At 50.0% G+C, this 57,671-nt stretch carries 55 protein-coding genes and 1 pseudogene (2 of these 56 only partly in view); 32 read left to right on the top strand and 24 right to left on the bottom strand.

From position 1 onward, the window contains the following. The 3 genes from TH468_RS19755 to TH468_RS19745 form a co-directional block, all read left to right on the top strand. Positions 1-481, top strand: partial view of a hypothetical protein gene (locus tag TH468_RS19755; protein ID WP_063093958.1) — the 3' portion only. The gene continues 74 nt to the left of window position 1, outside the view; 481 of the gene's 555 nt are visible here — the last part of the coding sequence; the start codon falls outside the window, past its left edge; the stop codon is at positions 479-481. Between the two features lie 190 nt (positions 482-671). Beyond that, a complete protein-coding gene (locus TH468_RS19750) occupies positions 672-1,835 on the top strand; it encodes an AAA family ATPase (RefSeq protein ID WP_063093970.1) in 1,164 nt (387 codons plus the stop codon). Beyond that, positions 1,829-2,479 carry a DUF4276 family protein gene (locus TH468_RS19745; protein ID WP_063093956.1) on the top strand — a complete coding sequence of 217 codons (651 nt, stop codon included), beginning with the start codon at positions 1,829-1,831 and terminating at the stop codon, positions 2,477-2,479. The genes TH468_RS19750 and TH468_RS19745 overlap by 7 nt, the downstream gene beginning before the upstream one ends. Before the next feature lie 97 nt (positions 2,480-2,576). Here the strand turns inward: TH468_RS19745 and TH468_RS19740 are convergent, their stop codons facing one another. The 10 genes from TH468_RS19740 to TH468_RS19695 all read right to left on the bottom strand — a co-directional run bounded on the left by TH468_RS19740 (position 2,577) and on the right by TH468_RS19695 (position 14,109). Next, positions 2,577-3,746, bottom strand: a complete 1,170-nt coding sequence (locus TH468_RS19740; RefSeq protein ID WP_331710489.1) for a Y-family DNA polymerase — start codon at positions 3,744-3,746, stop codon at positions 2,577-2,579. Between the two features lie 329 nt (positions 3,747-4,075). After that, positions 4,076-6,442 (bottom strand): heavy metal translocating P-type ATPase, encoded by a 2,367-nt coding sequence (locus tag TH468_RS19735; protein WP_074624822.1) that lies wholly within the window; start codon positions 6,440-6,442, stop codon positions 4,076-4,078. A gap of 42 nt (positions 6,443-6,484) precedes the next feature. Continuing rightward, positions 6,485-7,822 (bottom strand): APC family permease, encoded by a 1,338-nt coding sequence (locus TH468_RS19730; RefSeq protein WP_063093952.1) that lies wholly within the window; start codon positions 7,820-7,822, stop codon positions 6,485-6,487. 7 nt (positions 7,823-7,829) lie between these two features. Beyond that, complete coding sequence (locus tag TH468_RS19725; RefSeq protein WP_063093950.1) at positions 7,830-8,279, bottom strand: cytochrome c; 450 nt, start codon at positions 8,277-8,279, stop codon at positions 7,830-7,832. 110 nt (positions 8,280-8,389) lie between these two features. Next, positions 8,390-8,725 carry a YHS domain-containing protein gene (locus TH468_RS19720; RefSeq protein WP_064781637.1) on the bottom strand — a complete coding sequence of 112 codons (336 nt, stop codon included), beginning with the start codon at positions 8,723-8,725 and terminating at the stop codon, positions 8,390-8,392. 551 nt (positions 8,726-9,276) lie between these two features. Then, the gene (locus TH468_RS19715; protein ID WP_063093946.1) at positions 9,277-10,476 is read right to left on the bottom strand and encodes an ABC transporter ATP-binding protein; all 1,200 of its coding nucleotides are present in this window, start codon (positions 10,474-10,476) and stop codon (positions 9,277-9,279) included. 69 nt (positions 10,477-10,545) lie between these two features. After that, a complete protein-coding gene (locus TH468_RS19710) occupies positions 10,546-11,268 on the bottom strand; it encodes a copper resistance protein B (RefSeq protein ID WP_063093944.1) in 723 nt (240 codons plus the stop codon). Positions 11,269-11,270: 2 nt separating this feature from the next. Then, on the bottom strand, positions 11,271-12,953 hold the full coding sequence (locus TH468_RS19705) for a copper resistance system multicopper oxidase (protein ID WP_063093942.1): 1,683 nt from the start codon (positions 12,951-12,953) through the stop codon (positions 11,271-11,273). Positions 12,954-13,031: 78 nt separating this feature from the next. Further along, positions 13,032-13,598: a plastocyanin/azurin family copper-binding protein gene (locus TH468_RS19700; RefSeq protein ID WP_082822664.1), complete on the bottom strand. Its 567-nt coding sequence runs from the start codon at positions 13,596-13,598 to the stop codon at positions 13,032-13,034. Positions 13,599-13,752: 154 nt separating this feature from the next. After that, positions 13,753-14,109, bottom strand: coding sequence for a hypothetical protein (locus tag TH468_RS19695; protein WP_139834769.1), 357 nt, complete (start codon positions 14,107-14,109; stop codon positions 13,753-13,755). Positions 14,110-14,464: 355 nt separating this feature from the next. Between TH468_RS19695 and TH468_RS19690 the strand changes: the two genes are divergently transcribed. From TH468_RS19690 to TH468_RS21530, 15 genes are all read left to right on the top strand, one after another. After that, positions 14,465-14,794, top strand: a complete 330-nt coding sequence (locus TH468_RS19690; RefSeq protein ID WP_063089330.1) for a hypothetical protein — start codon at positions 14,465-14,467, stop codon at positions 14,792-14,794. 365 nt (positions 14,795-15,159) lie between these two features. After that, positions 15,160-16,101, top strand: coding sequence for a hypothetical protein (locus tag TH468_RS19680; protein ID WP_196871078.1), 942 nt, complete (start codon positions 15,160-15,162; stop codon positions 16,099-16,101). A gap of 14 nt (positions 16,102-16,115) precedes the next feature. Next, positions 16,116-16,604, top strand: a complete 489-nt coding sequence (locus tag TH468_RS19675) for a DUF411 domain-containing protein (protein WP_196871077.1) — start codon at positions 16,116-16,118, stop codon at positions 16,602-16,604. Then, positions 16,597-16,755 carry a hypothetical protein gene (locus TH468_RS21790; protein WP_022733241.1) on the top strand — a complete coding sequence of 53 codons (159 nt, stop codon included), beginning with the start codon at positions 16,597-16,599 and terminating at the stop codon, positions 16,753-16,755. The genes TH468_RS19675 and TH468_RS21790 overlap by 8 nt, the downstream gene beginning before the upstream one ends. Then, positions 16,752-17,237 (top strand): cytochrome c, encoded by a 486-nt coding sequence (locus tag TH468_RS19670; protein ID WP_063089329.1) that lies wholly within the window; start codon positions 16,752-16,754, stop codon positions 17,235-17,237. Before TH468_RS21790 ends, TH468_RS19670 begins: the two co-directional genes overlap by 4 nt. Beyond that, the gene (locus tag TH468_RS19665; RefSeq protein WP_063093935.1) at positions 17,234-17,839 is read left to right on the top strand and encodes a DsbE family thiol:disulfide interchange protein; all 606 of its coding nucleotides are present in this window, start codon (positions 17,234-17,236) and stop codon (positions 17,837-17,839) included. The genes TH468_RS19670 and TH468_RS19665 overlap by 4 nt, the downstream gene beginning before the upstream one ends. Next, the gene (locus TH468_RS19660) at positions 17,836-18,438 is read left to right on the top strand and encodes a TlpA disulfide reductase family protein (RefSeq protein ID WP_223305185.1); all 603 of its coding nucleotides are present in this window, start codon (positions 17,836-17,838) and stop codon (positions 18,436-18,438) included. Before TH468_RS19665 ends, TH468_RS19660 begins: the two co-directional genes overlap by 4 nt. A 13-nt stretch (positions 18,439-18,451) precedes the next feature. Continuing rightward, a complete protein-coding gene (locus TH468_RS21865) occupies positions 18,452-18,868 on the top strand; it encodes a hypothetical protein (protein ID WP_197464517.1) in 417 nt (138 codons plus the stop codon). Then, positions 18,861-19,121, top strand: coding sequence for a hypothetical protein (locus TH468_RS19650; protein WP_063093933.1), 261 nt, complete (start codon positions 18,861-18,863; stop codon positions 19,119-19,121). The genes TH468_RS21865 and TH468_RS19650 overlap by 8 nt, the downstream gene beginning before the upstream one ends. A gap of 62 nt (positions 19,122-19,183) precedes the next feature. After that, entirely contained in the window at positions 19,184-19,834 is a 651-nt protein-coding gene (locus TH468_RS19645) for an SCO family protein (RefSeq protein ID WP_063093931.1), read from the top strand. After that, positions 19,831-20,280, top strand: coding sequence for a copper chaperone PCu(A)C (locus TH468_RS19640; protein ID WP_062956573.1), 450 nt, complete (start codon positions 19,831-19,833; stop codon positions 20,278-20,280). Before TH468_RS19645 ends, TH468_RS19640 begins: the two co-directional genes overlap by 4 nt. Beyond that, entirely contained in the window at positions 20,277-20,924 is a 648-nt protein-coding gene (locus tag TH468_RS19635; protein ID WP_062956572.1) for a hypothetical protein, read from the top strand. The genes TH468_RS19640 and TH468_RS19635 overlap by 4 nt, the downstream gene beginning before the upstream one ends. Positions 20,925-21,008: 84 nt before the next feature. Then, positions 21,009-21,749 (top strand): cytochrome c biogenesis CcdA family protein, encoded by a 741-nt coding sequence (locus TH468_RS19630; protein ID WP_063093929.1) that lies wholly within the window; start codon positions 21,009-21,011, stop codon positions 21,747-21,749. Between the two features lie 188 nt (positions 21,750-21,937). Beyond that, positions 21,938-24,394 (top strand): heavy metal translocating P-type ATPase, encoded by a 2,457-nt coding sequence (locus tag TH468_RS19625; protein ID WP_063093927.1) that lies wholly within the window; start codon positions 21,938-21,940, stop codon positions 24,392-24,394. A 126-nt stretch (positions 24,395-24,520) separates the two neighbouring features. Next, complete coding sequence (locus TH468_RS21530; protein ID WP_062956569.1) at positions 24,521-24,730, top strand: hypothetical protein; 210 nt, start codon at positions 24,521-24,523, stop codon at positions 24,728-24,730. Positions 24,731-25,047: 317 nt separating this feature from the next. Here the strand turns inward: TH468_RS21530 and TH468_RS19615 are convergent, their stop codons facing one another. Further along, positions 25,048-25,944 (bottom strand): cation transporter, encoded by an 897-nt coding sequence (locus TH468_RS19615; protein WP_062956568.1) that lies wholly within the window; start codon positions 25,942-25,944, stop codon positions 25,048-25,050. 80 nt (positions 25,945-26,024) lie between these two features. Between TH468_RS19615 and cadR the strand changes: the two genes are divergently transcribed. After that, a complete protein-coding gene (gene cadR / locus TH468_RS19610) occupies positions 26,025-26,432 on the top strand; it encodes a Cd(II)/Pb(II)-responsive transcriptional regulator (RefSeq protein ID WP_063093925.1) in 408 nt (135 codons plus the stop codon). A 293-nt stretch (positions 26,433-26,725) separates the two neighbouring features. On the opposite strand, the gene TH468_RS19605 is transcribed toward cadR, so the two are convergent. Continuing rightward, on the bottom strand, positions 26,726-27,100 hold the full coding sequence (locus TH468_RS19605) for a helix-turn-helix domain-containing protein (protein ID WP_369813470.1): 375 nt from the start codon (positions 27,098-27,100) through the stop codon (positions 26,726-26,728). 117 nt (positions 27,101-27,217) lie between these two features. On the opposite strand from TH468_RS19605, the gene TH468_RS19600 reads away from it, so the two are divergent. The 5 genes from TH468_RS19600 to TH468_RS19580 are packed head-to-tail and all read left to right on the top strand — an operon-like array spanning position 27,218 to position 30,330. Continuing rightward, positions 27,218-27,607, top strand: coding sequence for a mercuric transporter MerT family protein (locus TH468_RS19600; RefSeq protein ID WP_062956566.1), 390 nt, complete (start codon positions 27,218-27,220; stop codon positions 27,605-27,607). After that, positions 27,586-27,948, top strand: coding sequence for a heavy-metal-associated domain-containing protein (locus tag TH468_RS19595; protein ID WP_223305183.1), 363 nt, complete (start codon positions 27,586-27,588; stop codon positions 27,946-27,948). The genes TH468_RS19600 and TH468_RS19595 overlap by 22 nt, the downstream gene beginning before the upstream one ends. A gap of 3 nt (positions 27,949-27,951) precedes the next feature. Beyond that, a complete protein-coding gene (merF, locus tag TH468_RS19590; RefSeq protein ID WP_063093920.1) occupies positions 27,952-28,203 on the top strand; it encodes a mercury resistance system transport protein MerF in 252 nt (83 codons plus the stop codon). Position 28,204: 1 nt separating this feature from the next. Beyond that, entirely contained in the window at positions 28,205-29,626 is a 1,422-nt protein-coding gene (gene merA, locus TH468_RS19585) for a mercury(II) reductase (protein ID WP_063093918.1), read from the top strand. 32 nt (positions 29,627-29,658) lie between these two features. After that, positions 29,659-30,330 (top strand): cytochrome c biogenesis protein CcdA, encoded by a 672-nt coding sequence (locus TH468_RS19580; protein ID WP_063093916.1) that lies wholly within the window; start codon positions 29,659-29,661, stop codon positions 30,328-30,330. A gap of 160 nt (positions 30,331-30,490) precedes the next feature. On the opposite strand, the gene TH468_RS19575 is transcribed toward TH468_RS19580, so the two are convergent. The 7 genes and pseudogenes from TH468_RS19575 to TH468_RS19550 form a co-directional block, all read right to left on the bottom strand. After that, positions 30,491-30,874, bottom strand: a complete 384-nt coding sequence (locus TH468_RS19575) for a hypothetical protein (protein ID WP_063093914.1) — start codon at positions 30,872-30,874, stop codon at positions 30,491-30,493. Positions 30,875-30,881: 7 nt separating this feature from the next. After that, on the bottom strand, positions 30,882-32,747 hold the full coding sequence (locus TH468_RS19570; protein WP_139190039.1) for a hypothetical protein: 1,866 nt from the start codon (positions 32,745-32,747) through the stop codon (positions 30,882-30,884). Between the two features lie 37 nt (positions 32,748-32,784). Then, positions 32,785-34,626 carry a phage integrase SAM-like domain-containing protein gene (locus TH468_RS19565; protein ID WP_129542743.1) on the bottom strand — a complete coding sequence of 614 codons (1,842 nt, stop codon included), beginning with the start codon at positions 34,624-34,626 and terminating at the stop codon, positions 32,785-32,787. A gap of 7 nt (positions 34,627-34,633) precedes the next feature. Next, on the bottom strand, positions 34,634-35,929 hold the full coding sequence (locus TH468_RS19560; RefSeq protein ID WP_063093908.1) for a tyrosine-type recombinase/integrase: 1,296 nt from the start codon (positions 35,927-35,929) through the stop codon (positions 34,634-34,636). A gap of 185 nt (positions 35,930-36,114) precedes the next feature. Further along, positions 36,115-36,213: pseudogene (locus TH468_RS22045) on the bottom strand (hypothetical protein); the annotation flags it as partial. Beyond that, positions 36,210-36,626 carry a LexA family transcriptional regulator gene (locus tag TH468_RS19555; protein WP_063093907.1) on the bottom strand — a complete coding sequence of 139 codons (417 nt, stop codon included), beginning with the start codon at positions 36,624-36,626 and terminating at the stop codon, positions 36,210-36,212. The gene TH468_RS19555 and the pseudogene TH468_RS22045, both read right to left, overlap by 4 nt. A gap of 136 nt (positions 36,627-36,762) precedes the next feature. Then, positions 36,763-36,942 (bottom strand): hypothetical protein, encoded by a 180-nt coding sequence (locus TH468_RS19550; RefSeq protein ID WP_063093906.1) that lies wholly within the window; start codon positions 36,940-36,942, stop codon positions 36,763-36,765. Between the two features lie 995 nt (positions 36,943-37,937). On the opposite strand from TH468_RS19550, the gene TH468_RS19545 reads away from it, so the two are divergent. Both TH468_RS19545 and TH468_RS19540 read left to right on the top strand, forming a co-directional pair. Then, entirely contained in the window at positions 37,938-38,531 is a 594-nt protein-coding gene (locus TH468_RS19545) for a hypothetical protein (RefSeq protein WP_063093905.1), read from the top strand. A 30-nt stretch (positions 38,532-38,561) separates the two neighbouring features. Then, positions 38,562-38,840 (top strand): hypothetical protein, encoded by a 279-nt coding sequence (locus tag TH468_RS19540; RefSeq protein ID WP_063093903.1) that lies wholly within the window; start codon positions 38,562-38,564, stop codon positions 38,838-38,840. Between the two features lie 61 nt (positions 38,841-38,901). On the opposite strand, the gene TH468_RS19535 is transcribed toward TH468_RS19540, so the two are convergent. After that, entirely contained in the window at positions 38,902-40,524 is a 1,623-nt protein-coding gene (locus TH468_RS19535) for a recombinase family protein (RefSeq protein WP_071239502.1), read from the bottom strand. 435 nt (positions 40,525-40,959) lie between these two features. On the opposite strand from TH468_RS19535, the gene TH468_RS19530 reads away from it, so the two are divergent. Further along, positions 40,960-41,523 carry a hypothetical protein gene (locus TH468_RS19530; protein WP_139190038.1) on the top strand — a complete coding sequence of 188 codons (564 nt, stop codon included), beginning with the start codon at positions 40,960-40,962 and terminating at the stop codon, positions 41,521-41,523. 38 nt (positions 41,524-41,561) lie between these two features. Then, entirely contained in the window at positions 41,562-42,650 is a 1,089-nt protein-coding gene (locus TH468_RS19525) for a phosphoribosyltransferase (RefSeq protein WP_063095898.1), read from the top strand. A gap of 138 nt (positions 42,651-42,788) precedes the next feature. Here TH468_RS19525 and TH468_RS19520 read toward each other — a convergent pair whose 3' ends face one another. Further along, complete coding sequence (locus TH468_RS19520; RefSeq protein ID WP_063095900.1) at positions 42,789-48,779, bottom strand: ATP-binding protein; 5,991 nt, start codon at positions 48,777-48,779, stop codon at positions 42,789-42,791. A gap of 231 nt (positions 48,780-49,010) precedes the next feature. Between TH468_RS19520 and TH468_RS19515 the strand changes: the two genes are divergently transcribed. From TH468_RS19515 to TH468_RS19500, 4 genes are all read left to right on the top strand, one after another. Further along, positions 49,011-49,580 carry a hypothetical protein gene (locus TH468_RS19515; RefSeq protein ID WP_063095902.1) on the top strand — a complete coding sequence of 190 codons (570 nt, stop codon included), beginning with the start codon at positions 49,011-49,013 and terminating at the stop codon, positions 49,578-49,580. A gap of 286 nt (positions 49,581-49,866) precedes the next feature. Beyond that, on the top strand, positions 49,867-50,523 hold the full coding sequence (locus tag TH468_RS21520; RefSeq protein ID WP_139190037.1) for a hypothetical protein: 657 nt from the start codon (positions 49,867-49,869) through the stop codon (positions 50,521-50,523). A gap of 6 nt (positions 50,524-50,529) precedes the next feature. Then, complete coding sequence (locus TH468_RS19505; protein WP_063095906.1) at positions 50,530-51,213, top strand: PIN domain-containing protein; 684 nt, start codon at positions 50,530-50,532, stop codon at positions 51,211-51,213. A 19-nt stretch (positions 51,214-51,232) separates the two neighbouring features. Next, the gene (locus TH468_RS19500) at positions 51,233-51,655 is read left to right on the top strand and encodes a helix-turn-helix domain-containing protein (protein WP_063095908.1); all 423 of its coding nucleotides are present in this window, start codon (positions 51,233-51,235) and stop codon (positions 51,653-51,655) included. 17 nt (positions 51,656-51,672) lie between these two features. Here the strand turns inward: TH468_RS19500 and traI are convergent, their stop codons facing one another. From traI to TH468_RS21785, 3 genes are all read right to left on the bottom strand, one after another. Continuing rightward, entirely contained in the window at positions 51,673-54,831 is a 3,159-nt protein-coding gene (gene traI / locus TH468_RS19495; RefSeq protein ID WP_063095910.1) for a TraI/MobA(P) family conjugative relaxase, read from the bottom strand. Further along, positions 54,828-55,187, bottom strand: a complete 360-nt coding sequence (locus TH468_RS19490; RefSeq protein ID WP_063095912.1) for a hypothetical protein — start codon at positions 55,185-55,187, stop codon at positions 54,828-54,830. The genes traI and TH468_RS19490 overlap by 4 nt, the downstream gene beginning before the upstream one ends. Positions 55,188-55,259: 72 nt before the next feature. Continuing rightward, positions 55,260-57,671, bottom strand: partial view of a zincin-like metallopeptidase domain-containing protein gene (locus tag TH468_RS21785; protein WP_065702093.1) — the 3' portion only. 684 nt of this gene lie beyond the right edge of the window; the window shows 2,412 of its 3,096 coding nt (coding positions 685-3,096); the start codon falls outside the window, past its right edge; the stop codon is at positions 55,260-55,262.

Raw genomic sequence — 57,671 nt, 5'->3', positions numbered from 1 at the left:
TCTGCAGGTTTTCGAGCGCGGGGCTGCTACGCCATTGATTGAGGAAGGTACAACCCATAACGCATGTATTGATCCGGCCGAACTGGTTGCTCTTGCAGAGCAATATGGTTGCTCCTTTGACAAGGATCGTTTGATAAACGAGCTAAAGCTGGACCAGTTGCACAATAGGGCTCGTGGCTATTCTATGGCTGGTTCAGAGGTGAAGCCGATTATCGGCCGGGAAGAACTTTGTCCTCACTGCAAATCCGAACTGAACCCCGGTGCTACAACTTGCCATATGTGTGGGGCTTACAAGGTTTATCTGAAAGGCTCGGTACTTGCCCCGATGATTTTTCTAGGCATTTTTGTCGTTACCATTGCAATCCTTTTCGACTCTCCCGCGATGCTCTTGCTTCTCCTGCTGATTTTTGCAGTTTATGCTGGCATTAAAAAGCGACACACTGAATATCAGGGATGGGCTCCGAGGAGCTCTGAACAATAGTCTGTAAGACGATGAATGCTGCTTTCTGTCGACGGCGATCGTGTCGAGACATTTTCCAGTCATTTGAACTCGAGCCCGCAAAATGTCCGAATACTTTTGTTCTGGCGGTTTGCTTTGAGTGCTTTTTTAATAAGAGGGAATCCGCATATGACCGAACTTAACGGCATTGCACTGATTGGAGGAAATTAATTTGCTCAAATCCATTAATTTGACCGGGTTCTTAAGCTATGGAACTTCAAGCGAAGCGATCCAACTCCGGCCGTTAAACGTCGTAGTCGGTCCAAATGGTTCTGGAAAGTCTAATCTGATCGAAGCGATTGAGTTAATTCGATCTGCGCCAAAGGAACTGCTTACACCAATTCGCGATGGTGGAGGTGTGCGTGATTGGCTCTGGAAAGGGGCTATAAAGAAACTTCCCGTTGCAACAATTGATGCAGTTTTTGAATATCCCAAAGGACCGACAAATCTACGATATGTTTTAAGCTTTACTGAGGTCGGACAGCGGTTCGAAATTCTTGATGAGAGAATTGAGAACGAGAAGCCTGATGCGGGTCACGAGAAGCCTTATTTTTATTACCACTTTGAGAACGGTCATGGGGTCCTCAACGTGAAGGGGAATGAGCGACGTTTGCAGTACGAGGAGATTGATCCAACGGCTTCAATTCTCTCACAACGTAAAGACCCTGACCAATACCCTGAACTCACTTTTCTGGGCAATAACTTCGCCAAGATGCGTCTTTATAGAGAGTGGAGTTTTGGCCGTTACACCCCTCCTCGTTTAGCGCAGAAGGCTGATTTGCCAAATGATTTATTAGAGGCTGATTGTAGTAATCTTGGATTGGTTCTGAATCGCCTTCGCAGGGAGCCGGAGATGAAAAGGAAACTCCTTGATGCTTTGCGTGTCCTTTATGACGGAATTGATGACTTCGATGTGCAGATTGAGGGCGGGACGGTACAGGTATTCTTTCATGAGGGACGTTTTACAATTCCGGCAACGAGGCTTTCCGACGGAACACTTCGATATCTCTGCATGTTAGCTATCTTGTGTCATCCAAATCCTCCTCCGTTAATATGTATTGAGGAGCCGGAGCTCGGGTTACATCCAGATGTTTTACCTAAGTTGGCGGAGCTTCTTAAAGAGGCATCGAACCGTACGCAGCTTATTGTTACGACTCACTCCGATGTATTGGTTGATGCCATGTCAGATACTCCGGAGTCAGTTCTTGTTGCGGAGAAAACCGACAGTGGAACCTCTTTAACGCGTCTTAATGCCGAAAAACTGAAGCCTTGGTTAGAAAAGTACAGATTAGGCCAGCTTTGGACGCGTGGTGAAATTGGGGGAACACGGTGGTAACTGTAAAGTTATATGTAGAGGGGGGAGGCGACGTCTCAGCGCTAAAAGCCGAATGTCGCCAAAGTTTCTCAAACTTTCTTAGTAAAGCAGGTTTTGATGGAAAAAAACCTCGCATAGTTGCCTGTGGTGGTCGTCAGAATGCTTATGAGTCCTACTGTACGGCGGTCTCAAACGGTGAAGATGCCGTTCTGCTTGTAGACAGTGAAACTGAAGTATCACCTCAACATGAGGCAGGGAATCCGGATACTTGGCAGCCTTGGAAACATTTGAAGCTTCGCGAAGGGGACGGATGGGACAAGCCAGACGGTGTGAAGGACACTGATTGCCACTTGATGACCCAATGTATGGAAAGCTGGTTTTTGGTGGATCGAAAATGCTTGAAGGACTTCTTCGGTCAGGATTTCAAGGCAGGCAAGCTGCCCTCAGTTCAGAATCCATCGGAAAAAGTGAGGAAGGCGCAGGTGTTCCAATCTCTCTCTGAGGCTACTAAAGATTGCAGAACTAAGTCTCAATATGGCAAGGGGCAGCATTCCTTTAAATTGCTTGGAGCACTAGATCCGGATGTCGTGATGAGTGGTGCGCCTTGGGCAAAGCGATTTGTTGATGAGCTGAAGAAGAAGATGGGGGGGCAGGAGGGAGCCTAGATCTTTCGGTTATTTTCGAAGCACTCCCTAATCATTTTAATCTTGGCTATGGTAAGATAGAAAAGGGGTTTACATTAGGTGCCCCTTTTCTTGAAGGCTATCGAACTGTCGGAATGTCCTGCCATCGCGTCGTATAGTTCGGGGATCTGTTATCTGTCGTCATGAACCAGTCCGGGCCGCTTCTCCTGGCTAATCGCCCGGTCATGACTGTTTCCTTGCCAAACCGGACTTCCAACTGGTCGAGTGCCTGCATGAGAGGGTTTTCCGTTCTGCATGAACCTGAAAACAAATCTCTGGGCGCATCTTCCGGCCGACACAGATCCAGCAGCAAAATCCCCGCCTTTTTTATCTGAAGGCCGTTTTGCCATATCCGACCAATATTCTCGCCGACATGCTTGCAGATCTGCCGGGTGTCGTTGCTTGCGGGGGTTAATGTCAACTCGCACCCTTTCGAGAATTGTGGTCGATCACTTCTGAAGCGGTTGCTCAGAATAAAAAGCTGAAGCCGGCACGCCACCAGTTCCAGACGACGCAGTTTTGCGCAGGCCCGACCGGCAAAAGACAAAAGCGCCTCTTTCAACATTTCCCTGTCGTCAATTTCTTTGCTAAATGATCGGGACACGCACACAGTTTCCCGCTGTGCCGGGCTGTCATCGAGATCCGAGCAGCATATGCCGCGCAACTCCCGCACGGTTTTCAAGCCACCCACTGTCATCATTTGTCGTGCTGCCTGATCCGGTATGTCGCGGAGCTGAAGGGCAGTGGTAATTCCGATGCTGGCGAGCTTTTGGGCGAATTTTCGGCCCACGCCCCAGACATCGCCTGCTTCGGTTCGTTCGAGGGCGAGATCAATCCACTTCTGATCCTTCAGCATCAGTACGCCATCAGCTTTGAATGATTTCTTTGCCAAGCGGTTCGCGATCTTCGCCAGCGTTTTTGTCGTGGATATGCCAATACCTACCGGTATGCCTGTTTCACGCAGGATCTTCGCCTTTAAATCACGCGCCCATTGATCGTGATTAATCGACATATTGTCGAGGTCGATGAATATTTCATCAATCGAGTAAATCGCGCTGTCAGGCACCTCACTCGCAACCAGTGTCATCACTCTACGGCTGATATCGCCGTACAATGCATAGTTGCTCGATTTGACGATCACATTATGCCGACGTACCAGGTCGCGGATCTCGAACAAAGGTTGGCCCATTTTGATTCCCAGCGCTTTCGCCTCGTCGCTACGCGCGATCGCGCATCCGTCATTGTTTATATTACATTTAATATAGTTTGTTATTATTCAGAGCTTTGATTTAAAAGAGTAAATACAAATATATTATTATTTTTGTTCACACAAAAACTGTTCAGTCAAATTATATAGGTGGTTAGAAGATAAGTGCATCAACACTAATTCGATGAAAATAGATTTCTGGCTACCAAGTGTAAAAAGTCGACAGATGAATTTTGGGAACGGATCAGAAGAGATTTAAAGTTCTGAGTGCTGGATGGTATGTCATTTAAAATGGGCGAGGGGTGAACTGTCCTGTATTAAAGTCAGCCTTGTCTGGTTCACCCCTCGCCCAATCAGTCAATATTGGGATGCTAGTAACTTGCTCGACGTAACCTCAGTGCATTCGCAATGACTGATACCGAGGATAAGCTCATGGCTGCAGCTGCAAACATTGGTGAGATGAGAATGCCAAAGAACGGATAGAGCAGACCCGCAGCAACAGGCACACCGGCTGCGTTATAGACCATCGCAAAGAAGAGGTTTTGCCGGATATTGCGCATCGTTGCTTCCGAGAGTTCTCGGGCTCTAACAATCCCGCTCAAGTCACCTTTGACGAGGGTGAAACCAGCACTTTCAATTGCAACATCAGCGCCCGTACCCATCGCAATTCCGACATCAGCCTGAGCAAGAGCAGGGGCGTCGTTGACGCCATCACCTGCCATGGCTACCTGATGGCCTTCAGCCTTGAGTTCCATAATTAAATTGGCTTTGTCTTCTGGGGAGACATCGGCCCGAATCTCGTCAATGGAAAGTTTATTGCCAACGGATTTTGCTGTTCGTTGGTTGTCACCGGTTGCCATGACGATTCTGAAGCCTTGCTTCTTGAGCGCCTTTAAAGCCTCCAACGTCGTGTCCTTGATCGGATCGGCTACGGAAATGAGCCCGGCAATTCTTCCATCAATAACGACATGCATTACCGTCTCCCCCATATCTCGCCGATCATTTGCTGTTTTATCAACAGCAGAATGATCGATATTGAGAGTCTGAAGGAGTTTACTATTACCTAGGGCAACCGACTTGCCATCCACCTTTCCGGTGACGCCCTGACCGGTTACAGCTTCAAAGTCCTCTGCCTTATCAAGGGACAAGCCGCGCTCCTGAGCAGCACTAACAATGGCGTCAGCCAATGGATGTTCGGATCCTTTTTCGAGCGCCGCAGCGACAGAGAGAACTTCCTCCTCCTGATAGTCTGATTGAGCGATTACACCTGCTAGTTTCGGTTTACCCTCTGTCAAAGTCCCGGTTTTATCGACGATGAGCACATCGACCTTCGCTAATCGCTCCAGGGCCTCTGCATTTTTAATGAGCACACCAATTTGCGCACCACGACCGGTAGCGGTCATGATTGACATTGGTGTTGCCAAACCAAGAGCGCAAGGACACGCAATGATCAGAACAGCGACTGCTGCGACAAGCCCGTATGACAATGACGGATCTGGTCCCCAGATGGCCCAAGCGACGAAGGCAACTAAAGCAACCAGGATAACAGCAGGCACAAACTTGCCTGCAACCGTGTCTGCAACCTTTTGGATTGGCGCTTTGCTTCGCTGAGCATTAGAGACCATATCAACGATTTGGCTCAAGACAGTATCTTTGCCAACCCGTTTGGCTTGGATAATCAGGCTGCCATTCCCGTTGATTGTTGCTCCGGTTACATCATCATCTGGATTCTTTTCAATTGGAACGGGTTCACCCGAGATCATGGATTCATCAACTGACGATCGTCCTTCAACGACAACGCCATCGACAGGTATCTTGTCACCTGGACGAACTCTCAAGCTCATTCCGACGGTCACATCTTCAAGAGGAACTTCCCGTTCAGAACCATCATCTTCAATAATGCGGGCTGTTTTTGCAGCAAGACCCAATAACGCCTTGATTGCCGAACCGGTTCGTTCCCGAGCCCCCAATTCCAACAGTTGGCCAAGAAGCACAAGTACAACGATGACAGCTGCAGCTTCGAAGTACACACCGACATGTCCCTGTGCATCTCTGAATCCATCAGGAAAAATGTCAGGAGAAATCACTGCGACGACGCTAAATATATAAGCTGCGCTAACACCCATCCCGATCAATGTGAACATGTTGAGAGAACGGTTCACCACAGAATTCCATCCACGAACCATGAATGGGAAGCCAGACCACAGGACGACAGGCGTTCCAAGAATTAACTCAACCCAAAGAGTAACGCGTTCTCCAATCATTTCTCGGATGAAACCCAAACCAACAAAGGGCCCCATCGTTAGGACAATCAGCGGCACCGTAAGAGCTGCGCCTAACCAGAATCTCTTTTTGAAGTCTTGAATCTCGGGGTTTGGTTCCTCATTTTCTGTTGGTATATCCATCGGTTCCAGTGCCATTCCGCAGATCGGACAGGAACCAGGTTCGGATCGTATGATCTCCGGATGCATCGGGCAGGTGTAGCGGCGAGAAGCGGATGACGAAGCGCTGTTTGCAGCAGATGTCTCTTCCTTTGCGGATAATACGCTTTCAGGAGAGCTATCGAACTTGCTCTTACATTTCTGGGAACAGAAGTAATATGTCTCATCGCCGTACGGTGAGCGTGGTGTATCGGAATCCAGCGTGACCGACATGCTGCAAACAGGATCGGTTGCATGTTCTGCTTGATCCGACGTTCTGTGATTATGCTGGTGCTTTTTATGATGATGCTCAGACATGGTCTGCTTCCTGCTGTTATGCCTCAATGTCACTGCGGTTTATCAATGTCCTGAGTGATCGTGACTGTGCGCCTTGGCCGATTGGTTTATCCGGTTTGACAGGAACCAACGTTCAAAAATGAACACAGCAACAATCATCAAGGTTGCAATGAGAACAATGGATGGGTCGCTTTGCAATTTCATGCCGGCGAAAACGAGCAATACGATGATGTCAAAGACAATCGCTGTAATCATAACAAAGCCGCGTGCACCTATTTCCTGCCGTAGATACTTAAAACATCCCCAGTGGATGAGCACATCCATGACGAGATAGAAAAACACTCCAAGTGAAGCGATCCGGCTTAAATCAAAAAAGATTGTCAACAGCGCTGCCACGACAACCGTGTAAACAAGCGTGTGGTCTTTGATTGAACCGGACATTCCAAAATGACTGTGTGGGATCATCTCCATATCAGTCAGCATCGCGAGCATTCTTGAGACAGCAAACACGCTTGCAAGTAAACCGGAGGCCGTCGCAACGACTGCGAGCAGCACAGTCAGATAAAATCCGGTAGGGCCCAATGCAGGCGCTGCGGCTTCGGCAAGGGCATAGTCTTTGGCTTTTATCAGTTCATCCAAGCCAAGACTTGAGCCAACAGCGAGCGCCACGAGAATATATACGACAACGCAAATCAGGATTGAGAACGTGATCGCACGGCCAACATTCTTGTGAGGGTTCACGATTTCAGCGCCGCTATTCGTGATCGTAGTGAATCCTTTGAAGGCTAGAATTGAAAGAGCAATTGATGCTACAAAACCGGCTAGAGGAAAACTCGCGCCGTCAGTTGATGACGGCTCGAACGAATATCCACCAGCCCACAGAGCTGCAATTGCAAACAAAGCAATTCCACCGATCTTCAGTGTGGCCATGACCATTGAAAACACACCAACCGATTTGTTCCCAGCTCTGTTGACAGCGTATGCAAAAATGATCAGGCAGACACCCAAGACCGGTATAAGAACTTCAAGCTCTGTCAAGTCAAATGCGCGCAAGACATAGGTTCCGAATGTTCTTGCCACCAAACTCTCGTTGATAACCATCGAAAAGGCCATCAGTAATGCTGCGCCACCTGCTATGGCTCCTGACCCGTATGCTTTTTGAAGGATCATTCCGATCCCACCCGCGGACGGGAAAGCATTTGACATCTTTATATATGTATATGCGCTAAAAGCAGTGACAAGTGCGCCAAATAGGAACGACAACGGGAACCACTTTCCTGCAAGTTCGGCAATTTGTCCCGTTAAAGCAAAAATTCCTGCCCCGATCATAACACCGGTGCCCATGGATATCGCGCCAACGAGCGAGATACTGTTTTTCTTGTATTCTGATTGATGATCCATCCCTGCCTCACATTTGATGTTGTTGGTACATAATGCCGTTTGCTTCCTGCAGCTCGCGTATATAACGAATGATCCGCGATACCTGTTCCGAACTTACCTGAGGTTGGGCTGGCATATCGCCAAAGGGCCAGTGATGTTGTTTTGCCCCGTTTTGAACAGCTAGATAGAATGCGCGATCTGAATGATGTCCCGGATTGTAGATTCTGTGCATCAGCGGCGGGCCTTGCTCTGTGCCTGTTGCATTGCCTCCGTGACAAGCAACACAGTTCATATCGAAAAGCTGGTTTCCTACCATGGCTTCCTTGCTGAAACTGGGGAGCGCAATTCCGCTATCGGTCAGTTCAAGATCTTTGATGTCATCTTTCCCGGGCAGAAACGAATTCAGGGTCATGGCGATGATCCCTACTGCGAAAAAACCGATAACCAAATACTTTGGCCAATTGATTTGTTTTTTCATTTTCTTCGGGCCTTTGTTTTATGCGTATGTATCAAATATTCGAAGACACGTGAGACCAAGGGAACTAGTCAACCCTGGTCCTGTTGCTGCCGCCTATTGATTTCGCTGAACTAGCTTGGCGATACGTGAGTTTGTCGGCTAATTGCGCTGCCATCGACATAGGTATCTGGCGACACTTCAAATTTCGAACGACAGGTGTCTGAACAGAAGTAGAATACTTCACCGCCATAAATGGCTGTTTTGGCGATGCGCGGATCGACAGTTTTATGACAAACCGGGTCAACGGCGGACTGAGGGTGCTCCCATCGGATTGCCTCAGCCTGACCGTCCGCTTGTTTCTTATTGTGGGTGTGCTTTTTGTGCCCAAACATGTGAGCACCGCAACCAAAGCGCATCATCAATATGATGAAGGCTCCCCAAAGCAACCAACTGAGAATATTTTCCATTTCTCTTCGCCATCCCATAAATACCTTTAGGTATGACTGTTCCGTCTGAAAGCAGCATGGTGCAGAACACCAAGGCTCGATCTGTACGCATGCCATCGGCAGGTGCAGAACCCAGAACAGTTATTCGCTATTTGTTCGGGAGGATCAGGATATGGGAGGCTGGAAAATCCATGACCGAGATACCGGCTGAAGGGACACTTCTTCTATCCCGTTCTGTACAGGAGAAAACTCGGAAACCGGTAGGATAATCTCGGTAAGGACCGCTGATGTGGAGTGACAAGAAACCTGAGGGCAGCACGAAGCCAGGTCATGCTGGTGTTCAACGTCAAAACCATTGAGTTCTGCAGAATGCGCAGGAAAAGATCCAGTCGACGCGACTGCAATATGGGGAGCAAGCATTATAGCGCTAATCCCGACGAGCAGGATCAGTACGGCGCGTATTAGTGCTTGCTGTGCATTCATTGATCAAACTTCCTTTGGGCAGTAACGTAACACTTATGCCCTTAAATATCGAGTTACGTTGACCTACCTCAATTAAGGGGACGTTTTTTTTAACCGACTTCAGACAGAACCGTTACATCTGCAAGCCGGTTGTCCGTACTGTTGATTTCCTTTGAGATGTAAGGTTTGATTTCGGAGTATCTGACGTGAGCATCGGCTTGCGCCTGATAGTAGCGAAAGAGCTCTTTTAGCGGAGCGCCCATGTCTTTGTATGCAGTTAATACTGCGATTAGAGCCCCGAGCGTGAGATCGCCTTTTATCACCAGATACCCTCCAATTGTGTAAAAGAAGAAGGGCGTCATCTGTGATATGAAATTGTTTAAAGACTTCATGACGAACTTGTTCTTGTGGATAGAGAGACGAAGGTCGTGAAGTCGCTTGTATGACCCGTAAATATCCCGGGCACCTGGCTGGTTATCGTTTGAGATGTTCCCTATCTTCTCGCCGAGAACTCTGACTTCCTTCAGCCGCGTTCGAGACAAAGCATTAATTTTCTTCTGGAATCTGGGGATGACAAAAATCTGAAGCGGCAACAGTGCGGTTGCGGCGATGCCCAAAACCAAATCTTGCACGAGCATGAAAGTCAGAATCGTCAGGAATGTACCGCCTTGTAACAAAGGCAGCACAATCGACTCTGCAGCATATCCAGCTACGGGCTCTACCTCCTGCACAATAACCGGAATCAATTCCCCTCCTTTGGGGGATGGCTTTCGAAAGCTGAATTTTGAAATATCAAGCCGTAGGCGGCGTGACATGTGTTCTGCCAGCGCACCGGATTGCAAATTAACCTGATATTTCAGCCAGCCATGCACGCCAATCGCCAATAAAAAAAGCAGACAGAGAGTAAGTAAAGCCATCGTTTGAGAGAACTCCATTCCTAAATAGGTAACTGGAAAATGTCCTGACTCAATGGCGTTGTTGATGATCAACTTCGGAAGCTCGAGGCTCATGTAAAGAGCCGGCAAAGAGGCCGTCGCCAGTAGCCCCAGTTTTATCTGCCGCTTCCATGAAGCTCTGAATATGTACTGCAGGAGCGCTGTTCCGCTCTTTGCCGAGGGCTTTTGAGCCTGTTGCGCAAGAACAGATCTGCGGCGTCTTAAAGCCCTGTATCCCGTCGCGCTGAGAATAATAATTAGCGCAACCGGCACCCCAAACACCACCAAATGGAATACAAGATGAACCCACCAGTGTGCATCGCTTGATATGTAGTGCGTCAAGCGATGCCCCATATCGTGGACGATTTCCATCATTGTAGTTAGGTTCCTTGAGAAGGTTCGGCAAAACAGACAGGGAGGAAAGTCCTCCCTGTCGTGTGATGCTTAGAAAAGAAGGCGGAGACCGGTTACGAGGTAAGTTGCCTCGTAATCTTCGCCGTCATCTTTTGCAAAGTCTGCGGTTTTGCCGAGTTTCCGCTCATAGGCAACCCCGATATACGGTGCAACGGCACGGTCGATGAGGTCATAGCTAAGCCGCAGTCCGATCTCTGCGCTTGAAAACCCGCGTCCGACCTCAATCTCGCGATCGTCAGAGAACGCAGCATTCAGCTCAAGCGAAGGTGTGAGGATTAAACGATTGGTCAGCAAGCCTTCATACTCAACATCAAGCCGCGCACTGCCGTCTCCGGTCTCGCTGACAAACAGATCAGCGTCGACTTCAAACCATTGAGGAGCAAGCCCCATGATTCCAACGGTTCCATACCAACGATCTGTTGTGCTTGGCGTATCCAGACGAATACCGGCTTTGGCATCGAAAAAGTCGCTGATTGGTGTTTGCAGGACCAGTCTGTTCTCGAAGTTTTCGTAAAGGTCGTTTTTGAGATCACGCTCGCCTTCGCCTTGCCAACGTAACTTCAGTTCATCGGTGCCAACAAATGCATCACCATCCCAAACGAAAAGATTTTCCCCTTCGTCACCAGAGCGGTATTCAAACTGCTCCATTTGAATGCCATAAAAGATGTGATTGTCTGCTTTGGCAGTGAACGAGAAGGACAGGATCGTGGAAAGAACACCACCACCAATCGCGGCCAAAGTTAGTGTTTTCATTGTTATTGAACTCCATTCTCAAGTGCCGCGACGGCTGGACCGCCCTCTACAACCACTTTTCGGAACATGCCAGAAGCCATGTGATAGCTAAGGTGACAGTGGAAAGCCCATTGCCCAGGTGCATCAACTTCGGTTTCCGAATAAACGGTCATGCCAGGGTTGATATTGATGGTGTGTTTAACCGGATCCCATTTACCGTTGCCAGTATCGAGGATTGACCACATCCCGTGCAAATGCATCGGGTGTGACATCATGGTCTCATTGACGAACTTGAAGCGCACCCGTTCGCCATATTTCAAGCGGATAGGTTCTGCATCTTCATATTTGACGCCATTGATTGACCACGTATAGCGTTCCATGTTTCCGGTAAGGCGCAGTTCAATTTCACGCGTTGCAGGCCGTTCAGGGTACAAAGGCTTCTGTGCCTTCAGGTCGGCATAGGAGAGGAACTTTCCGCCATTGGCTGCTTTTGGTGTCAAACCACTTCCAGCGGCATAGAAGGGATCATCTTTGGACATTCCCATCTGAGAATGATCCATTCCGGCCATATTCGAATGGTCCATTCCAGCCATACCGTTCTCGTTACCACTGCCCATCGAAGAATGATCCATTCCGGCCATGCTACCGTGATCCATTCCCATGTCCGCCATTGTCAGCAACGGAGCGTCCATGCGTCTGGCTGGCATTTCAGCTTTCAACCCTTCTTGCGGCGACAACGATCCGAATGCATAACCCGAGCGTCCCATTGATTCGGCCATGATTGCATACGGCTTTTCAGCTGTCGGCTGAACAATCACGTCGTATGTTTCTGCAACCGAAATGCGGAATTCATCAACCTTGACCGGTTGAACGTTGTTGCCGTCGGCCTGCACAACAGTCATTTCAAGTCCCGGAATGCGGACGTCGAAGTAAGTCATGGCAGATGCATTGATGAAGCGCAGGCGCACACGTTCATTGGCCTTGAACAGGCCTGTCCAGTTCTGCTCTGGTGACTTTCCGTTGATCAGACCGACAAATCCCTGAACATCTTCGATGTCGGTCGGCATCATGCGCATGCTGCCCCAGTCACCACGTTCCGACAACGTCGCACCGAAGCCATTTTCAGAGACATCACTGATGAAATCGCCAAGGGTGCGTTGGTTGCGATTATAATAATCGGGCATCATTTTGAGGTTGCGCAAAATACGTGCGCCGGAATGCGGGTGCTTGTCTTTCAGGACAACCACATACTCCCGGTCGAACTTGAACGGTTCTCGCTTTTTGGGTTCGATAATGATCGAACCATACGCTCCGTCCGGCTCCTGAAAACCGGAATGGCTGTGGAACCAGTAGGTACCGCTTTGCGAGACTGGAATGCGATATGTGAATGTTTCACCAGGAGCAATTCCCGGAAAACTGATCTCAGGTACGCCATCCATCTGATAGGGGAGGATCAAACCATGCCAGTGAATGGACGTGCTTTCATCAAGATTATTAGTCACATTGATAACGGCCTCTTCACCTTCTCTCAGGCGCAAGGTCGGGCCGGGCGAAGATCCGTTATAGCCAATTGCTTTTGTTTTCATTTCCCCTGTGTCGATTGTTACGTAGTCGACTGACAGGTCATATGTTGCTGCGTTCGCTACTGATGACACAGCAATAACGCTTAGCGCACCGAGAAGGGCACTACCAAGAAACTTGTTCATTTTTTGATATCCTTTGAGCCGGGTGCGCCCGAGGGGATAGGTAGGGTTTCCCTCTGGCACAAGCCCCAAAAGCAGTGATTACTGCAGGCGTACTTTCCCAACCATGCCACTTTCATAATGGCCTGGCACGTTGCATGCGTACTCAAGTTCCGCATCTTTGGGGAAAGTCCAGATCACCTCTGCAGAATCACCCGGCTCCAAAAGCACACTATTCGGGTCGTTGTGCTTCATGGTTTTACCGTTCCCCATGTCCATTTCCATCATGTCCATGTTGATTTTGTCTACTTCAAGGGCTCCGTGTTCCATCATCATCATCATTTCTTCCTGATGATCTGCATGCATTGCTGCAGTTCCAATGTTGAATTCATGAACGAATTCACCCTTGTTTTCGATCAGAAAACGAACTGTTTCGCCACCTCGGACGATAATTTTCTCTTTGTCGTAAAAATTGTCTTCCATCGTGATTCTGATGGTGCGCCGCACATCAGATATCTCGCCTGGTGCCCCGATTTCCGATGCACCGTCATTATGACCGCCACTATGACCCGCACCCGCAAAGGCAGGTGACTGAAGACCGACAAGCGCGCCAAGAATAAAGGTTGAAACGCTAACGCGACGCATAAGGGAATTCTTGAAGTTGGGCATGTATATGCTCCTAATAGATATTCAGTAAGAAGGCCCTCGTCCCATGTTCAATCACGACAACAGTCTGCGCTGCTGTAATTCAGGCAAAACGCTGTTTCATTCGAGGAACAGTGATTGAACCAGGCAAAGGGATGTTCGGAAAATCTGAAATATCTCAGGAACGCGGAGGCTTGGCTCTAACGTCCAAACCTGCGGAAGTCAAAGTCAGGTCCTGATACCAGTATGTTACCGCAAGCACCGTTGGGCTGGAAGACAGAACACCTTCTACTTCTTTAACGAACGGGCCGCAAACCGCCATACCGCAAAGATCCGCATGCATGTCACGTCGATCATGTTGCGAGCTATCAGAAACATCGATCATGACGCCGTGATGATTGTCATGGCCATGTCCCGAACCTGCTTGCACACCCTCAACCCCCGACAGCAGAACTGTCATGGCTATCGCGATTGCAAGAAAGCAGGAAAGAATGCGCACGGAACGTTCCTTAGTGATGCATTGCAACATACGCAATATCGGGCTCCCCCGGTTTCGTCAAGTGGCAATATTGTGGCAAAGACAGACTATTTCACGAATTTACATCTGCTGCTTGAGCCATCAGCAAGGTGAAAACAATAGATTACTGCATTCGTCGCCATGAAATCACGTTATGCGCTACAGATGAACAACCTGTTGTGCTGAGTTATTCACTAATCTGCGGGTATGACTTGCTAACAATCAATTTATAGATGAAGCACAATCAAATCCTATTAAATGCTGCGTAACCCAACAATTCTCCTAGTCTCTGGATATGGGCACAGAGGTGCAGCAATAGGATTTACTGTAGTTCGATATAGACAGCATCGCATCCTTGGGATAGAAGTAAACCATGCTCAATCGCATCAGGTTTTTGACCATACTTTTGATAGCTGCTTTTGCCGTCGGGACAAGTTTCCAGACGGTCAATGCTGCTGTTATGGAGGTCGGGATGCCGATGGCGGAATTGGCAATGGACAATTGTCAGGATTGTTCTGGCAGCGGCGACATCATGCCGGACTGCGATATTGCGTGCCCTCAGGTATCAACTATCGCAATTTCGCCTGTACAAGTTGCAATACCTGCACTCGCCTCAGTCGAGCATTTCGGGCCGACAGGCAGCCTTACCGGCCGCTCAAACTCTCCCGATCCATTCCCTCCCAGAACCAACACTCTGAACTGATATCTCCTTAATCCGTTTTGGTTTGAGGATATCAGTGTCATGGGGCATCACCGCGATTTCTCATGACATGCTTCGTGCCCGCAATTTTTGTTGTGGGCCTTACAGCTTCTTCAGACAAGGTTGGAAATCATGTTTTCCGATCTACGGGTGCCAAAATGTCGGCTTTGGTCGGTATTTCTTGGCGCAGTCGCGACATGCACCAAAGCATAGCTTCAGCTTCACTCAACGAGCAGGCGGCAATCCGCCCCGGCCTTGAGCGTCCCGCTTTTACTGGTGCCCGGCCTCTGAAGATCAAACCTTATAGGATCATTGTGAGCGGGATTCGGATTACGTTCTGATGCTCCAACTCCTTGAGAAACTTGCATATGAAAAGAAATACCATAGTCGCGGGCTCTGTTTCCAGACGTGCGCTGCTTCGCGGTCTCGTGACATGTGCTGGCCTCTACCTGTTGCCAGCAACAACCCTTGCCGCGGTTAGTGAAAGCTCAAACAGTGCAATTGCTTTTGATAGCAATGCGCTGATTATTGCACGCGGGTCATTGCTTCTGTATCGCGATAGGGATCGAAACTGGATAACATTGCCGGAGATGTCGGCAGGTTCCATTCTCACACTTGCAACACATCCGGAACGGCCGGGCCGAGTTATTGGTGGTCTGGATACCGGCAGGATTGTTCTGTCTGTAGATGGCGGGAAAAGTTGGGACGTACGTGGGCAAGGACTGCCAAAAGCGGCAGTCACTGCCATCACAACTGCGGCGACAAACCCAGATACCATATATGCCGCCATTCGCGGTGACGGCTTATGGCAGAGCGATGATGCTGGTCAGTCATGGGTGTTTGTCATGGACCGGCCATGGTTAGCGAATGCCGAGCGAGATCTGACAGCACTGTCTTCAGTCGATCTGGCAACCGGAATGGGTGGGATCTGGCTATATGCCGGAACCGATACCGGTGTAACGCGTGTGCCGGATTGTTTCTGCCGTTGGCAGGATGTTCAGCCGGGCGATGCCATGGATGCTCTTGCGTCCGGAAAGCAGGCAACTCCCAAAGTACCCTTACCTGAGGGTGAACCTGTGAGTGCGCTGGTCAGTGCGGTATCGCGACCGGCCACACTTTATGCCGGATTGCCATCCGGAATTTGGCAATCGCAGGATGCGGGTGTCACCTGGTTAAAGCGTTCAGAAGTTATCGCAACAGCACTCGCGGTTCATCCGCTACGCGCTGATGATCTCGTAATTGTGAATAACGACGGGGTTTTACAAAGCCCAGACGGTGGCAGGACGTGGACCGCCATTGCGAACATATGATGATGGAGAAACAGATGAGAAAATTAGTGATTGTGACAGGTGTTGCGATTCTGGCTGTTGCCGGAAGTGCTGCATTTACAATGTTTGCTCCGGGAAAAGGAGAGGCGCAAACGAACGTGACAGTAGCTGGTGAGAGAAGCAAATCGATCACAATCTATCGGGACCCGAACTGCGGATGCTGTGATGCCTATGGCGAATATCTTGAGACCAATGGATATCAGGTTACCCGTGTCGATGATCGCGATTTCGACAAGCGATCCGTTGCCGCCGGTGTCCCGGAGCAAGGGCTGGGCTGCCATTTGGCCGAGATTGACGGATATGTCGTAAGCGGGCTGGTTCCCGCCGAGATCATTGAACGGATGCTTGATGAACGCCCGGATATAACGGGTATCACGCTGCCCGGCATGCCACCAAATGCGCCGGGCATGGCACGTGAAAAAACCGGGACGCTGAAAACCTATGCGTTCGGAGAGGACGGCATTGCCGTTTACGCCAATGAATGAGTGTTTTGGACAGATGATGGATGGTTCGATGATGGGTGGCCCGATGATGATGCTGATGATGGCAGGAGGCGGTCTTGTGTTTCTTCTGATCCTTGCGATCCTGATCATGAGCGTTCTCGCGTTGTTTAAATATCTTCGGGGCGGGAAATGAGTGCGGTATCGCCCGGATCAATGGTCACCGGATTAATGGCTGGCGTCGGCATGGCTTTGTTGTTCGGCGTGATGGATGCCAGCGCGAAGCCCGAGAATCTGACTTTTCTCGAAAAGCCGCTCACTCCGGAACAGATAGCACTGGGCAAGGATGACTATGTTGAATTTTGCGCATCGTGTCATGGCTCAAATCTTGAGGGGCAGAAAAACTGGAAGCGCCGCCTTGACACCGGGCGGATGCCCGCGCCGCCACACGATGCCAGTGGCCACACATGGCGCCATAGCGATCAGGAACTGTTTGCGATCACCAAGTTCGGGGTTGGCGCTGTCGTGCCGGGGTATGAGAGCGATATGCCTGCATTTGAGGATGTGCTGAGTGATGAGGAGATCATCGCGGTACTCGGTTATATCAAGAGTGTCTGGTCGGACGAAGAACGCGAATTCCAGCACAATCTCAATCTTAAAGACGGGAGGGCGAGATGATTGCAGTCCCCAAAGAACATCGCCCGCAGAAACGGTTCAACCGGCTGATCTATTTCTTACCGCTTGGCATAGCATTGATATTGGGTGTGGCCCTAGCGAAGGGATTAACTCTTGATCCCAACACACTCCCCTCTGCCCTGTTGGGTAGACAGGTCCCGGAATTTGACCTTCCACCGGTAAAAGGTCGAACACAAGGTTTGTCGAGTACAGATATCAGAGGTGAGGTGTCGCTGGTCAATGTTTTTGCCTCCTGGTGTGTTGCGTGTCGCGAAGAGCATCCCGTGTTTATGAAACTGGCTCGCGACGGCACCGTCCCACTGCATGGCCTGAACTATAAGGATCAACCTGACGACGCTGCAGAATGGCTCGATAGTCTTGGTGATCCCTATACGAGAACCGGCGCGGATATTAATGGACGTGTGGCGATCGACTGGGGCGTCTATGGCGTCCCCGAGACCTTCGTTGTCGATGCGAAAGGGAACATTGCATACAAGCATGTCGGGCCGGTGACGGAAAAAGTGATGGCCGAGACCATTCTGCCAAGGGTCGAAAAATTGCGTAATGAGGCCTCAGGTGCCGGAACTGCGGAGGCACCTCGATGAAGAGCCTCTTAGTGCATATGAACCTGAAAGTGGGGTTTGCCGCTGGCATCATACTGGTGGTTGTTACCACATTGACCATAGTTTCGTTACGCAACGAGAAGAATGTCACCGATCAGGCAGCGGACAATGTAAGGCAGAGTCAACAGCGCTCGTTTGTCATGCATGATGCTCCCCGGCCTCTTCCCGAGTTCGGGTTCGAAAACGTCGAAGGTCAACCCATGACATTGAGTGATTTCGAGGGAACGGTCGTCTTGCTGAATGTCTGGGCTACTTGGTGTGTTCCATGCCGGGAGGAAATGCCGACTCTGGATGCCCTGCAGGCCGAACTCGGCAGTTCGGAGTTCAAAGTCGTTGCCTTGTCGATCGACCGGGCCGGAGTGGATGTCGTGCAGGATTTCTATACCGAAATCGGTATCCGGAATCTGGACTTCTTCATCGATCCAACCATGAAAACCACGACGGCTCTGGGTATCCCCGGTTTACCGACGACGCTTCTGATTGACAGGAACGGCCGCGAGCTTGGTCGACTTGTCGGACCGACCGAATGGGCGACAGCAGAGATGATAAAATTTCTTGAAACCCACATCTACACCGATTGAGGAAGGATCCCCTATGACTGAAATACAACGGACCAAATCCGGCAATACCTCGCTTGGACATGACGTGGTTCATGCCGTTCGATACTACCTGAAGGGACGTCGCGGTTTGCTCGTGCTGGCAGGAACCGCACTTGTCGCCGGACTTGCATTTAACTGGAGCTGGCTGGTTGCCGCCGGCATCGCGCCTTTGCTCCTCTCCGTTCTGCCGTGCGTAGCGATGTGTGCGCTGGGTTTATGCATGAACAAAAAGGCCTGTTCGTCGAAAAAGAGCGCCAGCGATATCGCCCCTTCCTCCGATGAAATCCCGAAAAACAGTCTTCCCGGCAATGAGGCCGGAAGGTCCCCGGCTGCATCAGGCGCAAATATAGCGTCTTTAACTCCGCAGTCGGGACATGAGTCCACAACCGAAAGGAATGTTAAAGATGCGTAAGTCAATCAAACTCACCGCTATTGCCACAATGATGGTCGCGGGACTGGCGACAACAGCCCTTTATGCCCAGGAAGCCCAAACTCCGGACATGCAATCCCCGATGATGGAGCATGACGGCAATTCCGGCATGGGGGATATGCAGGGCATGATGGGTATGATGAAGATGATGAGCCAGATGGGTCCGATGATGGAGCAGTGTACTGAAATGATGGCTGCAATGACCGATCAAATGCCGAAGCCTTCCGACAAATAACATCGTGACATGACACCCGCCCGGGACAAATACCCGGGCGGGATTTTCTACGGGATCGTTTCATGACATCGCATAATTTCAACCGGTTACGTTTCATCCGTTCTATATTATGGGGGATGGTTGTTCTTGCTGCCCTGCTCTTTGGCGGCGCATATATCTTCCAGGCTTCCGACCGCAAGCAAATGTCGTCGGGGGCCGAAGGGACGGGAGAAGCCGCCATTCACTCTGATTTTTCCTTGACCGATCATCAGGGAAACCGTGTGACCGAAGCAAGCTTTCCGGGGCGTTGGCAACTTGTCTTTTTTGGTTTCACACACTGCCCTGATGTTTGTCCGACCACACTTGCCTATATGGCGGATGCGCTTGACCGAATGGAATCCGAAGCCGACCGTGTGGCACCGATATTCATTACAATTGATCCGGTACGCGATACACCTGATGTCATGGCTGAATATGTCGAGGCCTTTCATCCGGCGCTGATCGGATTGACCGGTAGTAAGGAGGATGTCGCTGCAGCCGCCGAGGCTTTTCGGGTCTATTACGAAAAGTTGGACGACGATACAGCACCGGACGGCTATTTGATGGCCCATTCCGGGCATCTTTATCTGATGGCACCGGATGGGCGTTACCTGACTGTCTTTCGTGAAGGAGATCAGCCGGCAGAAGACATGGCAATCCGGATTCTCGCGATCATGAATGGGAGTACAATATGAAAAGAACAGCCATCGCCCTCGTCATGACCTTGCTATCAGCACTACCGGTTTCTGCCGGAAACCTTGTCGAAATATCTGACGCCTGGGCACGTGCCACGATTCTGACATCCCGTCCGGGTGTGGCATATCTTACGATCACAAGCGCTGCGACCGACCGCCTTCTGGAAATCACCACAGCTGTGGCCGACCATGTGATGATACATGATGTCGTCACGGTCGATGATGTTCGCCGGATGCGACATGTCATGGCTCTGGATGTTCCGGCCAACCGCCCGGTCACTCTGGCGCCGGGGGCAATGCATCTCATGTTGACGGGATTGCATGAAAAACTCCGTGAAGGTGAGAAGTTTCCCATGACATTGCGCTTTGAAAACGCAGGCGAGATTAGCATTGACGTCGCCATTCTTGGCATAGCTGCCGCCGGGCCGCAGGGGGAAACAGAATGATCCGGTGGTTGTTTTTGATCCTGGCGTTGACGGCCTCACCAGCTTTTGCGAATCATCCCGGTGAACACCTTGACGAGGTGATGGCGGATAAAGAGCCATATTTTGAGGTGACAAACACCGGAAAGGTTCCAGAGATAGAACTTTTTAACCAAAATCAAGGTCGCTTTAATTTGAGCGACCTTGATGATCAGATACTTATTTTAAGTTTTGTGCCAAGGGATTGTGGTGCAGCCTGTGCAGAACAGCAAACCCTACTGGCGTCCTCTCAGGCGAGGCTGAATATTAGCCCGATGCGGGAAATGGTCACGTTCATTACCGTTCATTCCGAAGATTTTTCAGATACTCCTTCTTGGGATCTGGTGAACTGGCGGCCTGTTATGCCGTCTTCGGATATCAGTGCTGTAACTGTTGCCGATAAATTCGCCAAATTGAGCCAGCGTGACGGGTCTGCGCCGATGATTCATATTATCGATCGGAATACCCGCCATGCCGGTATTTTTCACGGCACGAGTTTCAATCAGATGAATCTGATCCTTTACGTGAACGGATTGACAAACGCTGTCCACCCCCCAAAGCCGCCTGTTGAAAAGGGGTGGCTCGATCAGTTAACAGACTGGTTCTCAAAAGTAGGAAAAGAGCCCTGAACAAAGATAGGCTTAGCACTGTTTGGTTAGCTGACCTTCCTGTTCTCTGAATACTTGGTTCCTGATTTTACGGAATACAGATTAATGCCTGAACTTTCCAATATCGGCATAATAAGCGCGTTCGCCGCAGGCCTCATATCGTTTCTCTCGCCATGCGTGCTGCCTCTGGTTCCCGGATATATCTCCTATATCGCGGGTGGTGCCTCTCTTTCGACCAGAACGGAGGCAATCCGAGTTGGTCGATTGTCATCTCTTGGTTTCAGCCTGTGTTTCGTTTTGGGCTTCACCACGGTTTTCGTCCTTCTGGGGGCCAGTGCAACAGCACTTGGTCAGGTCCTGCTCGGGTACCGGTTCGAGATGAATCTGATTGGTGGCGGCATTGTCATTCTGTTCGGGCTGTTCATGCTGGGAACGCTCCGTCCGGCGTGGATGATGCGAGAAGCACGCTTTCATCTTGATCTGCCTGGTGGGCGTGTGACTTCGGCATATGTGCTTGGGCTTGCTTTTGCGTTCGGGTGGACGCCCTGCATTGGCCCTATTCTCGGTGCCATTCTGACTGTCAGCGCCGCGTCGGCAACTGTCAGCGATGGTATTGCTTTGCTGATCGTATATTCCGTGGGGCTTGGTGTGCCGTTTCTCTTGGCAGCACTGCTTACCGAGAGTCTGTCTGTCAGATTGAAATCCATAGGACGCTTTGGGCGTTATCTCCGTGCAGCGGCGGCCTTGATCATGATTGCTATGGGGACGGCGATGATGACCGGTTATATGTCCGCCTTTGCGTTCTGGCTGCTGGAAACATTCCCGCTTTTGGGGCGCATTGGTTGACGGGCCAGGAAGAACCTTCCAACACTTAATGGCTTTCTTAGCAGTGACTTGTGCGCGCTATTTTTTGCCGAAAAATTGGAAGAAAACAGCAAAGTACACGTCGTGTGAGACACTTCGAACAAAATACTTGACCTTCCAGTGACTGGAGCCTTGATACTTGCTTAAACAGCAGACAATCAGAGGTTCAGATGCAAAACCATAATCACGTGCAAATAAAACTTGATGGCATAACCTGCTCCTCTTGCGTAGCAAGAATCGAGCAAACTCTATCCGCGATGAAAGGTGTCGGAGAAGTATCGGTCAATCAGGCGAATGAGACAGCCCGAATGAAGGTCGACAAGGCGCAAAGGCTTGTCGAGATTGCTCAAGCGCTTCAGAAACTTGGTTATGCCCCCCAATATGGCAACGTAACTCTAAGTGTGAATTCAATGTCATGCGCCTCTTGTGTTAATCGCATCTCAAAGTCGCTTGGCCAAGTCACCGGCGTAATAGACGTAGCCGTCAACCTTCCAGCTGAGACTGTAGCGGTGAAATTCCTACAGAATGTTGTCTCTCCGACTGAATTGTCCTCCCAACTGACTGCTTCCGGTTATCCATCTGAGATCAAAGAAACAACGGACAGTTCTATCAAGAATAAACAGGTTGCGCGTGAAATAGCCTACCGTACGCTTTGGGCTGCTTTGCTAACTCTGCCTATTTTTCTGACCGAAATGGGCGGTCATATCATCCCGGAACTTGCTAATGTTATCGAAAGCACGATCGGGCAGCAAACTTACTGGACGCTGCAATTTATCTTAACAACAGCAATTCTTGCCGGGCCGGGCAGATACTTCTTCATCAGAGGTGTCCCTTCTCTTCTGAAAGGTTCTCCAGATATGAACAGTCTGGTCGCACTCGGAACGGGAGCGGCTTATATATTCTCTACCGTTTCCACATTTCTTCCTGAACTTATACCTGTGGAAGTTCGCGCAGTATATTTCGAAGCCGCAGCAGTCATCATTGTTCTCATCCTGCTTGGCCGTTTTCTGGAAGCCCGTGCAAAGGGGAGGACTGGAGCGGCGATCCAAAAACTTCTGGGACTTCAAGTTATAGAAGCACGAGTACAACGCGATGGCGAAAGCGTCATTGTTCCTGTTGATGACCTTCAAGTTGGCGATGTTATTATAGTGCGCCCGGGTGAACGAATCCCGGTTGATGGTGTAATTGTTGAGGGAAACAGTCATATTGACGAGAGCATGATAACGGGCGAGCCAATTCCTGTTGCCAAACAAGCTGATTCAAAAGTCACAGGAGGAACCGTGAATGGTGCAGGAGGCTTCAGTTTTCGCGCAACTCGTGTTGGTGAAGACACAACATTATCGCAAATAATTCGGATGGTTGAAGAAGCCCAATCCACCAAACTTCCCATTCAGAGTCTGGTTGATCGCGTAACTCAATGGTTTGTACCTGCAGTCATGTTTTTTTCTGCACTAAGTGTCTTGGCATGGTTTTTGTTCGGTCCTGAGCCAGCCGTTACAATGGCGTTGGTGGCAGGTGTTTCTGTTCTAATAATAGCCTGTCCTTGCGCAATGGGGTTAGCCACACCAACCTCCATCATGGTTGGAACAGGTCGTGCAGCTGAAATGGGTATTTTGTTTCGCAAGGGAGACGCACTTCAGGAACTTCGTTCCGTTCAGATCGTTGCGCTCGACAAGACTGGTACTTTGACGGAAGGGCGGCCAGAGGTAACCGATTTTGTGGTTGCTCAAGGCTTCACAAAACTTGAAGTTTTAAGGTATGTAGCTGCTGTTGAAGCCAGATCGGAACACCCGATTGCCAACGCAATCGTATCTACGGCGCGCCGTGAGAATATTGACGCAGACCAACCAGTTACAGATTTCACCTCATTCACTGGTTACGGCGTCCGAGCAAAGGTTGATGATGCAACTGTCCTAGTTGGAACTGAACGCCTGATGCGACGAGAACAGATTGATCTCAAAGATTTTCCTGCAGTTGTTCAAAAGCTCTCACGAAACGGGCGAACAGCATTGTACGCAGCAATTGACGGACAGGTTGCTGCTGTTATCGGAGTGTCAGATCCTGTAAAGCCTTCAAGCAGGGACGTGATAAAAGCGCTTCACAGCCTTGACCTGAAAGTCGCAATGATAACAGGTGACAGTCTTGAGACTGCACAGGTAATTGCAGAGGAAACTGGAATTGATCATGTAGTTGCTGGAGTGTTGCCAGACGGCAAGGTTGCGGCCTTGAATGATCTTCGTGGAGAGGGGCGGAAGATTGCATTTGTTGGTGACGGTATTAATGACGCACCTGCTCTCGCTCATGCCGATGTTGGGATCGCGATAGGCACAGGCACTGACGTGGCAATTGAGTCGGCAGATATTGTTCTGATGTCTGGCGATCTTGGCGGCGTCATCAATGCCTTTGAAGTATCCAACCGGACGATGCGAAACATTCAGCAAAATCTGTTTTGGGCTTTTGGCTATAACACCGCACTTATCCCTGTTGCTGCAGGTCTGCTTTATCCTTTCTCTGGAATTCTGCTCACTCCTGTTCTCGCAGCAGGCGCAATGGCGTTGTCTTCGGTCTTTGTTTTAACAAATGCATTGCGGCTCCGTAAAATTGTGCCGGTAATGCGTATGTTGTGATCGCGTGATTGGATTGAGAAAGAACTGAAAAGTTCTATTAGATCGTGAGTGCGTCAAAGTACCGGTAGGAGAAGTTCTTCTCGGCAAGAACCTCTCTTACCCAATACCGGATTAAGGAGCGATTAAATGACGACCTCAAGTGATGAACAATTGGAGTATGTAGTTTTGCATGCTTTCAAACATGCCTGCAGCTGCGAAAGGCTTGATATTGCCGAATTTATGCTAAGAGCCCTTGAAAAGCTTGATCAGGAGCGAACGGAACATGACACCGTGGATCGTCCATTGATGGATGCGTATCGTGATTTGACGGCAAGCTCACAGCATCACAATAATTGATAGCTGGGGTGGTAAGGTCAATTGGAACACTTGAATTAACATTTCAAAGTATCCTTCATCTTTCAGCAAACCGAGTTTCACATGGCACGGCTTGATTCGTGTGAAGAAGAGTTGGTGGTTTTCTCAATTGGCAACTGAATGCAGCACAGGTGTTCCATGTCTGCACCCAATTAAAGAACGGGGTACAGAAACAGACTCGCCATAGGCCATTGATTGTTGCCCCAGACATTTTATCGCCTGATCCGACGCAGGAAGTACGCCAGAAATGGGCAATAGGTCATGCCGTGAGCGATTTTTGCCCGCAACGGACACTGCTCTTAACCCTTGATAGCCAGAATGCGTTTGGCGCCGTTCAGTACAATGACCCCGGCGATGGTGCCGATGATCAGGTCCGGATAATTGGACCCGGTCCACGCGACCAAAACGCCGGCGGTGATGACCCCCAGATTGATCACCACGTCATTGGCCGAGAATATCCAGCTTGCCTTCATGTGCGCCCCGCCCTCCCGATGTTTGGATATGAGCAGCAGACAACTGGCATTGGCAATCAATGCGACGAATGCGATAGCCATCATCACCAACGATTCAGGCTCACTGCCAAATACAAAGCGTCTCACCACCTCCGCTAGTGCTCCAACAGCCAGAATTAGCTGCAGAACACCAGCAAGATGCGCGGCACGCACCTGCATTCTTATGCTATGCCCAACAGCATAAAGGGCGAGCCCGTATACCGCCGCATCTGCGAAATTATCAAGAGACTCACTAATTAGGCCAGTGGACTGGGCTGCCAGGCCGGAAATCATTTCTATTAGAAATAGGAGTGCATTGATGCCAAGCAACCAGCGCAGGGTGCCTGCTTCTTGTTTGATAGAGGTAGTTGAGGCTTCGGCGGTCTTGATGGTCTCTGGATCGGCTGCGGTGCTTTCCTGAAGCGTAGCGCCTAGCCCCAAGGTCTCCAACTTTGTAGTGATAGCGGCAACTTCGCCATTGTGTACGACCTCCAACTGGTGGTTCGACAAGTCGAAGGACAAGGTCTGAATCTCCTTAAGGCCATTCAGGGCGAGGCGGATTATTCGTTCTTCTGACGGGCAGTCCATTTTTGGCACTGCATAAATACTGATCCATTGCTCTGATGCTTCGAAGGCGTTCGGTTCATCGGTATTCGATGGCGGAGGTGCATCACTACCAGAAAGGCTATCACAGAATATACTCATGACATGGTTCCACTTTAAATTACAGTGTTACCATTCAAAACTATATAGTAACTATAAGGTCAATAGGGTGGAGAGGACAAATGCGCATTGGTCAGTTGGCACGGTTAGTAGAGATCGACACACAAACAATCCGCTTCTATGAACAGCAGGGCCTATTGCCGTCGGTAGGGCGGAGAGAAAACGGCTACCGCGTCTATACCAAAAAGCATGGTCAACGGTTGAGATTTATCCGTCGCTGCAGAATTCTGGGTCTATCTCTGGCGGAGATTTCCGAACTACAGCAGCATCAGGATGAGCCTCATCAGCCTTGTAATGCGGTCAACGTTTTACTTGATGATCACATATCTCATGTGCAATCACAGATTGCCACTCTACAAGCGCTAGAAATACAACTCGTTTCACTAAGAGAAAGTTGCAAAGATGGACGGGATGTAGAGGAATGTGGCGTTCTTTCTGGGATCAATGATAAAGAGACGCATAAGAGGTAGAGGGGTTTTACTGTGGAACAAACCGAAAAACCAATATTTTACTCTTGCCGATTTAATTATATAAACAGAAACTTTTTTGGTTTATCTTGCTAAATACTTCCTATTTTATATATTACTTGGGGCGTATCCTTTTTTGTAATCTGGCATTCCATCATAAGTTTTTGTTGATATTTAGCTCAAGGATTTGGGAATAATTGAAATTTACTTCATTTGTTGGCATGCTGACAATGTTGTAAAAATTGATAACTGGCCTCTTTGTCCTTTTGATGAAGCCGAACTCACAAGCTACTACTTCAAACGTGGAACAAGGCTTCCAGAACAGGGCACTCAGGCACATCTTTTCCTGAACATTGAGCTGCCGTTTCCGCCAAAACCTGTTCGATCCGTTTCAGGTCATCAATTTTTGTGCGCACGTCAGCAAGATGGCTTTCCGTACGCTGTTTGACCTCCGAACATGTTTGCAACTGACCATCTATAAGAGTCAGCAACCCCCGGATATCTTCAATCGAAAAACCCAGATCACGGGCGCGCAGGATAAACCGCAACCGGGAAACATGTGTTTCGTCATACAGCCTGTAACCCGTTTTGCTGCGCCGCGGATCGGGCATCATGCCGGTCTTTTCATAATAGCGGATCGTTTCAAGATGACAGCCTGTCACCTTCGACAATTCTGCTCGCTTTAGTCGCCTCCCGGAATTGTGATCGTCCATGTGATCAAAACCTTCTTTAATCTGTAGCAGCTACAGACTGTATCTTAACTGCGAATCGAATTCGAGGTAAATCACATGAACGATATCAAATCGGACGACCTGTTGTCGGATGACGGGAAGCAGACAAAAAGAGGTCTGCTTGCAACTGGTGGAGTGGTCGGAGCCATTCTTGCATCCGCCTGCTGTGTCGCACCACTCCTGCTTCTGATGCTGGGGGTGTCGGGGGCCTGGATCGGCAATCTGACGGCTCTTGAACCTTACAAACCACTCTTCGCGACGGTGGCTCTGATATTTATCGGGCTGGGGTTCTGGCAGGTCTATTTCAAGACCAAGCCAGCTTGTGACGACGGGTCTTACTGCGCCCGTCCGGAATCCGCACTGATCACCAAAGCCGCCCTGTGGTTCTCAACCGTGCTGGTGGGATTGGCCCTGACAATCAACTGGTGGGCACCGCTGTTCTATTAGGAGAAATCGAGATGAAACGAACAGGCATTATTCTGGCCGGGGCATTTGCCCTGGGACTGGCTGTCATATATCCGGGAGGCTACCTCCCAACTGCGGCGCTTGCTGCCAGCGCCACAGCGCAGGATGAACAAACAACCGTTTTCGACATCGAAAACATGACCTGCGCCCTGTGTCCGGTGACGGTCAAAACCGCGATGGAAGCCGTCACCGGCGTAGAGGCCGTAGACGTCAACTTCGATAAAAAAAACGCAACTGTCACCTTCGACCCGTCAGTCGCCAATGTGGAAACCATCGGGATCGCTTCGACAAATGCCGGTTATCCGGCCAAGGCGCGGGATTAAATAATGCGTGGCAACACCATTTTCAAAACCGGGATCGTCGGAACAATTTTTGCTGTGATCTGCTGTTTCACACCAATCCTTGTTGTCTCGTTCGGGGCCCTTGGACTCTCGGCATGGCTGGGCTGGATAGACTATGTCCTCATACCCGGATTACTCCTGTTCATTGCCCTGGCACTGTACGGCTACCGACAACGAGCCCGTGCGCGCGCTTGCTGCGAGACCGATACACAACCAACCACCCGGAAAGGAAAATAATATGAACAATTGTTGTTCGACCGACAAACAGGAATATGACCTTGCTGTCATCGGCGCGGGTTCGGCCGGTTTTTCGGCGGCGATTACGGCCGCTGAACAGGGCGCAAGGGTCGCACTTATCGGCAAGGGAATGATTGGCGGCACATGCGTCAATGTCGGGTGTGTTCCCTCCAAAACCATGATCCGTGCCGCAGAGGCCGTGCATGGTGCGGGGGCCGCTGCGCGTTTTCCCGGCCTCTCCGGAAACGCTCATGTCGCTGACTGGCAGTCCCTGATCAAGGCTAAAGAGGATCTGGTTTCCGGTTTGCGTCAGAAGAAATATATCGATCTGCTGCCCGAATATGATGGTATCGATTATCTCGAAGGGGACGTTATATTTAATGACACCGGTCTTCTGCTTGACGGCAAAAAGCTTGTTGCAAGAAAGACAATCATTGCAACCGGCACATCCCCGTCATTTCCCGATATTCCAGGCATTGAGAATGTCCCCTGTCTGACCAGTACAACGGCACTTGAACTTGATCAGCAGCCACGATCACTTCTCGTGATTGGCGGCGGATATATCGGTTGTGAACTGGCTCAGATGTTTGCACGGCTCGGCAGCTCGGTTACGCTGGTGACACGGTCACGGCTTCTTCCCGAAGCAGAACCGGAAATTGCTGCATCGCTCACTCAGGAGTTAAGGAATGAAGGGGTATCCGTTCGCACGGGCCTCACCTACGAGAGGGTTGAACGGAAGAATGATAAAACGGAACTGACCATTAACGTTGATGGCCAGGCCGAGGTTCTTTTTGCTGAACATATCCTGGTAACGACAGGCCGTAAGCCGAATACAAACGGATTAGGCCTCGAAACGGCCGGAATTGAAGTAAATTCGAATGGCGGAATTGTTGTGGACGCGTACATGCGGACGACGCGTCCTGATGTATATGCTGCGGGCGATGTGACCGGGCGCGACCAGTTCGTTTATATGGCAGCTTATGGCGCCAAACTTGCGGCAATAAATGCCTATAACCGTGACGAACAGACATATGACAACACAACGATGCCCTGGGTTGTCTTCACTGATCCACAAGTTGCTGGCGTAGGTCTCTCCGAGGTTCAGGCACAGAAACGGGGCTTTGTGGTCAAGACATCTGTCGTGCCGCTTGATCTGGTGCCCAGATCACTTGCCGCCCGTGATACACGCGGTTTGATAAAACTCATTGCAGATGAAGCAACTGACCGCTTGCTGGGCGCTCAGATACTGGCACCCGAGGGCTGTGACAGCATTCAGACAATGGCGCTGGCCATACGGTTTGGGATGACCGCCCAAGAACTTGGCGACACGATTTTTCCCTATCTGACCACAGTCGAGGGCCTGAAACTTGCCGCTCAGGGCTTTGCGAGAGATGTCGCCAGACTGTCCTGTTGTGCCGGGTAACACCATGCGACGATGATAAGGAATTTACAAACGTGACACCGGACCTGTTCAACCTGATCTTTCTTGCGCTGGGCTTGGGATTTTTGGGATTTATCGAGCCCTGCACGATTGGCGCGCATATGCTGTTTCTCAACAGCCAGTGTGACCGTTCACTGCGCATGCGGGTTGGGGCTCTAGCTGCATTCATGCTCGCACGCCTTCTGGTCATGGGCGGTTTCGGCGGCGTGATCGTCATGCTGGGACAACGCATGATCGGGGTTCAGACCGGGGCATGGCTGATCTTTGGGGCACTCTATATGGTCATCGGAATTGTCTTCCTGTTCGGTGCAGGGGGACGGTTTCGGCGGCGTATCCGGATTGCGCCAGTCGGATGGCGGATCACGAAAAACCCATGGGTTCAGGGCGTTGCGTTTGGCCTGAATATTCCCGCCTGCGCCGCGCCGATCCTTTTCGGCCTGATGGGGGCCGCAACCGCAACAGGCTCCGCCGCAAAGGGTTTCATTCTGATGGCGGTCTTTGCGCTGTCGTTGTCACTTCCATTGGTACCGTTTTCGGTCGTGCCGCAACTTACTTCGCTTCTTGTCGGACTTGCAGACTGGATGCGTCCGCGCCGCTGGTTGACCGGCTTTGTTTTCGTCGCCCTTGGCCTATGGTCAATCTGGTTCGGGCTATTTGTCAATCTGGCAGACTGGGCAAAGGCATGAACTTGGGGAGGCGCCTCTCTGCTGATCTGCGGAAGTGATCTGTCGTAAGTGGGATGATTTATGGAAGATGGGAGACATGTGCATTAGGAGAGGCTTGGCGTAGACACCACGATTGATGTAAAAGGCTTGTTAAGAGTCTTCCTGTGTCGTGGAAGGCCCATTACGTATCAGAACCTTCTGCTTGTGTCATACGTACTGCCTGGCGAATTCTTGAAGCCGTTTGTCGTTCCATCTCGCGCATTTGAAGCAGCATTGCTGCCATCAGGTCTCTCGCCGTCCCGGTTTCCTGTTTTAATTTGGCGATTTCCTGACGCAGACTCATGATCTCATTTTGTTTTGATGATTTTGCTGTTGCCTCAAATGATTTCAGTCTCTCAAGCACTTTGGGATATTTGTACAGTGTTGTCCGGCTATGCCCGGCTTCGCGCGCAACCATACTTTTGTTGATTTTGGGTGTATTGCTGGAATTGGCTTTCAGAGCATGACGCGCGAGGAGCCGATCAATCGCCATCATGAATGCGGCTTCAACAGATGTGGGTGACATGGTTTCATTACCCGGGATTGTTGTTTTCTGCAGCTGCAGCTTCGGTGGTTTCAAGCTTGTTTAGCACCATAATACATTGTTCGAGGCGTTGTTTGCAGAGTTGTGCGAGAGCAAAGTCATCATTGGTTGTTGCCGTTTTCAGATCATCTTGCAATTTGGCCCGGCGGTCTTTCCAGAAGGGCAAATGAGTCTCGTCAAGGACAAGGTTTTGACATTCCCAACATAAATCCGGGCGTGCGGCCGACCATAGCGGCGCACTGATCACCCATCGGGCAGAGCAACCGATGGTACAATTCCCGGTTCCCTGTCGAAACAGGCAGGTTCCGAGGGATGTCTTTCCCCAGCGAATATCATGTGCCCGTATACCCGAGGTACGAACCAGTTCTTCAATATCGCGTGGGCGGTCATCTTCGGGACGGTTGTCCAGAGATTTTCCGAGTTGATTCGCAGTCTCTTTCAGTTTTCCACTGAGGGCCCCCGAGACGTTTTTTCTGCCGGCAATCATTTCGCCAATGAGAGAGACCGTTGACTGAACCGCAGCATCATCAAGGATCTGTTTCAGTTCTGGATCCGCATTTATATATCCCTGTTCCGTCATCGCCATACTGATGTGTTTGAAATGCTCCCGAAGCACCGGGAGCATGCAGCTGTCGCTTCGGATGACATATTGGGCGAAGGATTTGCGCCATTGATGAGAAGTAACAGTCCAATCCTTAACACCGCTTCTGACAAAGAACCTTCTCTGGCAGCGATTGACCCAACTTAAAGTATGGGCTTTCACATCTTTGGTCAGGCTTTTTGTTCGGCTAAAACCGACAATCAGTTCGTTGATGTTTCTTCGAGTGCGCCAGGGGGCGTACAACCTTTCGATGACAGATATTGCCTTGACCGGAACAGGAAGGTGATCACTCCCGACCGGGCGCAGTCCGGTGACCCAGGTGGCCGGGCGAGGCGTTTTCGTCGTCTTGTAGATATGACCGGAAAGATAAAATATCTCATGAAGACCGCTGGCCGACGGTTCAATTTTTATGCAATCGGGCAAGGCATTTTGTGCCAGTGGCGTATCAGAGGCTTGCAGTCCCAGCAATTCACTCACTCTGATACCCGACAATCCCTGGATGAGGATCAGGCACGCGTCAGTCAGAGAGTTCATGCGATCGCGTAAATGCTTCCTGTCTGGTGCATGTTTTTCGGCAACCTGCAGGTCTTTGGTGTCCGCGAAATGCCGAGCCTGTAAAATAATATCCTCTGCCGCGTCAAGCATGCACAAGGCGCTGGTCATTATGTGCAAAAATATGGGGTCGGGGACTGGCGGGACGTATCCCTGTTCCCTGCCTGCCAGCTGTTTCGCGACCTCGAACGCTGTCATGCCATGCCAGGGGGCGCTGCCCGGTACAGGAATTCCCGCCTTTGCCAGAACAGGGGCCTGATATCCCAGAGAAACAGGCAATGCGAGATGTTCCATAAGATACACGGCGTTGAGATTGGCTTTATTCTGCTTGTCGATGAGCAGGTTGTCGAGATACTGGTCAAAAGCACAGGTATCAAGCGCGCCGAAATGAGCGTAGCCGGATTTGCCCATCCAGCGAGCAAGATAAAGAACCCGTCGGGAGAGTTTGCCCATTGAGCCCGGCTTGTATCTATGCCGCTGTCTTGGGTCGACAATCAGTGACCAGACCAGTCGACGATGTGCGTCGAGCAATATCGCCCATTTCGGGTCTACGAATTTACTGCCGTCCGGCATGATGAAATCCCAGCGTATGGTGCTGGCTGCAGCGTCGTGACCTGGCGTCAGATTATCGAAGAACCATCTGTCATCATACCAGCGGGAATGGCGGTTGATCCTCGTTTCCCGCAGATCTTCCGCTGCCATGAGATGATATGCTGTAGCGGTTTGTATAGGGTTCATGTCATTCGATCAGAATGGCGTGGGTTCTTTGAATGTTTTTGGCCTCATGCCAAACACTCCTGGCCGGGAACTTGCTGAGCCAATTGTCCAGGCCCTTTTGTACCGTTGACCAATATAGCCAGCGACCTGGCGGTAAATCGTGACGTGCTTTCTCAATGGCATTGTGGAGATGAAGCAGTTGTGCCAAAGCGTGTGAATTGTCGGGGATCACGGCGGCGCGAGGACATAGCGGACACTCTCCCCAGGCGGTGCAGAGTTGTCCTGTGGACTGGGATGCGAGAGGAGAATCATAGGGGTCGGTGCATTCAAACCCCGGCGTTGCGGCGCGACCTGTATTGTTTGGAAGATTGATACGGTCATCGGACTTTCCAGATGTCCGGATATATCGTTCCCGTCGGTTCAAAAGATTGCCCAATGTTTCCCGTCTGCGGTGCCGGGCCGCTTCCGACACATAATGCGTTTCCGTTGTCTCTGTGTGCCAATGATTGAGAATTGCCTGTTGTGCCTTGATATCCCCGTTACTCAGTTGATTGACAATCTCCGAGATGGTGGGGCGAATGTTCGACAAGCTGAAATCAGGGAGTTGATTATCTTTTCTGAAAGCAGAAAGTGCGTTAGGGAAGGTGCAGGTTGCATTGAGATAATGATGAGCCCTTCCGTAATTTCTGCCCTGAAATATGAAGAGCATATCATGGTCGGGATCGTGCTCGGCATTTGGGAGGCGACGGGTCAGCTTTCCGACATTGTTGAAAATGGAAATCGGGCTATCAATCTCTGTGCTATCCTGAGGATAGGTTCGAACCTGATCGCCTCGCGCGCGTTTCTTCCCGCCGACCACCCGATATCTCGGCGCCAGTTCGGCACTTCCTTTAAGTAACGAGCTCTCCCGAAGGGCGGATTTTCGTAAAGCCAGTATGGTTTCCGGATTGAAGGCCGTCCTGATTGCCATCATCACGACAAACGGGACCAGAGAGCGCTTTGTTGCATACAGCCACGGAGCAATACCCTTGATCCCTCCGAAAAACTCGATTTGTCGTCGCCGGCCATCGCCGTCAGCAAAGAATTGTTTGCTGTTCGTCACATAGCCACCATAGCGGTCTTCAATGATTGCCAGCAATGTTTCAAGTCTATGCTCGGTGGGTGAAGCACCCGCCTGCAGGCGTTCTCTACCTGATTTAATAAAGTCGTTTCCTTCTTCCCATTTGCGCATCCATGTCTGCATTTCTTTGATGCAGGCGCGCTCAATCGTTACAAGATCGGTGATAGCCAAAATTGGTCGATGAGCAATTTGCTCGTTTATTCCAGGCCAGGGATTTGGCTGGATATAAGCATCCCCAGGGACTTCGCTTGTATATTGTGGATTTTGTTTAAGATAGTGCAATACAACACGGAGTGGGGAGATTAACCCGGCTTTCGTTTTGCTTGTAAGCTGTTGGGTGTCGAGCCAGAAAATGTACTCATTAAAAAGAGTTGTGGTCAGATCCGACAGTTTAAAATGTGCTTTTCCCTGTTCGCACATAAAAGCAAAGAAGCGATTGAGAGCTTGAACCTTGTTGACCTGGGTAGAGGGACCAAACTTGCGAATATGCGAGAAAATGGCCGTAGCAAACGGAACAGACAGATGTTCGGCTTTCAGCCAATCGTCGCTGACATTGATCTGGGCACTGCCGCGGTTGGATTTTGCGGTACGGGGACAGTTTAGCGTGAGTTGACACAGTTTTCCGTCAGGTGACAGCTTTTGGATAACCCCGTATTCTCTCTCTTCCTTTTCCGGACGGGCCAGGTTGTTCCTGTCGAAGGCAGGTGCCGCACCCGGGCGATACGTGAGAAAAGATCTGTCCATGCGCTTTCTAGCCATCGCGTAGGGCCTTGAGATACGTATTCAGGGTATCTGTCATGAGTGCTTCCCGAATTTGTACACTCCGCAAATATGTATTGATTGTTGTCGTTATGTGACTATGGCCAAGCAATGTTCGCAGGCTGAGCCAGGGTTCTGCTTTGCCCGCGCGAACCAGTTCAAAATACATGGTAACCGCAAAGGTATGACGGAGGTGATGAAAGCTGTGCAGGGCTTCAGGTCTGTCTAAGGGGCTGGTTGTGCCGTTTTTATGGGAAGGGCATACAAGACCGGCTTTCAGAACCGCGCGCTGAAAGTGGCGCCAGATGGAATGAGCTGTCATTGCTTCACCCGGATTTCTTTTGGCATGGGCGTGATTGACAAAAAGAGCCTCGACAGATGTTTTCGCGCGTCGAACCGCACGGGCCCGTTCTGTTTTTACGTAATGTCGCAGATCATCATGGATTATGCCCGGTACGACAACTGTGCGCGGCTTCAGGCCTTTGGTTTTGTAAAGAGGCAATGCGACGTTGCTGTAGCTACCATCTTTCTTGAGATTCTTGTATTGCGACAGAGTGAGGTTGGCGCATTCGTCAAGTCGCATTCCTGTGGCGACAGCAAGGCTGGCAATGAGCCGGTCTCTGCATGGACGACGATCAGCTTTGTCTCCGGGGATCGAACCAAGTTCGGCGAGCACTCGTTGAAGAGCTTCGGGAGAAAATGCCTCAGCCGTTTCACTGTTATAGGTTCTCGGAAGCAGTTTACTCGTTTTGACCGTATTGTCGCCGGATTGAACATGCGCCATCCGGGTAATTGCATAATTTCGGGGTTTGATACGTTCTTCGTAAAACTCTTTCGCATCAAATTCAATCAAGCCTTGTCTGGACGCCCATTCATAGAAGTCAACGATGGTGCCAAGCCTGCGGCGTACTGTTGCAACAGCATATCGTTTACCGGTTTTAGGTGATTTGCTGCATAAAAGCTTGTCGCGATATAGTTCGATGTCATCGAAACAAGCAGCGTCCCAATCCCTATGAATCAAGCCTAGATATGTGAACCACTCATACAGGTCATAGGTTAAAGCTGTTTGTGTGTTTCCTACCGAGGGAATTCTCGAGGACCGGACGCATTTGTCATGGAGATAGAATAAGACCGGCTCAACAATTCTGCATCCGTCATAGACAAGATAGTGGAAACCGGTAGGGAGACTGTGGCTCTTCACTTGATCCCACTCGGTATCGCGGATGATCGTTGCAGGTCGAACGACATCCGCTGTTTTGGCAACCGTGTAGTAGGGAACTGTCAGCATGCTTCCCTCATTCCAAATGTCGGGCACCGGGTTTTGTTTGTCATCTTGAGGCTGTGATATCAGACCTTACCTGCACCGCCAGCATGCTGGCGGTGCAGGTAAGGTCTGTAGGCACAGTGGCAGCTAAACAGCCATGTTAGCAAGGAAGTTTGTGTATGTGAACAATGTTAGTAATGTCATATAACATTATTGCTCAGAACGATCATTGGTCGACCGCGCAGACTTGGATCAAAAAGACGCTCGCATGAGCAATAAAAATTATTGCAGTCGACCAAACCAATCATTGGGACGGCCAGTGCAGATTTATCAGAACGACACCCCATATCTCTGTGTCGCCTGAGCAGGGCAGGTGGGGATAGTTTGGATTTTCGGGTTCTAGCCAAGCGTCTTTACCGGATTGACGTAATCGCTTTACCGTCAGCTCGCCATTATGTACGGCAACAACCACATGGCCGCTGCGAGCAGTCTTTGCGCGATCAACCACCAGAAGATCGCCGTCGCGCATAAGGGGTTCCATGCTGTCGCCTTCGAGCCTGAAGAAGAAGGTTGCGGCCGGATGCTCTATGAACTCGTTCAGATCCAGTTGGCGATCAATATAGTCCTCTGCCGGCGACGGAAAACCTGCCGGTACACGCGCCAGGGCGAGCGGTCTGGGTAAAAATCTTATGGGGGCAAATCTGGCGATGAATGAGAACATATCAGGAACATTGTCCTAGATGTTCCTGTTGTCAATATCGATCTACTGACAGATTTGATTATCGATCAGAAGAGGGGGAACTTGCCGGGTTCCCCCTCATTGGTAAGTATCTCATGGCCCAACATAATTTCATTTTTTAGAATGAAGTCAGATTTTTGCTATTTGATTGTTCATCGGCAATCGAGCCGAGTGCTTTACGTGCCGTGTGCAGATAAAGCGCTGGCTCGCGATATACCGCGTTACTGGATTCTGCCTTGCGGAGATCCGACAGAAGGGTATCAATGCGCTGGGTCAGGTCGTTGTGATTTACAACCATGTTTGCCTCCAAGGATGTGATTGAAACTATCCCCAAGAAAGTATGTCGACCTTCTCCCCGGGTCGGACCCAGCAATCCTAATGTGCAATGATGAATGGATTTTTCGTTGTTGGTCCATATCTTGCGCGGATTATTTCATACAGCAGCCAAACGCGGTTGTTTGCATTAAGTGGATTGCGCAATCCACAAGTTGTAAAACTCAAACTAGTATTCATTCAATATATATTTGGTACTGATTAAATATACTTTGTTCATTTTTTGCTTTCGTAAGGGCGAGGTCTGCCCAGTTAGCATGCGAAATTCGCCTCTAGACGTGAAAATCAACCGTTTCAACAAGGGTATTCTGAATTTGGCATCGGTGATGCCGATGGATACACCCCGTGTTGAAAAGGAGGATACATGGGAAGATTGCTTGAATTTGGTTTTTTGTGTGCTGCGTTTCTTACCGTGATCTACAAATTGTTCTGAAGAATGCTTTGCGCAACAAATGTTCCCAGCATTTTCCATAACCTAATCGACTATGGATTGTGCAATCCAGATTGACGGCTTGAATTTTGGCAGGTGTCTCAAGCATCATAGGACCGGAACAGGTCACGGCTCTATGGATTGAAGCAGGCCAGATCAAGCACGCTCTTTCTTTCGGCTGCACTTTGGTTCGATAGACCGGTGCCGCGCCAGGCGCGACACCGGCCAACCTCACTCGCAAGCATGTATACCGGAATACGGCCCTTACGGGTAACGGTTGGCCCTGCCGATAGCATCGCGGACAACATCCTTTCAGGCACGTACCAGGTACCCTTGAGGCATTGATCTTCAGGATCGGTCGAAGGAAGGGCTTCGCCCTCTGCCGTAAAGCAGAATCAGGGTCCCTGTTCGCGCCTTAACGGTCGCGAACATCCCATATTCAGCTTGACGGCATTCACCCTTTTGAGACGACGGGAAGAAGTTGAACCGGCCAGATCGGCCAGCCAGTTGTCTCTATGGGGATCAGAACAATGCATAAGGTAACGGACAGAGATATTGATACCGCCAAGCGTATCGCCCTTGAATTTCATGCTGCAGTCAGGGCGAATGATGGTGATGCCGCAAATGAGGCTTCGAGGTCTTTCCGCGCTCTTATTACGAAGACCAATGGGGAAAATGGCAGCTTTGGCAGTTTTGCCGACGATGGGGCAGGAACAGCCATCACAGCAGCACTTGCGGCCAAAGCCGGTCAAGAGCCGCATTGGGGGCAGAACGGGTTGTTTGTTCTGGAAACCAGACATGGTCGGGCATTGGTCGATTTCACCTGTCCGCTGGATATATGCAGCAGCTTTGGGTTTACGGCCATCGATCTTGGCCTGCCCTTTATTTCCGAGACAGGATATCGCTCGCATTTCTATATGGAATGGCCGCCACTCAGCGTTAAGGAAGCAGCTGCCGCAATCTTTTGCGAATACGCAGAAGCCGAGAAGATGGCAAATATTGAAATCGAATACCGGCAGGGACGAAGCAATTCGCTGCCTGATTTCGCAAAGCCCTCATGGACAGCATTTCAGGGCATCCCAACGCAGACCGACAACAAAGGCCAAATCGGTTTTCAGTTTTGATCTGCCGGATAAAGACGACAGGAAAAAGACATGACCAAATACATATCCATCGCATTTATCACCGCCAATCGACAGCATATTGAAAGCCCGGCAATCGGTTCTACGCTGGACGCTATAAACCGGTTGCAAGAGCAATTGGCTGAACAAATAGCCGTTCATTATGACATTCGCTGGAATGGTCGGATCGAACATGAAGGTGACATGACTGATATCGGCTATATGCCAAACCGGCCGGGGCAGGAATGTCCGATGCTATTGGATCGGGCTGATCCGAGTGGAGAGTTTGGTGACGATGAACAGCCCGGTTAGGGCGGGAAGGGATATTATGATCCAAACGACATAGACGGAAACCGGCAGAATTTTGCCGGTTTCATTTCTTTTTGCCAAGTACCCGCGCCATGGCCTCAAAGTCATATTCAATTTCACAGGTTCTATACCAGCGGAGGCCCGCATGATCCCATTTTGCTGTTATGGTGTATCTCTTCATCATGTGCCGGAGCTGCGAAACTGTCTCGGGTTCACGCGACCAGACCTGCAGTCTGGATATCAAAGCGTTAAATCGTTTATGGATATCGGCGATATTTGCCGGTGCCTTTATCTCTTCAAGAGACCGCTTTAATCGCGCAATTTCAAGCTTTGCGAGGCGCATCTGTTCGGTGTTGTCGTCAAACCAAGCTTTTAACTCGGCACTGTCGCTATTCACCTTGAACGTGTTCAGTGCATGGGCGGCGCGATCTCGCATTCCTTGCAATTTTTGTTCGGCTTCGCTGATTTGCTTTTCCAGCCTGTTCCGTCTTTCCGCTATGGCTTCATGACTATAATGTGCCTCGATGTCCGCACAAGTCAGGCGCAGGGCCTCACGAATGATAACATCGCACAGCTCTTCGTAACGGATCGCACGGTTCGGGCAGCCTTTTTTCTTGCAGGAATAACGATCCGCCCAAGCCGCTGTGATTGTGGTGTCATGTTCGGCACATCTGAGACGCCCGGCAAAAACCGCAACAACCTTTCCTGTCGACTTGATCTGTCTTTGTCGCCAGTGCCTGATCCGTGTTTTTGATATCTGGTCTGTTTCTTCAGGTGATCGCATGCTGGCGGTTTTTCGATATTCCGCCACCTTGGATGACCTTTCATCCAGTTGCGCCTGAATCGCATCAAATTCCTGTTCTTCGATGATTTTCAGCTCGGGGACGGGGACTTGTATCCATTCGCTTTCCGGACGGAGAACCGCGAGCTTCTTGCCCGTCTCGGGGTGCTTGCGATATTGCATCCTGTTAAACGTCACCACGCCCTTGTAAAGCGTGTTGCGGAGCAGGCCGGTTTTGCGAATGCGCGATCCTACCAATGTCGTTGGTGCCCACTTGCCACCAGAAGGTGCCGCGATCCCTTTCCGGTCGAGAATAGTGCAGATATGCTGAAGCTTGCTGCCGGTTGAATACAGTCTGAAAATTTCCCGGATAACTTCGGCTTCTTCCTCGACAATGCGACGCTTACCTCGGATCAGTTCTCCGTTGCTGTCGAGTGCTCGAACAATTTCATATCCAAAGGTTCGTCCACCGGGAACACCACCTCTTAATACTGAAGCAATCATGCCTCGATGCGTCTTGTCTGAGAGATCCTTCAGGTAAAGAGCATTCATCGTGCTTTTCAGGCCGATATGCAGCTCGCCAATGACACCTTCAGAAATCGTTTCGACATCAATGCCAAGGAAGACCATCTTTTTAAAGAAGTTCGCTGTATCGGCCTGATCGCGGCTAATGCGTGACAGATCTTCTGTAACCACTCTGTCGAAACGACCGTCAAAGGCTCCCATGAGAAGGTTGTTTATACCTGAACGATTTTCCATATGGGCACCCGAGAACGCTTCATCATAATACACGTCTTCGATCGTATATTGTTTGGCTTCACAATAGCCCTCACACCTCAGTATCTGGTCTTGGCTGCTGGTGGTCTGGCGGTCTGTCGAATGGCGTGCGTAAATCGCAACTCTCACGTGAGGTCCCCTGCGTTTCTCTTTTTTGATTACACGGCGCAGAAACAGGTGTGCAAGCGATATGTAAGCGCAGGGTTTTCGCCCAAAATCTCGCGGACTGCAACAGTTTGGAGGGTTTCGGCCACATTGCAGGAGTTTGCAAGAGATTGCAGATGTTTGCAGAACTTCGCACAACTTTACCCTGTCGTTTCTTAGGCAGGATAGGTTCAGTACCGGTACTGAACGAGCATTTCATACTCATCCTGCCTTATTCGCACGACAAGTCGTGCTCAACGGGTAAAAAGGAAACTGACACAAGATGTTACTGTCGATAACATCAGCCGTTGGTGCATTTTGATAAAGAAGGTGGCTGGTATGGACGTTTGGTATCACGGCAGCATCTATAAGTTCGATACGTTTCCAATCTTTACACATTTCGGTACGGAGAAGGCAGGGATGGACGCGATTGGTAAACAATTGCGACGTCATCCACGAGATCGGAATGGTGGGTTTCGCCATTCCAACCTAACCGTTACTGCACCTAGGCTGCATGCTGTTGAATTTACTGAAAAAAAATGGCCGAAAGCCTCAAAGGATTTCGGCAGTACGACGAAATTGGCTCTTGCCAAAGCGCTTGACGATATTTGCGGATACTCGCGCAACAATGGTTACTTCATTCAGTTTTATGAACACCATCATCAAATTATGAAGGGCAAGGAAAAAAATGAGATCGATCACGAACTCCACTTCAATCTGGATGGCGTTAGGGATGCCTTTTTGGCTAAAGGCATTAAAGCCTTCCTATATCCGAACAATGTTGAAGACCGAGGTTCTATATCGCTTTGCGTGGTGTCGCCGAACTTAGCTGGACTAACTCGACTAAGTTACACAGAATTATCACGTGAAGACCTAGAAAGCAGTCTTGCTGGAACTTTTTTTGATCCACAACAACACATCGACAACATGTCTTTCAATAAGTGTTGGGAGATCGCTTATCCTGAGCCGGATGTTACAGAGTAGGTTTTGAAGGCATTTAGACTCTGGGGTTAAATAGACAAATGGCCGAACGTTCACCATGGGGCAATTTCCCAGCTGTTATCCGAAATGGCGATCTGGGAGAGCTGCAACAGCAGCCGGAATATACACTCGCCAAAGCTGGTGATACGGATGCTGCCCATGACTTGGCGGAACGTCTCCTGCGCAACGGAACGATTGATCAGATCCGAAACATAATAGGAAACGATCAGCCGCGAATAGTACCTGTGCTTGCTGAGGAGGCTTCCGGACATAATAAAATACCGTTGGCAATGGCGTTTGAAGTCGGCAAGAGGTTGGGGCTGGACGTTGATGTTTCTATATTCCAAACGGAGCGTGTCGCCAGAACCGGCGAAGGTGCCGATTACCGCCTTGCATTCAATCCGTCATTCGATGGTCCCGTTAAGAAGGGAGGCAAATATCTGGTTTTCGACGATACGCTGACAATGGGCGGTACTATTGCATCATTACGTGGCTTTCTGGAGAACAGGGGCGGCAATGTGATTGCTGCGGCTGTAATGACGGCGCATCTAGGTGCATTGAACATCGCCGTGAAACCAAGTATGTTAGAGGCTATTGATCAGAAACATGGCTCTGCCATGAATGATTTTTGGAAGGAGACATTTGGATATGGCATCGACCAGCTCACTCAAGGCGAAGCCGGCCACCTCCGAAAATCCCCTTCGGTTGACGCCATCCGAACTCGAATCATTGAAGCAAGATATGCAGTCTTCTCTCAAGCGCATGCAAGAAAGAGCAGTGCAGAAAGAAGCCAGCTCGACCCCGAGCAGACAGAGCGCGTAACACCCGAAATTCCCCGACCATTGGCCTCCTATCATCAGGCATTAAAAAAGCTTGAGATTATTTCTGCGCCTAGGCATGAAGTGCTTGTTGCTCAGTGCAAGCTCGCTATAGCCGAAGAGTTTTATAATAGTGGAAGGCTTGATGTACCAGGGGCGCACTCTGCTGAAATCAGAGAACAGGCTCACGAAGAGGCGCTATTACTCATGGCGCAATCTGGTCACGAAAGCGCTGTCTCGCCGTTGAGTAAGCCAAAACAAAGAATAGATAATGTAATCAAAAAGCAAACCGGACCAAAGCTCGACATGTAATGGTGCTCGCGATCGCTACTCAATAAACCCCCACCTAAACCAGCTGGACGGAGCATAAGGCCCATCATCAGAAAGATGGTCACATAGTTTGCTCATCATGACAGAAAAGTCACATCAGGGCAGCTTTTTTTCCGAGCGCTAATCAGCCGCAACGACCTCACGACGGAAGTTTTTCTCCTGTTCTCCTGAAAAAGTTGCGATGACCCTTGCTGCTAAGTTTAACGGACCCACTGTTGCCTCAAGTTGAGTCCTTCCGGCAGACGACAGAATTAGTAGCTGTCCCGTGCCATATCTCTCTGCGTCATATAGAGTTTTAAGCTTGGTACCTTCCACCCATCGGATGGTTCTAGCAGCAAGGTTTCCCAAAGAGTCATGCAACTCAAGCGGATTGGTATCACTTCGTTGCCAACCGAGTTTTTGCGCAACAAAGGGGCAAACCGTGATGGTGTCGTTGCCGAAGTCTTCAAAGAGATTTCCAGGAAGGCGGCAAACGAGGGGACTTTCCTCTCGCTTGTACATTGGCCGAAGGTAGTCGTATGAGAAAAGCCGTGGTAATCCTATGATACCTTCTGTCACATTAACATTGCTAGGCAAGATCGTTCGATGAATGTCGGCTGATGCACGAGCGGCATATACCTCGAAATAGGAATCTTCAGCCAGAATAAATTCATCCGACAATAACGTTGACTGAAGCATATAATCGCACAGCTCGAGCCATTGATTGTCGTCGATTCCGCCATACTTCTGCGTGGGTACAGTTGGCCATTCCAGCCAGTCTGGCCTAGGAGTATTCTCAGGAGGGAAGCTAAAAAGAGACGGTCCACCAATTTCATCCCAAAGAGCTCGAAAAACTCTCTGATCTACGGCATCGGCACGTTCCAGTTCTCGTACAACTTTTCCAAATGCGCGGAGACATGACGATGCCATCGGTCTCCGATAAGCAAATTGCAGATTCAATCTGCGGAGTTGTTCTAAAATCTTGTCCTCAATTTCTGGCCCGAAGGCGGCTTTCCCGCCTTCTTTGCTCATAAAGCTTGCGCATCGCCTGCGCAGCATCTCTAAAGGTACATCACTAGCATTCGTAAGGAGACGAAGTGGACCTCTTAGCATCGATGTCCAAGTCCACGGGTCATCTGACCAAATAGGTCGGTTTCCAGAGAGTAGTCCAGGGGGGGGATCGAAATTGTCTGCCTGGTCGGAGTTAGACGGAAAAAGGGTATAGAAGGCAGGTAATTCAGTTGCCGGGAGTTCTTCTATTTCCTCCTCTAAATCATTCAGCACCTTTCTCCCTATTGTCGAGACGATAAAGTCGTCATCCCCAGTGAGCATTTGTGCCTCTTTGACGACGAATGAACGCAAAGATGGCGTCGCTCGCAGACTGTCCAGTATGGCCGCATACTCGCGCAATCCATCAGGGCAGTCTCTCAAATAAAGTGCCAGCTTAGAAACGAAGTCTTCGCCTGAACTTCTATCTGAAATCAGGCGTGCAGCTCGTCGCGCATGAATGGTGACTTCTGGACAGCACAGCTTGAAAGCATAGGCAACTATGAAGGCGAGGACGTCGGAGTATGTATGAACGCTTTCGATTATCTCGACCGGTCTGGCGAACCGAAACTCGCGATATGCCTTTAGGTGCTCTTCCGTCTCATTCCATAGCTCCCGATAAGGAATGGGATCTGCAATCAGTTCAAGTACTTCATTGAGATTTAAGAAAAGCGAACTGCCGTATGTCTGGCCTGCAGAGAGCTCATTGACTAAGGAATCAAAGCCTTTGTCTATCGCGGCTTTTCCTTCTAGTTCCAGCCGAAGCTGCTGCACCGCAAGTTTCTGACCGCCCATGAATGATGACCAGTACCCGGACAAAGCAGCATTTTCGGCAATCTCAAAGTATTTCTCTGCCTGCTTACGGAGACCGAACTGTAGGTATCGGCGTGAAATTGCACAAGCGGTTTTGGCGTCTGCAATGATGTGGGGGCGCTTGGAGAGGAAATCCTCAATTTCTTTCTTGTTTGAACTCTGGATGAGAGCTTCAGCAGCGCGGGCATATGAATAATCAATCTTATCACCGTAGGTTGATTCTCCGTCGCCGACCGCAAGAAGTGCTTCTAAGGAATCCGCCTTTATCTCACCATAGACGCTGCTTTCAGAGCTATGGCTTCTCGGTTCGCCGTGTGTAACTGTGCGAAGCGTTTCTGCGACTTCAGCAGCACACTCTATCATCGGTTCGATCAAGGGTTTGGCTTCTGGAGCGAACTCCAGAATCATTTTAAGAATGCTCTCGCGTTGTGAGGGAGGACACCAGCGCTGGATCGAGGATAGAAGAATTGAGATTGGCCCCGCCCTTTCATCAGGTGTCAGCGCAGGAAGAGCTATCTTCAGGCATCGCTCAATCCCACCTGCTGCGAACGGCACGATCAGGTAAGCACACGCGATTATGGTTAAACCGGACAGAGTTCGGTCATGCTTAGCGATCGAGGCAAGCGCAGCTTCCACAATGCGCTCCCAAGAGGCCAGATCACTCTGGAGTAACCTATTAGTGACACCTGCAAGAACGCAAGGACTCACCCCTGCACCTTCCAAGACATCAGGAACCAACCGGGCTGCCGTATCAGCCCCCGCAGTTTCGTCCATACCAAGAATTAACTGCGCGAAGGCAAGGGAAGAGCCTTCCATATTGCCTGGAGAACTCGCACAGGCTTTCAGGAACGACCAAGCCCAAAAAACGTACTGTGGCTCCTTCTTAGCCCGTAACCAATAGCCGAACGTATCTTCGTGCATAACATCAAGTGTGGCACGGGCTTCGTCAATGAGGCCAATGTGACAGTATGCGTTAGTGAGTGATACATGGGTATCTACTGCCTCATGGGGAGTGCGGTCGACCCGTACCTTAGCCCGTGCACGATCAATACGCGTTTTCGCCGCATCAGCATCTCCATTGACGTCGAAAACAGCTTTTGCAAACTCGACCTGAAAACCCTCTGAGTTCGCAAGGTTATTGTTGCCGAGCATGAGCTTTTCATCGACTTTCGCAATAAATTCATTGAACGCTGTTTGCTCGCAAGTTTCGGCTATGTCCACCAGATGCTGAGCAATGCCTTTAAGAGAGCCATAAAACTGATAGGCGGTGTAATCGTGGATATCTGGCTGGGCTTGAGCAAAAAAGATGACAATGGAATTCAGCGCTCGTTTCGTCAGGCTGGTTTCTTGCTGGGAGGCAAGTGCCTTCAGAGTTCCTATCTCACATAATTTTGTGTGGGCGTTTGCCAGAAGCGTACTGTCTTCTGAGTCACGTGTTCTAGACTCTTCCGGAAGTGCAACGTCAAGAATTTTACTAAGGAAGGCAGTCTCAATTATCGCTTGTGAGAAGTCTCCTAAGTTATTTTGTATTGCGTTATGACGAGTGAGCCGGGGAACCGTTAGCGCAGAGGCCAGTTTTACTGCGAGGGTTAGATCGCCGAGTTTCCAAGCAATCAAGGCTGCAGCGCGTCTCCAAAATTGGTGGGTAGTGCCAAGCTTACTGGAGGCGAGTACGAGGCATTCACGGGCGTCCTCTTGTCTCTTTTCTTGAAATGCGAATTCTGCCGCTTGTACAGCCAAGCAGGCTATTTCGTGATCAGTTAGCTTCAGAAGTGTCTTGATTTCTGAAAAGTCGGTAATGCGTTGATCGCACACAGTTCCTAAGGCTAAGCTGAACTTGAGTTCGCGGCGCGTCTGAGAGCCTTTGTCGTCGTCTATGCTATGAGTTTGAATGACAAGGGAGTCTATCAATTCACCGAGCTTGGCAAGTGGGCGGAACCGCTGCGCTCTCTCGATCCATCCGCGCGCAAGGTTCATTGCGCTATGTGGATCGAAACCTTCTCCAGAGAAAAGAACTTCAAGGGGCTCATTTGCGAGAAACACTTGCCGAGCGCGCTCAATGTCTCCCATTAACCAGAAGTGGTCGACGAGTTTGAGCCATCCTTCGCCATTTTCTCTGTCTTCAAGAGCGTGACGGGTCGCAAGTTCAACATCGCCAAGTTTCAAAAGAAGCTCAATAAAATCTAGGCTGCTGACTGCATCAAGCCGATAATCAATTTCTTTCTCAAGTAGCAGTCGATTTAAAAGAAGGACAGGGTCACGCGTAGGATTCACCGCAGCATAGGTAAGTCGTAAATCTGTGTAGACTTCGCCGGAAGGCCGGAATGATCGAAGTGATCTTCGGAAGTAGTCAGCTGTTCCAAGCGCGAGGACTCCATCTAAATTTCCAGCGCGTGAAAGATATCGAAGCTGATACCAATATTGTGGGTCGCTGGGCTGCGCTTTGCCGGCTATCAATGCAAGCTTTGAGTGAATATCTTTCTCTGTGTTAATACTGGGCTTGCCAAACTTCCGTCCGGTTTCCTGTACTATAAATAGCCGGAAGCTGTTGTGAAAAATGGAAAGACGATCTTGCTGATCCGTCAAAAGCAAAAAACCAGCGGTCGTAATGACGTCATCGACCACCTCTTCGCTACATACATCAGCAAGTTGTTCGCATGAGAGCGTTCCTTCCGCACGCGCGAGAAGAGCTAGAGCGGAGCGAGATGATGGTGCTGTGTCGAGTTTTTGCCAAACACGCTCATATATTTGTTGTAGAGACCGTCCCAAACCATCGATATCGGACAGAATCTTCAGTGCAACTTCCGCTTCAGTGACTGAACGAAGTGCTTCAATGAAATAGCGTGCAGTCAAAGGATGACCACTAGTAATTTCAAAGAGAACCTCCCTGTCAACGAAAGAAGGAAGGTTGGCGGCATCTGCTAATGCAAATATAGATGCTTTGCTCAGTGGCTCAATCGCGACACTTCTGCCAGCCTCTTTGGTTTGTTGAATAATCGTTGTTTGTAACCCCGGGAGTTCGATACGCTGAGTGCCGAGGATAAAAATGACGCCTTCAGGAACAGCAGCAGCAGCCGGCAACTCAGCTAGAAAACTTGCTACTGGGTTTTCCTCACGAGGTACATGGTCGAGCCCGTCGATTACAATGAGTGTTTTTCTACCTGAGGTGCTATACCTGGAACCTGCCGCTTCGAGCTGTCCTACGAATTCGTTCCTCAACCCGGATAGGTTGTCGTTGGTAAACTTTGAGGCGTAGAACCCCTGGCTACGAAGCTCGGCAATTATATCGTTTAAGAATTCGCTTGCTTCTGCTCGGCCAAGGCCTTGCCGCTGGCCGGGAAGAAAAGCTAAATACCTCGATATACTGTAGCTCTGGTTAGAAAATAAACCACGTTGCAAAAGTGTGGACTTGCCGGTTCCCGGAGGCCCAATAAGCGCGATATACCCCTGCGTCGTCCGCTCAATGAGATCAATGAGTTTTCTCTCTGTAGCTTCATTTTCTTGGTAGTCCGGTGGAACTGGAAAGACGTGAAGGTTATGCTGGCTGAGCCTCGAGCGCCACCCCAACTTGTTTATCAGATCTTGCTCAGTATATCTTTGACCTGGGGTTGAGGCTCGAACAAGTCTCGGAATCAGGCTTAATACCTCTGCAGCTTTGGAACGGTCTATAGGACCAAAATTGGATAGGGCATTTGCCTGTAGTTCTCTTTCATCCTTCAGATCAAGATGGTTCAAAAACTCTAAAAAATCCAACTGATCTAGGCCAGATCTAATTCGGAGATCCGTGAGCGTGTCGCTCCAGACTGAACTCGCGATAACATCGTCGCAAAGTTCTGTACGGGAGATGAAATCTGCAAACGCTGCACTGTGACGAGCTCCCTGAGCGTTGGAGTTCGCAAGAGCAGTGTCAGAAGTACTAAAGAGACCAGCAAATATGTAGCGTAAGTTTACTTCCCCTGTTTCAACACGCTCCTTGAGGCTCAGCCAAGAAGTGGCCATTTCTGCAATGAGTGAGTCTTTTAGCTCTGTGCGGAGGGAAACATATGTCGCGCTCTTTTCACTCTTAACCTGAGTGGCAAGGATGCCCCCATTGGTGTGGAGCACCAAATCGTCGAAAATACAGGCAGCTGGTTCTGCGATCGATATGGCATTGAGCAAACCGTCCTGCATAAGTTTGTAGAGGACGCATGCAGAATATTCGTACTGTTTCCAATACCCGGTAATAGCTGTAGTTTCGCCGGTCGACTGCGCTCTATTTTTCTTTGTTACCATTACTTAATTGCTTACCATCTATCCCAGACAAACAGAAGCATACAACGTCTTCTGTCCCTAGGGTATAACTGAAGTGCGGTCTGGGGCCACACCCTAGCGATATGCAATCGGCGGATGGGGAGCAGGAATTGAAACCTATTGGAGTTGGTCCGGTGCTTAGAATGAGGAAACTGTCCTGAGTGCAATTGACTGAAAGATTTCCAATTAAGAAATACTGGATTAAGCCGAAAAATGGATCCAATTAAACACATGTTAGCTAAACCCGTTCCCTATGCTTTGGGAATTTGGGGGGGCTTATGGCTTCCAGATATAGATTTGTTGTTACTGCCAATTCTGCATCATCGATCAATTATCACCCATTCAGTTCTCATCCCGTGGCTGCTTTTTTTATTTTTTAAGAACCGAGTACCTCTTTATGGCATTGCTGGATTGTATGTAGGTATTTCTATTCACTTGGCGGCGGATTGTTTGTCCGCGACTGTTGGATTCGGGATGATCTGGACACCGTGGCCATTTAAGATGTCACTGGGGCCAGCTTCACCGGTTTGGATCTTAGTCAATGCAGCACTGGGGATTTGGCTAACATTGCAACTGGCACCAGAGAGAAAGCTCTGGACTGTTGCAGGGATGTGTTTAGCCGCATCGGGATATTCTCTACTAAACGAAATGGCAATGTTACCGTTCGTGGCTTTTAGCCTGATCTTTTCAGCCGTACTCTTCATCCGCTATAAAATGGAGAGAAAACAGGGTATCGATAAAACGGCGGCGAGTTTAACCACCGAAAGGATCAATTCCAGATAAGAGAGTTTATAATAAATATGGCTAGATGCACCGAAATACATGAAACGTAGGCTCGGAAGATGTGACAGTCTGAATGTCATATTTTGCTGTATATGACATACCTACCGATTAAATATTGTATGAGTAATATGTTGATCTGGAGCGATCTGGGATCGTCGAGGAAATCATTCGGAGCAAATGTGGCCGTTTGTTTTGTTGCCAGCGGTATCTTGCCATCTTGAGCGAGGGTTCTGAACCGCTTTCCGCTGTGATCTGTAGGCAACTGAGATATTTCGAAGAGGTAGATGTGGCAGAAAAACTTGAAGTCTTTCAAGACATGGCCATTCACGGGCCAATAGACAAACGGCCCGAACTACGCGAAGGGTTGATAGCAGCGGCAGTCGGTTCTTGGCGAGTGGATTTGAAACGGACGGAAGAGGTGGCGCACAACACCGTCCCTCTCGAGGATGTAGTCCTTTTTCAACGAGATGCCGACAACGACCATCCCGCTGTCGGATTGACTCTATGGGGAACCGAAGACGGCTATTATGTGCCTAACATCGTTCCCTTGGAGAAGGGCAGCCTCAGCTTCGCCCAATACAACGCTTTGCTTAAGGATTTTATCGCACAAATTGCTGAGCCAGTTGCTACCCAATTCGGCTTCACTATCTCGACAACCCAAGACCAGCAAACGCTTGAAGATTGGTTGTCTCTGGAAGCGGCTATAAAGTTGAAACATTTTTCGGGTGCAGCCAACAAGTCGACAAGAGCAAGTCACCCATCAGATCAACGTCGCTGGTTCGACTTTCTTGTCGCCGTTCATCGTGCTGATGACAAACCTGATGCAGATAAACTGGCTCGTTGGCTCCATGAGGTGGATGGTTGGGATCAGGATTCCGCGCATACTCTAGCGGCCGACTTCGAGACCGCTGTCGCTCTTCTTGCATATTACGAAGAGCATTGAAAGGTGATGGACGCGCATGCGATTGCATCTAAGGATGTACCAGTGTTGTGCATCGACACATGCTCTATTCTAGATATCATGCGTGACCCAACGCGTGAAACAGTTAAGCCCCATGATCGGCAAGCCGCCATAGACCTTGTGGTTGCGGCGGAAGCTGGAAATCTCATATGCCTTATGGCAGAACAGGTTGCGATCGAGTTCGCCGTTCACGATCAACCCGTCCAAGAGGAGGCGGAACGTAACCTAAAAAAACTGCAGGAACAGATAGATCGTATCAACAAGCTCTCCACCGTCTTTGGTGCTCCGGGGACCATTGATCTTGCCCATCTCGACGGTCATGTTGGGCGCACGCGTGGTGTTGTAGAAAGATGGCTCACCGAGCTCCAAAAGATAACGCCTGGAAACGGAATCCCGACCAAAGCATTCGCACGGATGAATGCGTGTATCGCTCCAGCAAGGCGCGGTAAAGATTCCTCAAAAGATTGTTTAGTCTACGAGACTTACCTTGAAGCCGTAACATCTCTGCGAAACGCTGGAGTGGTTAAGCCAATAGTGTTCCTATCTTCGAACACCAAAGAGTATCTGACAGAAAATAATATTTTAAGGACTGGGATCGCAGCGGAGTTTAGCAATATCAACCTTAAATATGTGCCAAATATGAGTGCAGCAAAATTCACTCTCGGTTTGTAACCTCCATATCAATGAAACCATGAAACGAAGGCTTGGAAGGTTTGACGGCCCGCACGTAATCGATGTCCATGTTGCAGAACGCATCAAGATGCTGCGCAAGATTTTGGGTGTCAAACAGCAACAATTGGCGGGCCTGTTTGGAATTTCTCCCCAGCAAATCCAGAAATTTGAAGCTGGGCGGGACCGTTACAAAGCCGGACATCTTCAGATGTTGTCGCAAATGTTTGGTGTTGAAATTGACTTCTTTTTTGAAGGCATTCCCGAAGACATAGAAAAAATGTCGCGTTCGGAACGTGACAAACTCAATTCAACCGCGGTCCAAAAATCAGAAATAAAAAATACAGAAGTAATTGAATCAGCCTTCATTGAAGACATTGCTCGATTATCTGAGCAGCAGCTTTTGATGGTGAGTGAAAGATTGTCCAGTTTGAAGGATGTATAGGCGAACATGCGGTTTCATTAGATCCCTCTCGTATGATCTTTTTGCCGCTTCCGAGTTGTGTCATCACCATCAACTCCAGCAGTCTTAAGAGCGTTTTTAACTGCGTCTATCTTTCCGGTTTTCAATATATCCCCGAAGGACATCTTATTGCGTTTTTTGTCCTGATCAGACAGAGGAGGGGAGAGCAAATCGGCGTCGATGGCGATTGCTGCTTTCTTCGCATGTACCATTGGCTTGTTTTCGACGGCCATGTGCGCATCCATAGCGGCAATGACAATCTTCCGATCGGGATTAAATCTGCGTAGAGTTTTTCCGACGGCTGCAAGATTTTCCGATTTCACTGACCAGACAACTGGCTTGTTCGTCAGACGGTTTAGCTCAATGGCGCTGATCAGGTCATCTGCTATCAGAATGGGGTCGTCAGGATCTTTTGATATCCGTTCCCCGATAACATGATGCAGACCTTTATCGCTACCCGTGCCGACCAAAGTTTCAACGGATCCGCTTTCATTGACGCGATAAACGGCTGCAAGGCGGTTTCCGCCGTCTCTGAGAGGGATAAGGACATTTCCTGCATCATCCACTCGAAAACCAGCCCACGCCTTCTCTGTGCCCATATCGCTCCGGGCAGAAACAACCCTCTTGTCTGGGCGGGACGCTTGCTGCCATGCAAGCCACCCATCATCGCCAACCAGGACGGCCATTTCATTACGCAAAGCGGTCATTGATGGCACTGTTTCAGGATCTGGTCGAACTTCCGCTTTCCAGATATTCCGGTGAGTTGTAACCGTGCGGCTCTGAAGGTTGCCCTGATCATCGCGATATTTTTCAACGACCTCGACTTTCTTCTTTTCGGCGATATCAAGCGTGATCCAGTCGCCCGTTCTTGCACCGGAGCTATTGACAGCAACGGCAATATCAACGCCCCAAACGTAACGTTCAGTTCCGTCCTGATCCTGCAGCTTTACAAATTCGGATTCCGATTTGTCAGGGTCAAAGTTGAAATGTGCACGACCCGTATCCATCAGACGGGCAGCAGATCGGGACGGTTCATGCAACGCATATTCCTTGAACGTTTCCGCACGTGCCGGCCGAACGATCTGAGCGGTAAATTTGTCGGCCGCTACCATCTCCCCGGGCAATTCCTCTTTACCCAGGGCAAGAACGATATTTGCTTCACTGTACCGTATGCGGACCTGTTCAAGGGCAGCATGCCAGTCGTCAGGTGTTTCAGGCACGACAACAGGGCAACGTGTTGCTCGATGGATGGCCGCTGCATCGGCATAGTCCCGTGGAATGATGACGGTATCCTTTTCATCTCGCCATGCAGGATCGATCACATGAGAGAGCGCAATATTGTCAACCGGATCAATGAGGGTTCTTTGCTTTCCTTTTTGATCGATCAGAATGACGTTTTCCAAACGGCCGGAACGGTCTTTGAGGGGGACGGCGACCTCACCATCAGGCGTAACTTTAACGCCGTAGCCTCGAATGCCGGCAGATTTAAGCCAGGATGAATTGCCGGGGGTCGCCCATTCCGGGCAGGCATCCCAGACGAGAAATGCCTCGTCCCCTGTGGCACGGGAAAAGGCACGGCGAATTTCCGTTTGATCGTCCTGGCTCGGCATCTGCACATAACCGGTACCAGGTAACTTTGCTTCGGACTTTCCTGCGACAACCGGTTTGATCAATGGACTGGATTTGCGATAGCGTTTTATCACCGACTGCAGCTCGCGAGGATCTGCGACAATCACGACGGGGCGTCGGGTTGCATCATGAATCTTTACCGCATCGGCATAATCGGCCGTGAAGATCACCGGCCCGGAATTGATCTGTTTTCTGGTGTCGATGATGTGTGTCAGCCCGCGTGCCTTGATATTGCCGATCGACATCCTTTTCTGGCCCGGGGCATATATGCGGACAGCCAGCATAAAACCGTTCTCGTCCTTGAAGGGTACAAGAAGGTTGCCGGCATCATCCAGTCGGCATCCCCGACCAGTTGAGCGAGTATCTGCCAGCCAGTTTAAGGATTTTGCATCGGCCCACTTTCCAGCTTCACGCCACGCGGCAAGGGCAGGGGCTGCGAGTTTGGAAACCGGTATCGGTCGATCATCGCCAAATACCAAATGTATGAATTCCTGTTGGGCGATGAGGAACACCATCGCGAGCGGATCGCGATAGGCTTCACTGAGCAGAAACAGCTTCCAGTTTGAAATCGTGCGAGACAGAAGCGTACTGCGACGATGAAGAGGTTGCTGAATATTCAGATATCGCCGCCAAAGAGGCGACATGCGCGGATGCCGCATTGTCGGCCGACGCTTGTAGCGTCGTTTTGGGTGCGTAGGGAGGGCGGGTTTATTATCTGTTTCTTTGACCGGGGGAACAAAATCGCCGAGCTTCTTTTCCAAGGCGGATTTGCTCATGTCACGATCGAGCGCCGAGGCCTTCATGCCCTGACCATCTGGACCGACCAGAACGAAACCGTTACCGCGCTTTTTTAGCTCGATGTCGTGTTCGGCAAGAATTCTGTGCAGATCCTGCCAGGCTTCAGCGCCGTTGATTTTTTCAAGCAGATCCTCGCGATGTTGAAGAACATGGTTCTGGAAGCTTTCCTGCCATGTTTGCGCCTCGTAATCGCGAGCTGAAGGCGACAGTTTTGGACCCTGTTTTTCTCTCTGGGCCATGCCCCGGTCGATAAAGAGGCCATATTGCTTTTCCAGTTTTCGGGAGACCCGATCAAGGATTTTGAAATCCCGAAACGGATTGATGACCTGAAGCGTGCGGGGATGGATCTTGTTAAAGGCAATATGCATGTGGAAATTGTCGGTATTGATATGCGTACCGGCCACATATTGATGTTCAGCAAAGCCGAGGCCATCGGCATAAGCAGAAGCAATATCCTTCAGATACTGTTCGGAAAGCCGATCTTTCTCGCCCGGCCGGAAAGAAACCATCATGTGATACGATTTGTCCGTGACTTCGGGTTTCATCAAGCGGACGGCATAGACTTCGCGCAAGGCCAGTTCAAGATCGTCCAGCGTCTCGCCGGCGCCACAGTTCTCAATCCAGAACTTGTCCAGTTTTTCCCCGGGTTCCTTGGCTGCCGCGATGTATTCGGCCAGTTCTTTGTAGTTATCGGGAATATCGGGTCTTTTAGGGATTTTCTTGGCGATCATTTCGCACCGCGTGCGATCGTGCGATCGATCTTGCGCACCACATCCTTCAACTCGTCCTGGGTGGATTTGATGGTGGCGGCCAAGTCATCGTATTTGCGCAAGAGATCGGCGCTTAACGGTTCATCAAGTGCCAGCTTCAGAAGGTTCCCGAGACGGGCGAGGTCAGCATTGATCTGAAGCATATCAAGGATCGCTTGGGCGGCTTCAAAATCCCGGGCATTGGGGAGAGGTGAATTCATAAGAAGCCGTCGAAACAGTTCCGATCGGCTCAATTTAAGTTGTGCCGAGAGTTCCTTCAAACGGGAGAATTCCGTTTCGTTTAAATAGGTTTCCACCTTGATCCGGTCGGTAGCCAAAATCCAGTATCCGCAAACATGAATGACAGAAGAATACTGTCGGCGACCGGAAGGCCGCCGACACAAGGATTATCAAACAGACATCTGGTTTGACTGGTTCTTTTGCTTTTTTGGCGAGATCTGCATTGATCGACTACGACTGGTTGAAATACCCAGATCGGAAAGCTGTTGCCGGATCTCGCGACGGAACAAATCGAAGCCGCGGGCAACATGCACATCGTTATGGTCGGTTAATCCCTGCAGTTGTTCATCTGCAGTAAGGGAAGGTTTGAGGATCTGCGCGTTTGATCGCTCGGCAGCCCGTTTGGCCGCTTCCAGTCCCGGATTGTGGCCGACTTTCTCAACTTTCAGGGGGTCGTCATCGGCTGCAATAACGATTGACCGGTCAGGATTTTGATTGCGCATGGTTTCGGCGATGACCGGAAGATTGCCGCCATCAAAGGCGACAACAGTGGTAAACCCGGTTGCTGTATGCAGGCTTTTTGCCGTCGCATAGCCTTCTGCGATAATCAGCGGAGTGTCTTTTTTGCCCGGAATGATATGCATCAGGCCAGATTTACGGCCATCCTTCAGGTAACGTTTTGTTCCGTCCGGAGCAATGGTCTGAATGTTCTCGATGAAACCCTTCTCGTTGGTCATAGGCACGATCAGATTGCCAGATCGGTCAACACGAAGAGTTTCCCCGGATACCTGTTTTTTCCTGAGATAAGGATGATCGCTGGTCGCCTCGATGGCGTTCATGAAGGTTCCGTAGGCACGTTTGGCAACCTGCTGATACTGGAACTTCAGTTCCTGGGCCTGTTCGGCTTTTCTTGCCGCCGATTGGGCTTTGATGCGTTCCAGTTCTTCCGGATCGATCCTGGTGCCCGTCGCCACCCACTTAACCGGCTCGGATGCTTTTTTGAAATTCATGATCTGGCCGGCCGGAATACCCTCAATAAAGCCGCGATAACTGCCGCTGGTTTGACCCTTCGCATCGCCAGCAACGGCAACGCGGTGCCATTTTCCGTCCATGCTTGGCAGGCCTTCGATCATCAGCCCCTCTTTGCGGCAGGCATCGGCAAATTCCTGCTGCGGATCAATCTTGGTCTGGTTCTCTGCAACCTTCTGCTGCCATTTGGCAAACGGCTTCATGTCGGTGCCTTCGCTGACGTACCATGATTTTTCCCGACGGTCCCATTTGGCACCAAGGCTTTTCGCCTCATTTTTTTCCCTGAATGGGACACTCAGATACGTTTTCTTTTGCAGCTCAGTATTTAGGGTCTGTTCAATGGGGGTATTCGCCATAAGACGAGCCTCCTCTTTCTTTCGCTGCCAGCGACCCAATACAGCCTTTATGGATTCTTCCGCTTCAACTTTTGGAATGATTAGGGGTTCAACATCAGATTGTCTCTTTTGAGCCATCATGGAGTTGTGTAACTTCTCCAATTCTGGAGTTATGTAAGTATGACGGTGGTTGGAGCCATCATTGTACCAGTCGTTTCCTATAAGCGTATGTTCTGTGCCGTTTAGGACAGCGTTCAGAGAGTCCGCCCCCCTACCGTGCCGAGCCACAAACTCATTCAACGCAGCATCAAAACTCTTGTAGTTTTTGGGTTCCTTCCTCCATTCTTCAATCTGGTATACTAGACCTTCTTTGAGTTGACGATTTTCGATATCGAGCGGCCTCGCTAGACGTTTCAGGAACTCGTCATTGCGCTGATCCGCAGAGACATACCAGTCTGGTACCGGAACAGAGGACTTGGCCCCGGGGCCGTCCAAATCCCACAGGGCGGATACCAACTCGCGATGAAGTGGGGATGCTGAAGCTTCCGATTGCATCTGTTCCAGCACTTTTTCCCGGTGAGATGAACCATTTAACCGGCGCTCGGATGATGCGGCATAGTGGGCTACCCAATCGATTTTGCCGAATTGTTCAGCCAGGTGGGCAAATTCGGCAAATTCTTCAGCGTAACCTGGTACTGTCTCGGCGACGCTGTGCCAGTTGGCTCGCTCAGAAGATTGTCCGAGGAAACGAATAAGATGATCCGTAGACAGGTCTGTTGCTTTCAGTCGTTCCTTGAGCTGATCCGCACTCAGCAATTCCTTGTCATTTCGTGAGCCAGAGAGCACCAACGCATCTTGCAGCTCCATCGCCCAAAGGGTTGGATGGGCATGAGGATATTTTTCAAACATGCCATCAACGGCCTGCTGTCGTCTCGCAGCTTCCCTTTCACCGTAAGACGCGCCGAGCGACATTGCTTGTTCTTCAGCCATTTCCTGTCGTTGTTCTTTGACTGGGGTAAGGGAGAGGCGCTTTTCTGGCTCCATGATCCATGTGCGAATGTTTTCTGCATCGCGGGCCGCCTGAAACAGGATGTTGCGATCCTCTTTGATCGCGGCCATCCAGCTTTTCACGTAGGGGGCATGGCGTTCCGGGTAATGTCCGAGGCCCAATTCCGTTGTCAGCATGAAACTGGCGATTTCTGCCCGGAGTTCTTCGCG

It is taken from the genome of Thalassospira sp. MCCC 1A03138, assembly GCF_002115785.1.
Taxonomy (GTDB): domain Bacteria; phylum Pseudomonadota; class Alphaproteobacteria; order Rhodospirillales; family Thalassospiraceae; genus Thalassospira.
The sequence above is the reverse complement of the archived record's forward strand: the minus strand, read 5'-3'. Positions and strand labels throughout refer to the sequence as shown.

What these genes read in the sequence shown, in the direction of transcription:
- TH468_RS19735 (WP_074624822.1), bottom strand. Translation starts at nt 6,442, where the DNA reads ATGTCTGAGCATCATCATAAAAAGCACCAGCATAATCACAGAACGTCG.
- TH468_RS19730 (WP_063093952.1), bottom strand. Translation starts at nt 7,822, where the DNA reads ATGGATCATCAATCAGAATACAAGAAAAACAGTATCTCGCTCGTTGGC.
- TH468_RS19725 (WP_063093950.1), bottom strand. Translation starts at nt 8,279, where the DNA reads ATGAAAAAACAAATCAATTGGCCAAAGTATTTGGTTATCGGTTTTTTC.
- TH468_RS19720 (WP_064781637.1), bottom strand. Translation starts at nt 8,725, where the DNA reads ATGGAAAATATTCTCAGTTGGTTGCTTTGGGGAGCCTTCATCATATTG.
- TH468_RS19715 (WP_063093946.1), bottom strand. Translation starts at nt 10,476, where the DNA reads ATGATGGAAATCGTCCACGATATGGGGCATCGCTTGACGCACTACATA.
- TH468_RS19710 (WP_063093944.1), bottom strand. Translation starts at nt 11,268, where the DNA reads ATGAAAACACTAACTTTGGCCGCGATTGGTGGTGGTGTTCTTTCCACG.
- TH468_RS19705 (WP_063093942.1), bottom strand. Translation starts at nt 12,953, where the DNA reads ATGAACAAGTTTCTTGGTAGTGCCCTTCTCGGTGCGCTAAGCGTTATT.
- TH468_RS19700 (WP_082822664.1), bottom strand. Translation starts at nt 13,598, where the DNA reads ATGCCCAACTTCAAGAATTCCCTTATGCGTCGCGTTAGCGTTTCAACC.
- TH468_RS19690 (WP_063089330.1), top strand. Translation starts at nt 14,465, where the DNA reads ATGCTCAATCGCATCAGGTTTTTGACCATACTTTTGATAGCTGCTTTT.
- TH468_RS19680 (WP_196871078.1), top strand. Translation starts at nt 15,160, where the DNA reads ATGAAAAGAAATACCATAGTCGCGGGCTCTGTTTCCAGACGTGCGCTG.
- TH468_RS19675 (WP_196871077.1), top strand. Translation starts at nt 16,116, where the DNA reads ATGAGAAAATTAGTGATTGTGACAGGTGTTGCGATTCTGGCTGTTGCC.
- TH468_RS21790 (WP_022733241.1), top strand. Translation starts at nt 16,597, where the DNA reads ATGAATGAGTGTTTTGGACAGATGATGGATGGTTCGATGATGGGTGGC.
- TH468_RS19670 (WP_063089329.1), top strand. Translation starts at nt 16,752, where the DNA reads ATGAGTGCGGTATCGCCCGGATCAATGGTCACCGGATTAATGGCTGGC.
- TH468_RS19665 (WP_063093935.1), top strand. Translation starts at nt 17,234, where the DNA reads ATGATTGCAGTCCCCAAAGAACATCGCCCGCAGAAACGGTTCAACCGG.
- TH468_RS19660 (WP_223305185.1), top strand. Translation starts at nt 17,836, where the DNA reads ATGAAGAGCCTCTTAGTGCATATGAACCTGAAAGTGGGGTTTGCCGCT.
- TH468_RS21865 (WP_197464517.1), top strand. Translation starts at nt 18,452, where the DNA reads ATGACTGAAATACAACGGACCAAATCCGGCAATACCTCGCTTGGACAT.
- TH468_RS19650 (WP_063093933.1), top strand. Translation starts at nt 18,861, where the DNA reads ATGCGTAAGTCAATCAAACTCACCGCTATTGCCACAATGATGGTCGCG.
- TH468_RS19645 (WP_063093931.1), top strand. Translation starts at nt 19,184, where the DNA reads ATGACATCGCATAATTTCAACCGGTTACGTTTCATCCGTTCTATATTA.
- TH468_RS19640 (WP_062956573.1), top strand. Translation starts at nt 19,831, where the DNA reads ATGAAAAGAACAGCCATCGCCCTCGTCATGACCTTGCTATCAGCACTA.
- TH468_RS19635 (WP_062956572.1), top strand. Translation starts at nt 20,277, where the DNA reads ATGATCCGGTGGTTGTTTTTGATCCTGGCGTTGACGGCCTCACCAGCT.
- TH468_RS19630 (WP_063093929.1), top strand. Translation starts at nt 21,009, where the DNA reads ATGCCTGAACTTTCCAATATCGGCATAATAAGCGCGTTCGCCGCAGGC.
- TH468_RS19625 (WP_063093927.1), top strand. Translation starts at nt 21,938, where the DNA reads ATGCAAAACCATAATCACGTGCAAATAAAACTTGATGGCATAACCTGC.
- TH468_RS21530 (WP_062956569.1), top strand. Translation starts at nt 24,521, where the DNA reads ATGACGACCTCAAGTGATGAACAATTGGAGTATGTAGTTTTGCATGCT.
- TH468_RS19615 (WP_062956568.1), bottom strand. Translation starts at nt 25,944, where the DNA reads ATGAGTATATTCTGTGATAGCCTTTCTGGTAGTGATGCACCTCCGCCA.
- cadR (WP_063093925.1), top strand. Translation starts at nt 26,025, where the DNA reads ATGCGCATTGGTCAGTTGGCACGGTTAGTAGAGATCGACACACAAACA.
- TH468_RS19600 (WP_062956566.1), top strand. Translation starts at nt 27,218, where the DNA reads ATGAACGATATCAAATCGGACGACCTGTTGTCGGATGACGGGAAGCAG.
- merF (WP_063093920.1), top strand. Translation starts at nt 27,952, where the DNA reads ATGCGTGGCAACACCATTTTCAAAACCGGGATCGTCGGAACAATTTTT.
- merA (WP_063093918.1), top strand. Translation starts at nt 28,205, where the DNA reads ATGAACAATTGTTGTTCGACCGACAAACAGGAATATGACCTTGCTGTC.
- TH468_RS19575 (WP_063093914.1), bottom strand. Translation starts at nt 30,874, where the DNA reads ATGTCACCCACATCTGTTGAAGCCGCATTCATGATGGCGATTGATCGG.
- TH468_RS19570 (WP_139190039.1), bottom strand. Translation starts at nt 32,747, where the DNA reads ATGGCAGCGGAAGATCTGCGGGAAACGAGGATCAACCGCCATTCCCGC.
- TH468_RS19565 (WP_129542743.1), bottom strand. Translation starts at nt 34,626, where the DNA reads ATGGACAGATCTTTTCTCACGTATCGCCCGGGTGCGGCACCTGCCTTC.
- TH468_RS19560 (WP_063093908.1), bottom strand. Translation starts at nt 35,929, where the DNA reads ATGCTGACAGTTCCCTACTACACGGTTGCCAAAACAGCGGATGTCGTT.
- TH468_RS19555 (WP_063093907.1), bottom strand. Translation starts at nt 36,626, where the DNA reads ATGTTCTCATTCATCGCCAGATTTGCCCCCATAAGATTTTTACCCAGA.
- TH468_RS19550 (WP_063093906.1), bottom strand. Translation starts at nt 36,942, where the DNA reads ATGGTTGTAAATCACAACGACCTGACCCAGCGCATTGATACCCTTCTG.
- TH468_RS19545 (WP_063093905.1), top strand. Translation starts at nt 37,938, where the DNA reads ATGCATAAGGTAACGGACAGAGATATTGATACCGCCAAGCGTATCGCC.
- TH468_RS19540 (WP_063093903.1), top strand. Translation starts at nt 38,562, where the DNA reads ATGACCAAATACATATCCATCGCATTTATCACCGCCAATCGACAGCAT.
- TH468_RS19530 (WP_139190038.1), top strand. Translation starts at nt 40,960, where the DNA reads ATGGACGCGATTGGTAAACAATTGCGACGTCATCCACGAGATCGGAAT.
- TH468_RS19525 (WP_063095898.1), top strand. Translation starts at nt 41,562, where the DNA reads ATGGCCGAACGTTCACCATGGGGCAATTTCCCAGCTGTTATCCGAAAT.
- TH468_RS19520 (WP_063095900.1), bottom strand. Translation starts at nt 48,779, where the DNA reads ATGGTAACAAAGAAAAATAGAGCGCAGTCGACCGGCGAAACTACAGCT.
- TH468_RS19515 (WP_063095902.1), top strand. Translation starts at nt 49,011, where the DNA reads ATGGATCCAATTAAACACATGTTAGCTAAACCCGTTCCCTATGCTTTG.
- TH468_RS19505 (WP_063095906.1), top strand. Translation starts at nt 50,530, where the DNA reads ATGGACGCGCATGCGATTGCATCTAAGGATGTACCAGTGTTGTGCATC.
- TH468_RS19500 (WP_063095908.1), top strand. Translation starts at nt 51,233, where the DNA reads ATGAAACGAAGGCTTGGAAGGTTTGACGGCCCGCACGTAATCGATGTC.
- traI (WP_063095910.1), bottom strand. Translation starts at nt 54,831, where the DNA reads ATGATCGCCAAGAAAATCCCTAAAAGACCCGATATTCCCGATAACTAC.